This window comes from Kitasatospora sp. NPDC127121 (assembly GCF_042677305.1).
GTDB lineage: Bacteria > Actinomycetota > Actinomycetes > Streptomycetales > Streptomycetaceae > Kitasatospora.
Window position 1 is genome coordinate 71,427 of the sequence record NZ_JBHXTQ010000007.1, and the last position, 57,671, is coordinate 129,097.

44 protein-coding genes (1 of these 44 only partly in view) are annotated in these 57,671 nt (G+C 73.6%); 11 read left to right on the forward strand and 33 right to left on the reverse strand.

Annotated elements, in window-relative coordinates; all coding sequences use genetic code 11:
* Positions 1-170: 170 nt before the first annotated feature.
* From ACFVHI_RS06670 to nrdR, 5 genes are all read right to left on the reverse strand, one after another.
* A complete protein-coding gene (locus ACFVHI_RS06670) occupies positions 171-1,574 on the reverse strand; it encodes an ABC transporter substrate-binding protein (protein WP_380336381.1) in 1,404 nt (467 codons plus the stop codon).
* 289 nt (positions 1,575-1,863) lie between these two features.
* The gene (locus tag ACFVHI_RS06675; protein ID WP_380336483.1) at positions 1,864-2,628 is read right to left on the reverse strand and encodes an SDR family oxidoreductase; all 765 of its coding nucleotides are present in this window, start codon (positions 2,626-2,628) and stop codon (positions 1,864-1,866) included.
* Positions 2,629-2,663: 35 nt separating this feature from the next.
* Complete coding sequence (locus ACFVHI_RS06680; protein WP_380336384.1) at positions 2,664-3,215, reverse strand: hypothetical protein; 552 nt, start codon at positions 3,213-3,215, stop codon at positions 2,664-2,666.
* 441 nt (positions 3,216-3,656) lie between these two features.
* The gene (locus tag ACFVHI_RS06685; RefSeq protein ID WP_380336387.1) at positions 3,657-6,548 is read right to left on the reverse strand and encodes a vitamin B12-dependent ribonucleotide reductase; all 2,892 of its coding nucleotides are present in this window, start codon (positions 6,546-6,548) and stop codon (positions 3,657-3,659) included.
* A 204-nt stretch (positions 6,549-6,752) separates the two neighbouring features.
* Positions 6,753-7,250: a transcriptional regulator NrdR gene (nrdR, locus tag ACFVHI_RS06690; RefSeq protein WP_063349343.1), complete on the reverse strand. Its 498-nt coding sequence runs from the start codon at positions 7,248-7,250 to the stop codon at positions 6,753-6,755.
* A 356-nt stretch (positions 7,251-7,606) separates the two neighbouring features.
* Between nrdR and lexA the strand changes: the two genes are divergently transcribed.
* Complete coding sequence (gene lexA, locus ACFVHI_RS06695) at positions 7,607-8,488, forward strand: transcriptional repressor LexA (RefSeq protein WP_380336391.1); 882 nt, start codon at positions 7,607-7,609, stop codon at positions 8,486-8,488.
* A gap of 156 nt (positions 8,489-8,644) precedes the next feature.
* On the opposite strand, the gene ACFVHI_RS06700 is transcribed toward lexA, so the two are convergent.
* Genes ACFVHI_RS06700 through ACFVHI_RS06720 form a run of 5 tightly spaced genes read right to left on the reverse strand, consistent with a single transcriptional unit; the run spans position 8,645 to position 16,453 of the window.
* Entirely contained in the window at positions 8,645-10,804 is a 2,160-nt protein-coding gene (locus ACFVHI_RS06700) for an ATP-dependent DNA helicase (protein ID WP_380336394.1), read from the reverse strand.
* A 12-nt stretch (positions 10,805-10,816) separates the two neighbouring features.
* Positions 10,817-12,640: an IucA/IucC family protein gene (locus tag ACFVHI_RS06705; RefSeq protein ID WP_380336397.1), complete on the reverse strand. Its 1,824-nt coding sequence runs from the start codon at positions 12,638-12,640 to the stop codon at positions 10,817-10,819.
* Entirely contained in the window at positions 12,618-14,081 is a 1,464-nt protein-coding gene (locus ACFVHI_RS06710; protein WP_380336400.1) for a lysine N(6)-hydroxylase/L-ornithine N(5)-oxygenase family protein, read from the reverse strand. The genes ACFVHI_RS06705 and ACFVHI_RS06710 overlap by 23 nt, the downstream gene beginning before the upstream one ends.
* Before the next feature lie 9 nt (positions 14,082-14,090).
* Positions 14,091-14,660, reverse strand: a complete 570-nt coding sequence (locus ACFVHI_RS06715) for a GNAT family N-acetyltransferase (RefSeq protein WP_380336402.1) — start codon at positions 14,658-14,660, stop codon at positions 14,091-14,093.
* The gene (locus ACFVHI_RS06720; RefSeq protein WP_380336405.1) at positions 14,657-16,453 is read right to left on the reverse strand and encodes an IucA/IucC family protein; all 1,797 of its coding nucleotides are present in this window, start codon (positions 16,451-16,453) and stop codon (positions 14,657-14,659) included. The genes ACFVHI_RS06715 and ACFVHI_RS06720 overlap by 4 nt, the downstream gene beginning before the upstream one ends.
* Before the next feature lie 336 nt (positions 16,454-16,789).
* On the opposite strand from ACFVHI_RS06720, the gene ACFVHI_RS06725 reads away from it, so the two are divergent.
* Both ACFVHI_RS06725 and ACFVHI_RS06730 read left to right on the forward strand, forming a co-directional pair.
* Entirely contained in the window at positions 16,790-17,962 is a 1,173-nt protein-coding gene (locus ACFVHI_RS06725; protein ID WP_063349340.1) for a serine protease, read from the forward strand.
* A gap of 67 nt (positions 17,963-18,029) precedes the next feature.
* Positions 18,030-19,154: a serine protease gene (locus tag ACFVHI_RS06730; protein ID WP_063349339.1), complete on the forward strand. Its 1,125-nt coding sequence runs from the start codon at positions 18,030-18,032 to the stop codon at positions 19,152-19,154.
* Positions 19,155-19,338: 184 nt separating this feature from the next.
* On the opposite strand, the gene hflX is transcribed toward ACFVHI_RS06730, so the two are convergent.
* The 5 genes from hflX to miaA form a co-directional block, all read right to left on the reverse strand.
* The gene (gene hflX, locus ACFVHI_RS06735; RefSeq protein ID WP_363374353.1) at positions 19,339-20,850 is read right to left on the reverse strand and encodes a GTPase HflX; all 1,512 of its coding nucleotides are present in this window, start codon (positions 20,848-20,850) and stop codon (positions 19,339-19,341) included.
* Between the two features lie 104 nt (positions 20,851-20,954).
* A complete protein-coding gene (locus ACFVHI_RS06740) occupies positions 20,955-23,294 on the reverse strand; it encodes a RelA/SpoT family protein (RefSeq protein WP_380336410.1) in 2,340 nt (779 codons plus the stop codon).
* A 197-nt stretch (positions 23,295-23,491) separates the two neighbouring features.
* Positions 23,492-24,403: a diaminopimelate epimerase gene (gene dapF / locus ACFVHI_RS06745; protein ID WP_063349336.1), complete on the reverse strand. Its 912-nt coding sequence runs from the start codon at positions 24,401-24,403 to the stop codon at positions 23,492-23,494.
* 97 nt (positions 24,404-24,500) lie between these two features.
* Positions 24,501-25,001 carry a hypothetical protein gene (locus ACFVHI_RS06750; RefSeq protein WP_063349335.1) on the reverse strand — a complete coding sequence of 167 codons (501 nt, stop codon included), beginning with the start codon at positions 24,999-25,001 and terminating at the stop codon, positions 24,501-24,503.
* Between the two features lie 226 nt (positions 25,002-25,227).
* Positions 25,228-26,193, reverse strand: a complete 966-nt coding sequence (gene miaA, locus ACFVHI_RS06755) for a tRNA (adenosine(37)-N6)-dimethylallyltransferase MiaA (RefSeq protein WP_380336414.1) — start codon at positions 26,191-26,193, stop codon at positions 25,228-25,230.
* Between the two features lie 189 nt (positions 26,194-26,382).
* Here miaA and ACFVHI_RS06760 point away from each other — a divergent pair, with 189 nt between their 5' ends.
* Positions 26,383-26,646, forward strand: coding sequence for an antitoxin (locus ACFVHI_RS06760; RefSeq protein WP_063349333.1), 264 nt, complete (start codon positions 26,383-26,385; stop codon positions 26,644-26,646).
* A 15-nt stretch (positions 26,647-26,661) separates the two neighbouring features.
* On the opposite strand, the gene ACFVHI_RS06765 is transcribed toward ACFVHI_RS06760, so the two are convergent.
* The gene (locus ACFVHI_RS06765; protein WP_380336417.1) at positions 26,662-27,360 is read right to left on the reverse strand and encodes a class III extradiol dioxygenase subunit B-like domain-containing protein; all 699 of its coding nucleotides are present in this window, start codon (positions 27,358-27,360) and stop codon (positions 26,662-26,664) included.
* A 116-nt stretch (positions 27,361-27,476) separates the two neighbouring features.
* The gene (gene miaB / locus ACFVHI_RS06770) at positions 27,477-28,979 is read right to left on the reverse strand and encodes a tRNA (N6-isopentenyl adenosine(37)-C2)-methylthiotransferase MiaB (protein WP_279634927.1); all 1,503 of its coding nucleotides are present in this window, start codon (positions 28,977-28,979) and stop codon (positions 27,477-27,479) included.
* Positions 28,980-29,064: 85 nt separating this feature from the next.
* Between miaB and ACFVHI_RS06775 the strand changes: the two genes are divergently transcribed.
* A complete protein-coding gene (locus tag ACFVHI_RS06775; protein WP_079135875.1) occupies positions 29,065-30,084 on the forward strand; it encodes a TAXI family TRAP transporter solute-binding subunit in 1,020 nt (339 codons plus the stop codon).
* Between the two features lie 75 nt (positions 30,085-30,159).
* Here the strand turns inward: ACFVHI_RS06775 and ACFVHI_RS06780 are convergent, their stop codons facing one another.
* Entirely contained in the window at positions 30,160-31,590 is a 1,431-nt protein-coding gene (locus tag ACFVHI_RS06780; RefSeq protein ID WP_380336421.1) for a sensor histidine kinase, read from the reverse strand.
* 6 nt (positions 31,591-31,596) lie between these two features.
* Positions 31,597-32,352 carry a response regulator transcription factor gene (locus ACFVHI_RS06785; RefSeq protein WP_063349330.1) on the reverse strand — a complete coding sequence of 252 codons (756 nt, stop codon included), beginning with the start codon at positions 32,350-32,352 and terminating at the stop codon, positions 31,597-31,599.
* 371 nt (positions 32,353-32,723) lie between these two features.
* Between ACFVHI_RS06785 and ACFVHI_RS06790 the strand changes: the two genes are divergently transcribed.
* From ACFVHI_RS06790 to ACFVHI_RS06810, 5 genes are all read left to right on the forward strand, one after another.
* Positions 32,724-33,497, forward strand: a complete 774-nt coding sequence (locus ACFVHI_RS06790) for an amino acid ABC transporter ATP-binding protein (RefSeq protein WP_063349329.1) — start codon at positions 32,724-32,726, stop codon at positions 33,495-33,497.
* Positions 33,498-33,617: 120 nt separating this feature from the next.
* Complete coding sequence (locus ACFVHI_RS06795) at positions 33,618-34,520, forward strand: glutamate ABC transporter substrate-binding protein (RefSeq protein WP_380336426.1); 903 nt, start codon at positions 33,618-33,620, stop codon at positions 34,518-34,520.
* Between the two features lie 55 nt (positions 34,521-34,575).
* Positions 34,576-35,226: an amino acid ABC transporter permease gene (locus ACFVHI_RS06800; RefSeq protein ID WP_063349327.1), complete on the forward strand. Its 651-nt coding sequence runs from the start codon at positions 34,576-34,578 to the stop codon at positions 35,224-35,226.
* Positions 35,223-36,074: an amino acid ABC transporter permease gene (locus ACFVHI_RS06805; protein ID WP_380336430.1), complete on the forward strand. Its 852-nt coding sequence runs from the start codon at positions 35,223-35,225 to the stop codon at positions 36,072-36,074. Before ACFVHI_RS06800 ends, ACFVHI_RS06805 begins: the two co-directional genes overlap by 4 nt.
* Before the next feature lie 122 nt (positions 36,075-36,196).
* Positions 36,197-37,945 carry an FAD-dependent monooxygenase gene (locus tag ACFVHI_RS06810; RefSeq protein ID WP_380336433.1) on the forward strand — a complete coding sequence of 583 codons (1,749 nt, stop codon included), beginning with the start codon at positions 36,197-36,199 and terminating at the stop codon, positions 37,943-37,945.
* A gap of 75 nt (positions 37,946-38,020) precedes the next feature.
* Here ACFVHI_RS06810 and rny read toward each other — a convergent pair whose 3' ends face one another.
* From rny to ACFVHI_RS06845, 7 genes are all read right to left on the reverse strand, one after another.
* On the reverse strand, positions 38,021-39,490 hold the full coding sequence (gene rny, locus ACFVHI_RS06815; RefSeq protein ID WP_380336436.1) for a ribonuclease Y: 1,470 nt from the start codon (positions 39,488-39,490) through the stop codon (positions 38,021-38,023).
* A 156-nt stretch (positions 39,491-39,646) separates the two neighbouring features.
* Positions 39,647-40,735 carry a recombination regulator RecX gene (recX, locus tag ACFVHI_RS06820; RefSeq protein ID WP_380336439.1) on the reverse strand — a complete coding sequence of 363 codons (1,089 nt, stop codon included), beginning with the start codon at positions 40,733-40,735 and terminating at the stop codon, positions 39,647-39,649.
* Positions 40,736-40,739: 4 nt separating this feature from the next.
* On the reverse strand, positions 40,740-41,855 hold the full coding sequence (recA, locus tag ACFVHI_RS06825; RefSeq protein WP_380336442.1) for a recombinase RecA: 1,116 nt from the start codon (positions 41,853-41,855) through the stop codon (positions 40,740-40,742).
* Positions 41,856-42,032: 177 nt separating this feature from the next.
* Positions 42,033-43,289 carry an AI-2E family transporter gene (locus ACFVHI_RS06830; protein ID WP_380336445.1) on the reverse strand — a complete coding sequence of 419 codons (1,257 nt, stop codon included), beginning with the start codon at positions 43,287-43,289 and terminating at the stop codon, positions 42,033-42,035.
* An 84-nt stretch (positions 43,290-43,373) separates the two neighbouring features.
* The gene (locus ACFVHI_RS06835; protein WP_063349322.1) at positions 43,374-43,568 is read right to left on the reverse strand and encodes a DUF3046 domain-containing protein; all 195 of its coding nucleotides are present in this window, start codon (positions 43,566-43,568) and stop codon (positions 43,374-43,376) included.
* Positions 43,565-44,155, reverse strand: a complete 591-nt coding sequence (locus ACFVHI_RS06840) for a GNAT family N-acetyltransferase (protein ID WP_363374392.1) — start codon at positions 44,153-44,155, stop codon at positions 43,565-43,567. The genes ACFVHI_RS06835 and ACFVHI_RS06840 overlap by 4 nt, the downstream gene beginning before the upstream one ends.
* 53 nt (positions 44,156-44,208) lie before the next feature.
* The gene (locus tag ACFVHI_RS06845; RefSeq protein ID WP_380336449.1) at positions 44,209-45,810 is read right to left on the reverse strand and encodes a S8 family serine peptidase; all 1,602 of its coding nucleotides are present in this window, start codon (positions 45,808-45,810) and stop codon (positions 44,209-44,211) included.
* Positions 45,811-45,982: 172 nt separating this feature from the next.
* Here ACFVHI_RS06845 and ACFVHI_RS06850 point away from each other — a divergent pair, with 172 nt between their 5' ends.
* Positions 45,983-50,716, forward strand: coding sequence for an ATP-dependent helicase (locus tag ACFVHI_RS06850; RefSeq protein ID WP_380336452.1), 4,734 nt, complete (start codon positions 45,983-45,985; stop codon positions 50,714-50,716).
* A 77-nt stretch (positions 50,717-50,793) separates the two neighbouring features.
* Here the strand turns inward: ACFVHI_RS06850 and ACFVHI_RS06855 are convergent, their stop codons facing one another.
* From ACFVHI_RS06855 to ACFVHI_RS06885, 7 genes are all read right to left on the reverse strand, one after another.
* Positions 50,794-51,081, reverse strand: coding sequence for a hypothetical protein (locus tag ACFVHI_RS06855; RefSeq protein ID WP_159398505.1), 288 nt, complete (start codon positions 51,079-51,081; stop codon positions 50,794-50,796).
* A gap of 55 nt (positions 51,082-51,136) precedes the next feature.
* Positions 51,137-51,505 (reverse strand): helix-turn-helix domain-containing protein, encoded by a 369-nt coding sequence (locus ACFVHI_RS06860; RefSeq protein WP_049660741.1) that lies wholly within the window; start codon positions 51,503-51,505, stop codon positions 51,137-51,139.
* Between the two features lie 380 nt (positions 51,506-51,885).
* Entirely contained in the window at positions 51,886-52,362 is a 477-nt protein-coding gene (locus ACFVHI_RS06865) for a CinA family protein (RefSeq protein WP_063351397.1), read from the reverse strand.
* Positions 52,363-52,394: 32 nt separating this feature from the next.
* Positions 52,395-53,033, reverse strand: a complete 639-nt coding sequence (gene pgsA, locus ACFVHI_RS06870) for a CDP-diacylglycerol--glycerol-3-phosphate 3-phosphatidyltransferase (protein WP_380336457.1) — start codon at positions 53,031-53,033, stop codon at positions 52,395-52,397.
* Positions 53,030-54,523 (reverse strand): 30S ribosomal protein S12 methylthiotransferase RimO, encoded by a 1,494-nt coding sequence (gene rimO / locus ACFVHI_RS06875; RefSeq protein ID WP_380336460.1) that lies wholly within the window; start codon positions 54,521-54,523, stop codon positions 53,030-53,032. The genes pgsA and rimO overlap by 4 nt, the downstream gene beginning before the upstream one ends.
* Before the next feature lie 117 nt (positions 54,524-54,640).
* The gene (locus tag ACFVHI_RS06880; RefSeq protein WP_363374410.1) at positions 54,641-55,504 is read right to left on the reverse strand and encodes a RodZ domain-containing protein; all 864 of its coding nucleotides are present in this window, start codon (positions 55,502-55,504) and stop codon (positions 54,641-54,643) included.
* 263 nt (positions 55,505-55,767) lie between these two features.
* Positions 55,768-57,671: the 3' portion of a DNA translocase FtsK gene (locus ACFVHI_RS06885; RefSeq protein ID WP_380336464.1), read on the reverse strand. The gene runs 784 nt beyond the window's last position; the window shows 1,904 of its 2,688 coding nt (coding positions 785-2,688); its start codon lies off the right edge, out of view; the stop codon is at positions 55,768-55,770.

A 57,671-nucleotide genomic window follows, 5' to 3' on the forward strand; every position in this document is an offset into this window, starting at 1 on the left:
GGTGCGGGTGGGTGGCCCCGCACCGCCCTCGACAGGTGGTCCTGAACGGCGCCCGGCCGGGCCCGGCCCGAGTCCGGCCCGGCGCCCACTACGGCCAGGCGCCTACTGCGGGCGTCTGCCCACTGCGGCCAAGCGCCCACTACAGCCAGGCGCCCGCTGCGGCCGTACGGCTACTGCGGCCAGGCGGCGTCGATGTCGGCGGCGGTCTTCTGGATCGACTGCCCCTCGGCGAACCAGGCGGTCAGCGACTTCCACTCCTGCCCGGCACCGATGGCGGCCGGCATCAGGTCGGAGCCGTCGAAGCGGAAGGTCGCCGCCGGGTCGGTCAGCGCGTCCGCCGACAGCCGGTCGATCGGGTCGGTGTACAGGCTCTTGTCCACGCCCTGGTTGGCCGAGACCCAGCCCGTCGCGGTCTTCACCCGGCTGCTCGCCCAGTCCGAGCTGGACAGGTAGTTCTGCACCGCCTGCACCTCGGGCCGGCCGGAGAAGGCGGCCAGGAACTCGCCGCCGCCCTCGACCGGGTTGGGGATCGCCGGGTTCACCGCGGGCAGGTGGAAGGCGAACACGTCGCCGTCCGGGCCGACCTTGGTGTCCTTGGGCCACTGCGCCTCGTAGAACGACGCCTGCTGGAGCATGGCGCACTTGCCGGTGAGGACCGGCGCGCCCGCGTCCTGGAAGGTGGTGGTGGCGATCGACTTGACGTCGCCGTAACCGCCGTTGACCCAGGCCGGGTTCTGCATCCAGCCGGCGACGGTCTTCATCGCGGTGGTGATCTTCTCGTCGGAGAACTTCACCTGGTGGCCGACCCACTGGTCGTACACGTCACCGCCGTACGTGCCGAGCACCACCTCCTCCAGCCAGTCGGTGGCCGGCCAGCCGGTGGCCGTGCCCGAGGCGATGCCGCCGCACCAGGGCTTGGCACCACCGGACTTGGCGATCCGGTCGCTGAGCGCCATCAGGTCCGCCCAGGTCTTCGGCACCTCGTAGCCGCCCGCCTTGAAGGCCTTCGGCGAGTACCAGACCAGCGACTTCATGTTGGCGCTCATCGGCGCCGCGTAGAAGGTGCCGTTGACCGAGCCGTAGGTCTTCCAGATCGGACTCCACCGGTCCTCGTTGGTGACCGTCTGGGCGGGCGGCTTGACCACCTTGCCGCTCTTCACCATCTGCGCCAGCAGGCCCGGCTGCGGGATGATCGCGAAGTCCGGGGCGTTGCCGCCGGCCACCCGGACCGGCAGCTGGGACTCGAAGTCGTTCGAGCCCTCGTAACTGATCTTGATGCCAGTGCACTTGGCGAACTCGGCCCAGGACTTCTCCAGATTGTCCGACTCCGGGCTGAGGATCGAGGCGAACATCGTCACCGTGGTGCCCGAATGCCCGGCGTACGGCTGGTACTTGGCGCAGTCACCGGACAGCGACGGGGCCGCCGCGTCACCACCGCCACCCGAACCGCCGGAACTGTTGGAACAGGCCGCGGTCAGGGCCAGCGCCGCGAGCAGGGCGGGCACGGCGGCCAAGCGGCGGCCGGAACCGCGATAGCCGGAACTCTCGGACGGCGCGGTCGGGTTGAGGGTCAATGCGGTCCTCCTCGCCAGGGCATGCTGCCGACGGTGGGCTGAACGACATCGCGCTGTACCGGAGACGGGCGTGCAGAGATCGCGAAGGGCGACGGACGAACCGATCCGATGACGTTAACGCAGCCGCCAGCCGCCGCCAAGGTCCACGTCGACCTTCATCCGCCGACACCCCGACCGCGGCCCCCGCCTCCGCCTCCGCGCGACAGATACGACGGCCCCGCCCGGAAACCCGGACGGGGCCACATCTCTTGACTGACCGTCAGGACGGCCGGCGCAACCCTGGTTGACATCAGCGGTCGCCGAACCGCTCCGCCAACACCTCCTCGAAGGTCCCCCGGCCCACCGCCCGCTCCGGCGCGAGGTTCCCGCCCGCCCGCAGCGCCCGCCCCGAGGCCCCCGGCACCCGCACCGGCAGCAGCGCCCGACGCCGACCCGACGCCCGCAGGTACGCCTCGGCCAGCTCCCGGTACGGCCGCACCCGCGGCCCGCCCACCTCCGGCGCGTACCCGACCGGCCCCTCCCCCACCAGCTCCGCCACCCGCGCGGCCACCTCCCGCACGTCCACCGGCTGGACGCTCGCCCCGCCAAGCACCGGGAACACCGGCAGCCGCGCCGACACGTCGAAGATCCTCAGCAACAGGTCGTGGAACTGCGTCGCCCGCAGCACCGTCCACCCCAGCCCCGACTCCCGCACCACCCGCTCACAGGCGAGCTTCGCCCGGTAGTACGGGATCGGCACCCGGTCGACCCCGACGATCGACACGTACAGCAGGTGCCGCACCCCCGCCCTCCCGGCCTCCGCCACCAGCGTCCGGACCGCGGCCACGTCCTTGCGCCCCACCGTGGTCGCGCAGTCCACCACCACCTCGACCCCCGCCACCGCCCCGGCGATCCCCTCCCCGGTCACGAGGTCCCCGACCACCCACTCGACCCCCGCGCCCCCGCTCCGCACCCGCCGGCTCAACCCCCGCACCGCCACCCCGCGCGCGACCAGCAGCCGCACCACCTCCCGCCCCAGAACCCCCGTCGCCCCGGTCACCAGCACCGTCCCCATCACCACACCACTCCTCCCGCCGAACACCGTCACCCCTACCGACCGCCCACCGCCCCCATCCGTGACATCGACGTCCGCGAAGTGCCCGGAACATCGTGCGCTCGCCGAATCGCCGTCCGGATCCGGTGGCAGTTCGCACAGACGACCTCGCACTTGGCGATCTCCACCGCGATCTCCGACCACGGCTTCCGATCGGCGATCAACTGGGACACATTCGCCGACTTGGCCCCACGCACGTGGTCCCAGTCGAGCCCTCGCGCCCACTCGCTCCAGCCGCAGTCGGCGCAGCCCCTCGCGAGTTTCAGCCGGTCGTTCCTGGCCTGGAACTCCACCACCCGCGCCCAGGACGGCGGCAGTCGGGTCGCCTTTCGGCTCCGTTGCCGCATCGTGCGCGCCCGATGGCATCGCGCGCACCGGACCTCGCACTTGGCGAGCTCGGCCAGCAGTCTGTCCTTGGATACGCACAGTTGCACCAACCGGGATATCGTCCCCGCCTTCTGCCCCGGGTCCACGTGGTCCGGATCCAGGGCACGCACGTCGGCGTAGCCGCAGTCGATGCAGCCGCCGGACTTCCACTCGGTCACCACGGCCTGCAGCCTGGCCCGCGACCGGGCCAGATCGTGCCCCGCGCCGAGACGCTCCCGCCGGGCGCGCTGCCACTCCAACGCGACCGCCCGGACCTCAGGTTGTTTTCGCCTCTCCCGCCGGGCCCGGTTCGCGGTCTCCCGGGCCTCCACCGTCGCAGACCTGGCCCGGACCACCCGCTTGCACTCGCTCTGCAGGCCGCTCGGCCTGCTCGAATTCCTCGGGAACTCGGCTGCGGGATGGAAGTCCTGGCAGGCCGGGCACCAGATCGGGGTCTCAGGCGTGATCTCCGCCGCCGGTGGTCGGCGTGGTGCTCGCTTCCGTGGTCCTGTCACCATACGCGCAGCCAAGCAGCCGCCACCGACAAAAAGAGGCGGGGCGAGGACGTGAAGTCCTCGCCCCGCCTCAGCGGTGGCTCACCCGCGCGGGGTCAGTACCGGCGGTCAGCTGCAGCCGCTGGTGGAGCCGCAGCCCTCGCAGAGGTAGCAGCTGCCGGCGCGGCGCATCTTGGTGCCGCAGGAGAAGCAGAGCGGGGCGTCGGCGTTGAGGCCGAGCTGGATCTCCATCAGCTCCGTGGAGTTGTGAGCCTGCGCCGGGGAGGCCTTGGGGGCCTTGGGGGCCTTGGGCGCCTCGACGGCGGGGGCCGGGGTGGCGACCACCGGGGCCGACTGGGCGAGCGACTCGGTGTCGAGCTCCTCGGACTCCAGCGGCTCGTAGGAGCCCGTGTCCAGGTGGCGCTGGCGCTCCTCGACGGAGTGGATGCCGAGCGCCGAGCGGGTCTCGAACGGCAGGAAGTCGAGCGCCAGGCGGCGGAAGATGTAGTCGACGATCGACTGTGCCATCCGCACGTCCGGGTCGTCGGTCAGGCCGGCCGGCTCGAAGCGCATGTTGGTGAACTTCGAGACGTAGGTCTCCAGCGGCACGCCGTACTGCAGGCCGACCGAGACGGCGATGGAGAAGGCGTCCATCATGCCCGCGAGGGTCGAACCCTGCTTGGACATCTTGAGGAAGACCTCGCCGAGGCCGTCGTCCGGGTAGGAGTTGGCGGTCATGTAGCCCTCGGCGCCACCGACCGTGAAGGAGGTGGTGATGCCCGGACGGCCCTTGGGCAGGCGCTTGCGGACCGGGCGGTACTCGACGACCTTCTGGACCGCGGCGGCCGGAGCCTCCTCGGCCTTGGCCTCGGAGTCCTTCTTCTTCGCCGAGAGCGGCTGGCCGACCTTCGAGTTTTCGCGGTAGATGGCGAGCGCCTTGACGCCCATCTTCCACGCCTCGAAGTAGATCTCCTCGATGTCCTCGATGGTCGCGGAGGCCGGCATGTTCACGGTCTTGGAGATCGCGCCGGAGATCCAGGGCTGGATCGCGGCCATCATCCGGACGTGGCCCATGGCCGAGATGACCCGCTCGCCCATCGCGCAGTCGAAGACCTCGTAGTGCTCGGCCTTGAGGCCCGGGGCGTCCACCACGTTGCCGTGCTCGGCGATGTGGGCGACGACCGCCTCGATCTGCTCGTCCTGGTAGCCGAGGCGCTTGAGGGCGCGCGGGACGGTGCCGTTGACGATCTGCATCGAGCCGCCGCCGACGAGCTTCTTGAACTTGACGAGCGCCAGGTCCGGCTCGACGCCGGTGGTGTCGCAGTCCATCATCAGGCCGATGGTGCCGGTGGGGGCGAGCACCGAGGCCTGGGCGTTGCGGAAACCGTTCTGCGCGCCGATCCGCAGGACGTCCTGCCAGGTGTCGTTGGCCACGGCCCAGACCGGGGCGTCCAGCTCGTCGAGCGAGACGGCGGCGAGCGAGGCGTCCGCGTGCTGCTTCATGACCAGCTGGTGCGGGGCGGCGTTGCGGGCGTAGCCGTCGTACGGGCCGACGACGCCGGCGAGTTCGGCGCCGCGGCGGTAGGCGGTGCCGGTCATCAGCGAGGTGATGGCGCCGGCCAGGGCGCGGCCGCCCTCGCTGTCGTAGGCGTGGCCGGTGGCCATCAGCAGGGCGCCGAGGTTGGCGTAGCCGATGCCGAGCTGGCGGTAGGCGCGGGTGGTCTCGCCGATCTTCTCGGTGGGGAAGTCGGCGAAGCAGATGGAGATGTCCATCGCGGTGATGACCAGCTCGACGACCTTGGCGAAGGTGTCCGCGTCGAAGGAGTCGTCGTCGCGCAGGAACTTCATCAGGTTCAGCGAGGCGAGGTTGCAGCTGGAGTTGTCCAGGTGCATGTACTCGGAGCAGGGGTTGGACGCGTTGATGCGGCCGGACTCCGGGCAGGTGTGCCAGTGGTTGATGGTGGAGTCGTACTGGATTCCCGGGTCGGCGCAGGCCCAGGCGGCCTCGGCCATCTTGCGGAACAGCTTCTTGGCGTCGACGGTCTCGATGACCTCGCCGGTCATCCGGGCGCGCAGGCCGAATTCGGTGCCGTTCTCGACGGCGGTCATGAATTCGTCGGAGACGCGGACGGAGTTGTTGGCGTTCTGGTACTGGACGGAGGTGATGTCGTCGCCGCCGAGGTCCATGTCGAAGCCGGCGTCGCGCAGGGCGCGGATCTTCTCCTCCTCCTTCACCTTGGTCTCGATGAAGGCCTCGACGTCGGGGTGGTCGACGTCGAGCACGACCATCTTGGCCGCGCGGCGGGTGGCGCCACCGGACTTGATGGTGCCGGCGGAGGCGTCGGCGCCGCGCATGAAGGAGACCGGGCCGGAGGCGTTGCCGCCGGAGGACAGCAGTTCCTTCGAGGAGCGGATGCGGGAGAGGTTGAGGCCGGCGCCGGAGCCGCCCTTGAAGATCATGCCCTCTTCCTTGTACCAGTCGAGGATCGACTCCATGGAGTCGTCGACGGACAGGATGAAGCAGGCGCTGACCTGCTGGGGCTGCTTGGTGCCGACGTTGAACCAGACCGGCGAGTTGAAGCTGAACACCTGGTGGAGGAGGGCGTGCGTCAGCTCGTGCTCGAAGATCTCGGCGTCGTCCTTGGTGGCGAAGTAGCCGTGCTTCTCGCCGGCGGCGCGGTAGGTGAGCACCACGCGGTCGATGATCTGCTTGAGGCTCCACTCGCGCTGGGGAGTGCCGACGGCGCCGCGGAAGTACTTGGACGTGACGATGTTGACGGCGTTGACCGACCAGAAGTCGGGGAACTCGACGCCGCGCTGCTCGAAGTTGATGGACCCGTCGCGCCAGTTGGTCATGACGACGTCGCGGCGCTCCCAGCGGACCTCGTCGTACGGGTGCACGCCAGGAGTGGTGTAGATGCGCCCGATCGGCAGACCGCCCTTGGGGGCCTTGCCGCCGCCCTTGGCCGTGGTCTTGTCGGACTTCGACCCGCGTGCGGAACCGCTCGTGGTGTCTGTCACTTCTTCCTCCTCCTGGGCAAACGCCCGAAGTGCCCTGAAAAGTCCGGGCACCGCTGGTTCGTTCTTCCGGTGTGCGGGCAGGCGGAGACCTCGCCTGCTTGCGCACGGTTTGTTGTGTTCTGTACCCTTTTTTCGGGCATGCGTGGGCCCCGTGGGACCCGTTGGTGCAGCAAGGCCCGCCAGGGGGCCGGGTGCCGGCGCCTCCTAGGGCGCGGCGGCGGCGACGGGCACGCAGGTGCCGTCCGCCTCGGGGACGGGCCGTTCGGCGCGGAGTTCCGCGATGGCGGCCTCGAAGTCTTCCAGTCCGTCGTACGCCTGGTACACGCTGGCGAAGCGCAGGAAGGCGACCACGTCGAGTTCCTTGAGCGGGCCGAGTATGGCCAGCCCGACGTCGTGGGTGGTCAGCTCGGCGTTGCCGGTGGCGCGCACGCACTCCTCGACCCGCTGGCCGAGCTGGGCGAGGGCGTCCTCGGTGACCGGGCGGCCCTGACAGGCCTTGCGGACCCCGGTGATGACCTTCTCCCGGGAGAAGGGCTCGGTGACCCCGCTGCGCTTGATGACCATCAGTGCGGCCGTCTCCACGGTGGTGAAGCGGCGGCCGCAGTCCGGGCACTGCCGACGACGGCGGATCGAGCTGCCGTCCTCATTGGTCCGGCTGTCGACAACACGGCTGTCGGAGTGCCGGCAGAAGGGGCAGTGCACCTGAGGATCCCTCCCTGGCAGGACGTGCGGACCTGTTGAGTCTATGCGATGCGACCCCGGCCTCGGCAAGCTGATCATGCGCCGTAACCACTAGTACTGGGCACGGAGAGGACTGTAACCACTAGATGTAGGTCTCCGGGGGAAGCGACACCCCTGGCGTGTCGGCACCGATTAGACTGCCGAAGTCGAGATCCGATCGAACATTTACTCGATGCACAGTCTCGATGTACAGCAAAGCCTTGATCGAGTCAGCCAACTCTCGAATAATTCACTCGAACGTGTGTTTGGCGCAACCTTTCGATAGGAGGGGCGTTGGGCTGGAAAAGGGGAGAGGACAGCCGTCGAGAGGGGCCGCCGTGAACACCATCGAAAGCAACACCATCCCGGTGCAGGAACACTCCCAGTTCAAGGTGGGGCAGCGCACCACGAATCAGCAGAGCGTGGACATCAGCATGGACCGTAGCGAAGACCAGCGCCTCTCCGGCCCGGCCCTTTCCAGCACGGGCCGCGTTCCCGACCAGCCGATCGAACACTCCCCCGCGATCGACGACGCCCACCAGGCGCCCACCCGCGCGCTGCCCGGCCGCCCCCCCGGCATCCGCACCGACGAGGCCGGTCTCACCGAACGCCAGCGCCGCGTGATCGAGGTCATCCGGGACTCCGTCCAGCGCCGCGGCTACCCGCCGTCCATGCGCGAGATCGGCCAGGCCGTCGGCCTGTCCAGCACCTCCTCGGTCGCCCACCAGCTGATGGCCCTGGAACGCAAGGGCTTCCTGCGCCGCGACCCGCACCGCCCGCGCGCCTACGAGGTCCGCGGCGTCGAGGTGGCCCGCCCGAACACCGCCGAGACGGCCGGCCGGCCGTCCACCTCGTACGTGCCGCTGGTCGGCCGGATCGCCGCCGGCGGCCCGATCCTGGCCGAGCAGACGGTCGAGGACGTCTTCCCGCTGCCCCGCCAGCTGGTCGGCGAGGGCGAGCTGTTCGCGCTCACCGTGCGCGGCGACTCGATGATCGAGGCGGCCATCTGCGACGGCGACTGGGTCACCGTGCGCCGCCAGCCGGTCGCCGAGAACGGCGACATCGTGGCCGCGATGATCGACGGCGAGGCCACGGTCAAGCGGCTCAAGCGCGAGGACGGCCGGATCTGGCTGATGCCGCACAACCCGGCGTACGAGCCGATCAACGGCGACAACGCGACCATCCTGGGCAAGGTCGTCGCGGTCCTGCGCCGCCTCTGACGCCTCGCGCGCACCCAGCGGGAAGGGGCTCCACCGCGTGATCGCGGGGAGCCCCTCCGGCGTCTCCGGGGGCGTCCGGACCCCGCCTCGGCCCCCAGGGGGGGCTGGACGGAGCCCCGGATCACCGCACCGCTCAGCCCCGGATCACGGCACCGCTCAGCCCCGCTTCACCACCGGCTTGACCGGCGGCGCCGAGGCGTCGATCGCCGCCAGCGAGCGGCGCACCTGGTTGCGGTCCGTGGTGTACCAGAACTCCGGCATCGAGGAGCGGAAGAAGCTCCCGTACCGCTTGGTCTCCACCCGCGGGTCGAGCACCGCGACCACGCCCCGGTCCTCGGCCGCGCGCACCAGCCGGCCGGCGCCCTGCGCCATCAGCAGCGCCGCGTGCGTCGCCGCGACGGCCATGAAGCCGTTCCCGCCGCGCTGTTCGACGTCCTTCTGGCGGGCGCTCATCAGCGGGTCGTCCGGCCGGGGGAACGGGATGCGGTCCATCACGACCAGCTGGCAGGCCGAGCCGGGTACGTCCACGCCCTGCCAGAGCGAGAGCGTGCCGAACAGGGAGGTGGACGCGTCCGAGGCGAACTCCCGGATCAACTCGCCCAGGGTGTCCTCCCCCTGGAGCAGGATCCGGTTGTCCAGCCGCTCCCGCAGCGCCTCGGCGGCCGTCTGGGCGCCGCGCATCGAGGAGAACAGGCCCAGCGTGCGCCCGCCGGCCGCGCCGATCAGCTCCGCCAACTCGTCCAGCATGTCGGGCCGTTCGGGATCTCGGCCGGGATCGGCGAGGTGCCGGGCGACGTACAGGATGCCCTGCTTGGGGTACTTGAACGGCGAGCCGACGTCGATGCCGCGCCAGTGCGGCACCGCGTCCTCGCCGAAGCCGGAACCGGACCCGGACCCGGACCCGGCCGAAGGATTGTCCCCGGGGGTGCGCTGGTCCGGCAGCCGGGAGTCCGAGGGCAGGCCGACGGAGGCGGCGACGCCGTTGAAGTCCCCGCCGAGCTTGAGGGTGGCCGAGGTGAGCACCACCGAGCGCTCCTTGTAGAGGCCCTCGCGCAGCAGCCCGGAGACGCTGAGCGGCGCGACCCGCAGCGAGCCGGTGCCCATGCCGAAGCGGTCGCTGCGCTCGATCCAGACCACGTCGTACTCGGAGTCCTCCAGCAGCCGCTCGGCGGTCTCGTGCAGCGACTCGGCGGAGGCCATCGCCTGCTTGCGGACGGCGTCCTCGTCGCTGAGCCCCTTGTCGCGGGTCTCGCCGAGCGAGCTGATCACCTGGCGGGCGGCGTCCCGGATCGAGGTGACCGCGTACGCCAGGTACTCGGGCAGTTCCTCGACCCGGCCGGGCTGGGCGGTCTCCATCAGGCCGTGGTAGTTCTCGGCGGCGGCCTGCAAGGCGTCCACGGCCTTCTCGTTGGCGAGCCGGGCGGCGCGCTTGACCGCCCGGTTGACCGCGCCGACGGTCAGCTCGGCGGTGGCCGCGCCGGTGACCCGGTTGACCAGTTCGTGCGCCTCGTCGACGATCAGCAGCCCGTGCTCGGGCAGCACCGGCGCGCCCTCGATCGCGTCGATCGCGAGCATCGCGTGGTTGGTGACCACGACGTCGGCCAGCTTGGCCCGCTCCCGGGCCTTCTCGGCGAAGCACTCCTGCCCGTACGCGCAGCGGGTGGCGCCCAGGCACTCCTTGGAGGTGACCGCCAGCTGGGCCCAGGCCTTGTCGGAGACGCCGGGGCTGAGGTCGTCCCGGTCCCCGGTGTCGCTCTCGTCGGCCCACTCGCGCAGCCGCAGCACGTCCTGCCCGAGCTTGCTGGCGGGCCCGCCGAGCGCCTCGGCCGCGTCGAACAGGCCCTCGCCCTCGTCGCTCGGGGTGCCCTCGTTGGCCCGGTGCAGGCACAGGTAGTTGGAGCGGCCCTTGAGCATCGCGAACAGCGGGCGGCGGCGCAGCACCGGGTGCAGCGCCTCGACCGTGCGCGGCAAGTCCCGTTCGACGAGCTGGCGTTGCAGCGCCAGGGTGGCGGTGGCGACCACCACGCGGTCCCCGTGGGCGAGCGCGGGCACCAGGTAGGCGAGGGACTTCCCGGTGCCGGTGCCGGCCTGGACGAGCAGGTGCTCGGCGTTGTCGACGGCGTCGGCGACGGCCTCGGCCATCCGGAGCTGACCGGGGCGCTCGACGCCGCCGACGGCCGCCACCGCGGCGTGCAGCAGGTCGGGGATGCGGGAGCGCGGAACGGCGACGGCTTCCTCGACGTCGGCGGCGGCGCCGCCGTCCTCGCCAGGGAGCTCGGTCTCGCCGGGGAGCTGGGTTTCGGAGTCGTTCGTCATGACCCTCCCAGCCTACGGGGCTGGGGTGACAATCCGGCTCCGTCGCCCGGGAAGATCCGCCTCCAGGGTCACCAGGGCGTTGGGGACGGTCCCGTACCGGGCGGCGTGCGGGCGGTGCGGGCGGTCCTGGTAGCCGTCGAGCAGCAGCCGGTTGCGGTTGAGGCAGAGCCGGTCGATCCGCGGCCGGAACAGGTCGAACAGCTCGAAGCGCTCGCCCAGGCCGGGGAAGCGGTCCTGGTAGCGGCGGATCTCGGCCCGCAGCAGGGCCCAGAACTCGGCCTCGGGCAGCCCGGTCTGCGCCTCCAGCAGCGGGGCGAGGTAGCGCAGGACGCCGATGAACAGCCCGGAGTGGAGGAACTGGCAGAGCCCCTGCGGGCCGTCCCGCAGCAGGACGTCGTCGACCTCGGCGGGCAGGTCGCGCAGTTCGGGCAGGTCCTGGTCGCTGAGGTTGACGTCGTCGACGAAGTCCTTGACCGCGAGCCGGGTCGGCGCGTCGTGCTCGTCGAAGACGACGATGGCGTTCTCGCCGTGCGGGGAGAAGACCAGCCCGTACCGGTAGAGGAAGTGCAGCAGCGGCGGCAGCACGGCGCCGAACAGCCGGCCGGTCCAGGCGGCGGGGGTGAGCCCGGAGCGGGCGATCAGTTCGGCGGCGAGCGCCCGGCCGTCGGAGCCGGTCTGCAGCAGGGCGGCCAGGGTGCGGGCGCGTTCGCCGCCGGCCAGGAAGGGGCCGAGCGGTTCGCGCCAGATCGCGCCGAGGAGTTCCTTGTACTGATAGGGCGCCTCGGGCAGCTCGCGGTAGAGCGGGTGGTCGACGGTGACGGAGGCGATCTCGCCGAGCAGGATCACCCGGCACTCGTCGCGCAGGTAGGGGTCGGCGTCGCGCAGGCCGTGGATCCAGGCGGTGACGGCGGGCGCGGCGAGGGTGCGTTCGGTGGGCAGGCCGCGCCAGACCAGGGTGTTGAGGACGGACAGCGGCAGTTTGACGGTGCAGCGCTCGGGGTGGGCGGTGTTGAAGAAGGAGCGGATGGACTGCTGGGGCAGCCGTGGGTCGCCGTCGGAGGGCAGCGGGACGATCTCGCCGGAGGCGATCCAGGGCGCGAACAGCGGGACGATCGTCTCGTCCCACTGCCAGGGGTGGACGGGCAGCAGCAGGTAGTCGGCGGCGGCCGGGCCGAGGGCGGCGCGCAGCGCGTCCGGGTCGTCGAGTTCGCGGGCGTACAGCTGCTCGGGCCGTTCCAGGCCGGGCACGCCGCGGTACTCGGCGAGCCGGCGGTGGACGGCGATCCAGGGCAGCGGGCGCGGGGTGCGGGCCTCCGGGGCCCAGCGGGCGGCGTCGGTGGCGGAGAAGCCGATCCGGCCCTTGTTGGGGACGATCCAGGGGTGGCCGTCCTGGCGGCCCTCCAGGGCGGGGTGGTCGAGGTCGGCGAGTTCGGCGGCGGTGAGCGCGGTGGCGAGCTGGTGCGCGTCGGCGGTCAGGGTGGCGGTGAGTTCGCGGATCAGGTGGCCGGTGGTCTCGCCGCGCAGGCCGAGGGCGTGCCGGGCGTGCGGGAGGAAGCGCAGCGGGTCGAGGCCGTCCGGGTCGGAGCAGCGGACCGACTCCGGGTCGACCCGCCAGCTTCCGTACGCGCCGCGGCGGGCGGTGAAGCGGTACTCGGCCTCGGGCAGCCAGAGCAGGTACTCGCCGTCGGAGGCGGCGCGGACGGGGGTGAGCAGTTCCTCGTAGGCGAACTCGCCGAGCATCTTGGCCAGCAGGGCGCGCCCGGCCCGCCGCCAGTGCCCGGCGGTCAGGTGCGGGGGCAGGTACAACGGCGGTTCAGCGGCCGACGGTTGCGGCACGGGTCAGCTCCTGGGGACGGGGGATGGCGGGGGTGCTCTCGGTGGGGGCGCCCTCGGCGGCGGGGGTGCCCTCGGCAACAGCCGCGGCGGCGCCCGCGGCAGCGCCCGCAGCGGCGGGGGCGGTCCGGGGCGGCGCGAAGCCGGTCCAGGCGGTGCGGGCGGGCAGCCGGTGGACGGTCCGGCCGGTGACGGCGTTGAGGATGACGGCGGCCCGGTGGGCGCCGAGCCCCAGGTCGGGGGCGCCGACGCCGTGGGTGTGCAGTTCGGCGTTCTGGACGTAGAGGCCGCCGGTGAGTTCGGGCCGGGTGGCGACCCGGTGGTCGAGGTCGACCCGGTAGCGCCCGTCCCCGTCCCAGTCGATCAGCCGGGCGAGCGGTTCGAGCGCGGCCGGCCGGGCGGCCCGGTAGCCGGTGGCGAGCACCACGGCGTCGGTGCGCAGGACGTGTTCGACGCCGGAGTCGCCGTGCCGGCAGTGCAGTTCGAGGCCGCCGCAGGGGCCGGGGCGGGCTTCGGTGACGGCGGTGCCGGGGGTGATGTCGACCGGGGCGGTGTCGATCGGGCGGCCGATGGTGCGTTCGTAGAGGTGGTCGTGGATCTCGGCGAGGGTTTCGGCGCTGGCGGCCTTGTGCAGTTGCCACTGGTCGGCGACCAGCGCGTCCCGGACGGGTTCGGGCAGGCTGTGGAAGTAGCGGGTGTAGTCGGGGGTGAAGTGCTCCAGGCCGAGCTTGGAGTACTCCATCGGCGCGAGCGCCCTGGTCCGGGTGAGCCAGCGCAGCCGGACGCCGTCGCCGTCGTGGCGCCGGAGCAGGTCGAGGAAGACCTCGGCGCCGGACTGCCCGCTGCCGACCACGGTGATGTCCCGGGCGCCGGCGAGGTCGCCGCGGCGGTCCAGGTAGTCGGCGGAGTGGAAGGCGCGCGGGTGGCCGTCGAGGGCGGTGAAGGCCTCGGGCAGGACGGGCCGGGTGCCGACGCCGAGGGCGAGGTTGCGGGCGTGCACCTCGGTCCGCCGCCCGGTCGCGGTGTCGGTCAGCTCGGCCCGGAAGTGCGGGGCTTCCCAGTGCAGGGCGGTGACCTCGGTGCCGAAGCGGCAGTTGGCGAGCCGTTCGGCGGCCCACCGGCAGTAGTGGTCGTACTCGCGGCGGGGCAGTTGGAAGCGCTCGGCGAAGTAGAACGGGAAGAGCCGGTCCTGGTCGCGCAGGTAGTTGAGGAAGGACCAGGGGTTGGTCGGGTCGACGAGGGAGACCAGGTCGGCGAGGAACGGCACCTGCATCCGGGCCCCGTCCACCAGCATGCCGGGGTGCCAGCGGAACTCCGGGCGCTGGTCGCAGAAGAGCGTGCGCAGGCCGGGGACGGGCGCGGCGAGCGCGGCGAGCGAGAGGTTGAAGGGGCCGATGCCGACGCCGAGCAGGTCGTACGGCGGCTGGGGTGCTGGGGTGTCCACGGGGGTGTCCTAGGCGACGAAGGGGACGCGGGCACGGACCATCAGGGCGGCGCGCTTGTCGGGCAGGTCGAGTTCGGTGTCCAACCGGAATCCGGCCCGTTCGAAGGCCCGGACGGAGCGCCGGTTGCGGACGTCCGGCTCGGCGACGACCCGTTCGCAGCGGGGCCGTCGCCGCAGGATCCGCTCGGCGAGGGCGGCCAGCAGGACGGCGCCGAGGCCCCGGCCGCGGCTCTCGGCGGGGCCGATCAGGAGGTGGACGCCGGTGTCGTGCGGCCGGGCCGGGTAGTGCCGGGCGAGCGGGTCGAGGTCGGCGCGGTAGACCTCCCAGTAGCTCGTCGGGGCGCCGTCGAGCAGGCCGAGGCAGGGCACGCTGCGGCCGTCGCCGTCGAGTTGGGCCCGGAGGTGCCGTTCGGTGGCGTCGGGCGGCCCGGCGAGCTGCCAGAACGCGGCGATCTCGGGGTCGTTCATCCACCCGGCGAGCAGGTCCAGGTCGGTGGGCAGCCGGACCGGGCTGAGCCGGAACTCGCCGGCCGGGGTGGGGATCGCGCCCCATCCCGGCGGGTCGTCGAGCAGGCTCATGCGCCCGCCAGCGGGTTGGGGATGTCCACGTAGACGGACTGGGTGGCGACCGGGCCGACCAGTTCGTCCAGACCGTTGATCCGGGTGAGCAGGTTGGCCTTGCAGGGCAGGGTGGGCGCGTCGAGCAGCAGCCCGGGCAGCGCCGAGCCGGTGGCGGCGGCCCGCGGGCCGGCCAGGAAGCGGCGCAGCCCGGCCAGCAGCACGGTCTCGTCGGCGAGCCCCTGGCTGCCGAAGGCGCCGACCAGGCCGAGGACGTGGTTGATGCCGAGGTAGTAGGCGAAGTGGTGGTCGATCACCTCGTCGGGCAGGAAGGTGTCGCTGTGCTCGCCGAGCCCGGGCAGCCGCGCGGTGAGCCGGTCGGCGGCGCTCTCCCGGTAGTAGTAGCCCTGGTTGTCGCGGTAGCGGCCGCCGCTGGGCCAGCCGTCGGCGTCGAGCAGGACGAGGCTGTTCTGCTGGTGCGCCTCCAGGGCGATGCCGGCCGTGCCGTCCAGCCAGAGGACGGGCAGCACGACGGCGTCCAGGTAGCGCAGGAACCATTCGGCGGCGACGGTCCGCAGCGGGCGGCCGCAGCGGACGGCGAGCGCCCGCAGGGTGTCGCCGAGCCGGGACGGCACGGTGTCGCCGGTGCCGAGCGGCTGTTCGGCGACCAGCCCGGCAACGCACAGCGCGCGGTCGGCGGGGGCGAAGGGCTGGGCGCGCAGCACGGTGTCCAGGCCGCCCGGGTCGCCGAGGGCGGGGTGGTCGACGCCGATCCAGGCCGGGTCGCGGACGATGTCGAAGCCGGGGTGGGCGCGGTGCCATTCGGCGGCCAGGCCGCTCTCCAGCAGCCGGTGCACCTCCAGGCCGCGGTGGAGTTCCTTGCGCAGGTTCTCCCGGCGGGAGTTGGTGATCCGCAGGCCGAGCGAGAGCTTGAGCATCCAGGGGGCGCCGGGGCGGTAGACGGTGCGCACCGAGGAGGTGGGGTACCAGGGTTCGCCGGCCGGGCCGAGGTCGTGCAGCAGCCCGTCGGCGAGCAGGGCGGCGACGGCCGGGCGGTGGGCGAGTTCGCGGGCCTGCCAGGGGTGCAGCGGCAGGGCGGCGGTGCCGGGCGGCAGGGCGGCGTGGTCGCCGAGCAGGTCCGCGGTGATCCGGTCGGCGCTGTCGGTGAGGGCGGAGCCGGCGGCGAGCAGGTCGCGGTGGACCGCGTACCAGTGGAGTTGGAAGGAGCCGTGCAGTTCGGGCGAGTAGGCGGCGCTCTGGGCCGGGCCGAGGCCGTCGCGGCTCTTCGGGGTGGGGTGCAGCGGGTGGCCGAGCAGCAGGGACTGTTCGGCGGCGAGGAAGTGCGAGCGTTCGGGGCCGCCGGCGGGGGCGGTGGTGCGGCGGTGGGCGAGGATGTCGGCGGTGCGGACGACCGAGTCGGCGACCCGGGCGGCGAGGTCGGCGACCTGCCCGGGGTCGGGGCGGTCGGCGGCCGCGGCGGCGAGCAGCGCGGCGGTGGTGACGGCGTCCACGGGGGCGTCGGCGGTGCCCTCCCCGGCGGAGAGGACGGCGGGGCCGAACCGGTGCCAGCCGCCGGGCGACCAGTAGCGGACGGGGGCGGAGAGCCGGGCGGCGCCGCCGAGGACGGCGATCCGCAGCCGGCCGTCGGGGCCGGGGCGGGCGCCGGTCTCGCGCGTCCAGCAGCGCAGCAGGGCTTCCAGGGCGGCCTGTTCGGCGGCGACGGCGGGGTCCGGGTGCAGCAGCGGATCGGGCTCGGCCGGCCGGTCCGCGTGCAGCAGCGGGGCGGGCGGGGCTCCGGTGAGGGCGGTGCTCAAGGCTGCTCCTTGGGGCGCGTGGGGGTGCGGACGCGCGCGGGTGGTGGAGAGGATCGGCGGGCGCTCGCACCGTCGCGTCAGGTAAGGGTTACCTATCCCTGACGGGTGATCACAAGGTCGGCTCACTCGTCCGGGTGAAGATCGGGGATTGTCCGCGTCCGGCGCGCGGGGCCCTGCTGGGTCGCCGGGCCGATCGTGGCCACGTCACGGATCGGTGACCTCCGGTCAGGGCCGCAACCCGGGGGGCGGCCGCCGCCGTCCTGGTGACCGGTGGAAGACTCCACAGCGGCGAGTCGCCGCACGACAGCCCGATCGAGCACAGGGGGAAGCGCACACATGCCATCGATCCACCGGTCAGCCATGGCCGTCGCCCTCGTCACGGGGACGCTGCTCGCGGCGAGCGCCTGCGGGCCGGACGGTCCGGCGGGCGACGGGGGCGGCAGCGCCGCGCCGCCGCCCGCGTCCAGCACCGCCGCCCCGGGGGGCGGCGTGATCGGCGGGATCACCCTCCCGTCGGGCATCCCGACCAGCCTGCTGGAGGGCCTGCCGAAGTCCTGGGACGACCTGAAGAAGTGGAAGTTCGAGGACTGGGACTCGTGGGCGTCCAAGCACGTCTTCAACAACCCGGTGGTGAAGGACTTCTGGAACCCGGACAAGATGGGCGACTCCAAGCCCGCCGATCCGGCCCCGCCCACCGCCAAGCCGGCCGCCGACAACGGCGTGACGGACCCGGACCCGCCGGTGGTCAAGGCCGTGCCGGTGCCCCGCCCGTACACCAAGCAGCCGTCCGGGAAGGTGTTCTTCAGCGCCCAGGGCGGCCGGGGCAACTGCTCGGCGACGGTGATCACCGACCCGCAGCACCCGGGCAAGAGCAATCTGGTCTGGACGGCCGGCCACTGCGTGCACGCGGGCAAGGGCGGCGACTTCTTCAAGGACCTGGTCTTCGTGCCCGCCTACAACAACTCGGGCGCCTCCAGCGGCGGCAAGAAGGCCCCGCTGTCCGAACTGGCCCCGCTGGGCACCTGGTGGGCCGACCTGGTCACCACCTCGCCGCAGTGGATGGTCGAGGGCGGCGGCACCGGTGACGCCGCGAACCAGTACGACTTCGCCGTCATGCGGGTGCACAACCAGAACGACTCCGGCAAGTCGCTGGAGGAGACGGTCGGTTCGGCCGTCCCGGTCTGGTTCGACGCCCCGCGCGACAAGATGTCCGTCGCGGCGGTCGGCTACCCGCTCTACAAGCCGTTCGACGGCCAGGAGCTGTACAAGTGCGACGGCGGCAAGCCGACCCGGCTGTCGTTCGACGCCAAGCGCCCGTCGATGCTCACCATCGGCTGCAACATGACCCAGGGCTCCAGCGGCGGCGGCTGGTTCGCCACCATGCCGGACGGGAAGACCGCCCTGGTCAGCAACACGTCCATCGGCACCGAGGACCACACCTCGCTGAGCGGCCCGTACCTGGAGACGGTCGCCAAGCAGGCGCTGGACTGGATCTCCAAGAAGCCGTAGGCCCTTTCCGGTCGGACCGGACCAAGCCGTACGGGCGGCGGAGGCCGCCCCCGGGGGACGATGCAGCATGCCGAAGCACACCGGCCGCGGACCGCGGCGCCGATCCGGACCGACCGGCGCCGCGGTGCTCGCCGTGCTCGCGCTCGCCGCGACCGCCTGCGGGCCGGACGACTCCGGCGCCACGGCGGCCGCACCGCCGCCCGCCCTCCCCACATCGGCCCCCACCAGCCTGGGCGACCTGACGGGCTGGAAGGTGGAGGACTGGGCCCGGTTCGTCTCCGGCAGCGGCTTCGCCAACGAGGTGGCCCCGGGCTTCTGGTCGACCACCCGGATGGCCGCCGCCAAGGGGCGGGCCACCCCGGAGTACCCGCTCACCGCCGCACCGGACGACGGCCGGCCGGACGCCCCGCCCGCAGCCGTCGCGGCCACACCGCAGCCGCACCCGTACGGCCCGGCCACCGCCGTGGTCGGACGGCTCTTCGTCACCACGCCCCAGGGCGACGCGGCCTGCTCCGCGACGGTGGTCTCCGACCCGGCCAACCCGGGCCGCAGCAACCTCGTCTACACCGCCGCGCACTGCCTGCACGACGGCAAGGGCGGCGGCTGGCTGCGGAACATCACCTTCGTGCCCGGTTTCAACCGGGACGGCCAGGCGGCCCGCGGCAAACCGCTCACCGAGCAGCAGGCCGCCCCATACGGCCGGTGGGCGGCGGTGCGCGCGCTGGTGTCGCCGACCTGGCTCGGGGAGGGCGGCGTCGGCGCCCACCACCAGTACGACTACGGGATCATCCGGGTGCGCGGCGAGGGCGGCTCCGGCGCGTCGCTGGAGGAGGCGGTCGGCGGCTCGGTCCCGGTCTGGTTCAACGCCCCGCGCGAGCAGATCGGCTCGGCGGCGGCCTACGGCTACCCGACCGATCGGCCGTTCGACGGCCTGGAGCTCTCCCGCTGCGAGCCCCCGGTCCCGCCGGCCAGGCTCTCCCCCGACCGGAGCCGCCCGCCGATGTACGTCACCGGCTGCACCGTGACCGGCGGCTCCAGCGGCGGCGGCTGGTTCATCACCAAGGACGGCAAGCCCAACCTGATCAGCGTCACCGCGATCGGCAGCCGCAACCCGCCCGGGTACCTGGCCGGCCCCTCGCTGCAGGACCAGGCGAAGCAGGCCTTCGACTACTTCGCCAAGAACGTGAAGTAGCCCGCACGCCCACACGGCCGCAGGCCCGCACGCCCACACGCCCACACGCCCGGACGAGCCCCCGGGCGGACCCCGGAACGGACGCCCCGGTACCCCGGACGGGCACGCGAAGGGCCCCCGGACGCTCGCGCGATGCCCAGCGGCATCACGGTCACGTCCGGGGGCCCTTCGTCGGCCCGACGCCTCAGACCTGCAGCGCCACCGCGTAGCGCTCCAGCTCGGCGGCCAGCTCGGCCGGCACCTTGGCGTGCAGCAGCGTGCCCTCGCCGGTGTGCTCGGTGCCGAGCAGCTCGCCCTCGGCGTGCACCCGGGAGACCAGCCCGCCCTGGGTGTAGGGCACCAGGGCCCGCACCTCGATCGCCGGGCGCGGCAGCTCGTCGTCGATGAGCTTCAGCAGCTCCTCGATGCCCTCGCCGCTGCGGGCCGACACCACGATGGCGTGCGGCTCGCGGCGCAGCAGTCGCTGCAGCACGTGCGGGTCGGCGGCGTCCGCCTTGTTGATCACCACGATCTCCGGCACGTTCTGCGCGTCGACCGAGACGATGACCTCGCGGACGGCGGCCAGCTGCGTCTCCGGCTCGGGGTGCGAGCCGTCGACCACGTGCAGGATGAGGTCCGCGTCGGCGACCTCCTCCATGGTCGAGCGGAAGGCCTCGACCAGGTGGTGCGGCAGGTGCCGGACGAAGCCGACGGTGTCGGCCAGGGTGTAGAGCCGCCCGCTCGGGGTCTGGGCCCGGCGCACGGTCGGGTCCAGGGTGGCGAACAGGGAGTTCTCCACCAGGACGCCCGCCCCGGTGAGCCGGTTGAGCAGGGACGACTTGCCGGCGTTGGTGTACCCGGCGATGGCCACCGACGGCACCTGGTGGCGCTTGCGCTCCTGGCGCTTGGTGTCGCGGCCCTTCTTCATCTCGGCGATCTCGCGGCGCAGCTTCGCCATCTTCTCGCGGATCCGGCGCCGGTCGGTCTCGATCTTGGTCTCACCGGGACCACGGGTGGCCATGCCGCCGCCGGACGAGCCGGCGCCGCCACCACCCATCTGCCGGGACAGCGACTGACCCCAGCCGCGCAGGCGCGGCAGCATGTACTGCATCTGCGCGAGCGAGACCTGCGCCTTGCCCTCCCGGGACTTGGCGTGCTGGGCGAAGATGTCCAGGATCAGGGCCGTCCGGTCGACGACCTTGACCTTGACCACGTCCTCCAGGTGGATCAGCTGGCCGGGGGTGAGCTCACCGTCGCAGACCACGGTGTCGGCGCCGGTGGCCGCGACGATGTCGCGCAGTTCCTTCGCCTTGCCGGAGCCGATGTAGGTGGCCGCGTCGGGCTTGTCACGGCGCTGGATGACGCCGTCCAGCACCTGGGAGCCGGCCGTCTCGGCGAGGGCGGCGAGCTCGGCCATCGAGTTCTCCGCCTCCTCCAGGGTGCCGTCCGTCCAGACGCCGACGAGCACCACGCGCTCCAGGCGGAGCTGGCGGTACTCGACCTCGGTGACGTCTTCGAGTTCGGTGGAGAGGCCGGCGACGCGGCGCAGGGCGGCACGCTCGCTGCGGTCGTACTGGTCGCCGTCGTAGTGGTGGTGGCCGTGGCCGCGGTCCTCGTCGATGGCCGCGAGGTCCTCGTCCATGAGGGCTTCCGCCCGCAGACCGTTCAGGCGGCGCGGGGCGTCGGCGTGGTCGCGGGTGTCGGACGTGGAGGTCATTCTGTCCTTTGGTCGCTGGTGCGGATGGCCTGTGGGGACCGCCGTGTGCGGTCCCACCCGGAGTCTGCCCAGCTGCCGCCCCGGTTACCGCCGGGCGAGGTGAGCTACCCCTCAGGTCCTCGGGTGCCGTCGGGGCTCCTGTGCCCTGAGAACGCCGTGGACCGGCCGTGAATTCCCCATGATGGTCCCACGCCCGGCGCGGACCGGTCATCCCCATTTTCCCCGGGGTGGCGGGCCCCGCCGGTGTCCGGGGCCTGCGGCCGGCTGACGTCGTACACCCCGGAGACCTTGAGCATGGCCCGCATCAGCGCGGGCAGCGCGGCCGGCTCGGGCAGTTCGACGGTGTAGGTGTGCCGGACCCGCAGCTCCTGCGGCGGTTCGACCTCGGCCGAGACGATGCCGACGTCCTCGGCGGAGATGGCCGCCGTGAGGTCGGCGAGCAGCCGGGGCCGGTTGAGCGCCTCGGCCCGCAGGGTGGCCCGGTGGCCGGCCGCCGGGGTGCCCTCCGGCCGCCAGCGGACCTCCAGCTCGGCGCGCCCGGCCGCGCGCATCCGCTCCCCGGCCGGGCAGCCGGTGCGGTGCACGGCGACGGCTCCGCCGCGGATCGGGTAGCCGGCCACCTCGTCCGGCGGCACGGGCGTGCAGCAGCGGGCCAGCCGGACGGGCGCCCCGGGCCGGCCGGCCACCGCGACCGGGGTCGGCCGGCGCTCGGTGGTGCGGTGCGCGGGCGGGGCGGGCTGGCCGCTGGAGGGGCCGGTGCGCACCGGCGGGAGCCGGGCCGGGTGGTCGGCGAGCCAGCGTTCGATGGCCAGCCGGGCGGCCGGGGTCCGGGCGTGCGCGAGCCACTCGGGCGCGGGCCCGGAGGGTTCGGCGGGGCGCGGCCCGTCCTCGGTGAGCACGGTCCCGGTGGGCGCGGCCTCGGTGAGCACGGCGAGCAGGTCGCCGTCCTGCAGGACGGTGGAGAGCGCGGTGAGCCGGCCGTTGACCCGGGCCCCGATGCACCGGTGGCCGGTCTCCTCGCCGAGCAGGTAGGCGGCGTCCACGCAGGTGGCACCGGCCCTCAGCTGAAGCGTTTCGCCGCTCTCCGTCACGACGGTGATCTCGCGGTCGCCGGCCAGGTCGGCGGTGAGCGCGGACCAGAAGGCGTCCGGGTCGGGCGTCTCCTGCTGCCACTCCAGCAGCCGGCTGAGCCAGCCGGGCCGGGCCGGGTCGGTGCGGTCGAGTTCGTCGGCGTCCTGGACGGCGCCGGCCGGCTCCGGGTCGCCGAGCGCGACCACCCCGGTCTCGGCGACCTCGTGCATCCGCCGGGTGCGCACCAGCACCTCGACGACCGTGCCGCCGCTGAGCGCCACCGCGGTGTGCAGCGACTGGTAGAGGTTGAACTTGGGGGCGGCGACGAAGTCCTTGAACTCGCCGGGCAGCGGCGTCCAGCAGGTGTGCAGCTCGCCGAGCACGGCGTAGCAGTCGGCGTTCTCCTCGACCACCACCAGCAGCCGCCCGAAGTCGGCGGGCTGCGGCCGCTGCGGCCGCCCGTCCGGGCCGGGCGCGGCGGCCCGCTTGAGCAGCACCCGGTGCAGCGACACGCAGTGCCGGGGCCGGACGGTGACCTCGGCGGTCACCCCGGTCTCGGACAGCTGGCGGGCCAGCAGCCGGGCGAAGGGGACCAGCTGGGTGTCCGGCTCGCCCTCGTGACCGGCCATCAGGGCCCGGGTACGGGCGTGCTCCTCGGGGTGCAGGGTGGCGAAGACGATGTCCTCCAGCTCCGCCTTGAGCACCTGAATGCCGAGCCGTTCGGCCAGCGGGATCAGCACGTCCCGGGTGACCTTGGCGATCCGCACCTGGCTGGCCGGCTTCATGTGCCGAATGGTGCGCATGTTGTGCAGCCGGTCGGCGAGCTTGATCACCATCACCCGGACGTCGTCGCCGGTGGCGACCAGCATCTTGCGGAAGGTCTCGGCCTCGGCGGCGGCGCCGAAGTCGACCTTCTCCAGTTTCGTCACCCCGTCGACCAGGTAGGCGACTTCGGGCCCGAAGCCGGCGCTCACCTGATCGAGCGTCAATTCGGTGTCCTCGACGGTGTCGTGGAGCAGCGAGGCGACCAAGGTGGTTGTCCCGGCGCCGAGTTGGGCCAGGATCATGGTGACGGCGAGCGGGTGGGTGATGTACGGCCCGCCGCTCTTGCGCTTCTGGCCCCGGTGGCTGGCCTCGGCGAGCCGGTAGGCCCGGGCGAGCAGGCCGAGGTCGGCCTGCGGATGGTGTTCGCGGTGGACTCGGACGAGCGGTTCGAGGGCGTCCGGGACGGGCGGCCGGCCGGTGGCCAGCAGGGCGGCCCGCCCGGCCCGGCCGAGCGCGGCCCGGCCGAGCTCCCCCAGGGGCCGCCTGGCCCCGGCTTGCCGTGCGGACGTCGGCTGCCCCGTCAGGGACTGCCCGGCTTCGATGGTCATCGGCGCACCTCCGGCAGCGATCACCGGCCGCCACCCCGCCGAGGGGCGCCTTCCCGGTGGTCCATGCTACCGAGCAGAGCACGTTCCGCGATGCCTTGCTTCCCGTCCGCGACACGCGTCACTCGAACGGGCGGATTCACCGGCGCGCGAAATGGGCAAACCGGGCCGTCAGCTGCCCGAGCCGCGCCCCAGACGTGTCAGACACGCCCCAGTTCGGCCCACCAGCGGGCGTCGATCTCACCGGCGGCCACGATGACCGCCGGGCCGGTCTTCTCGATCCGGCCGTCCGGGTGCTCGGTGATGACCAGTCGGCCGCCCGGCACGTCCACGGTGTAGGTGGCCGGCTCGCCGGTGACCGCCGGGTCGACGCCGTCCCGGCGGATGGCGGCCACCGCGACGGCGCAGGTGCCGGTCCCGCAGGAGCGGGTCTCGCCGGAGCCGCGCTCGTACACCCGCATGGCGACGTGCCGCGGCCCGCGGTCCACCACGAACTCGACGTTCACGCCCTCCGGGTAGGCCCCTTCGGGGCTGGTCAGCGGCGCGGACAGCAGGTCCCCGGCGTGGTCGAGGCTGTCCACGAAGGCCACCGCGTGCGGGTTGCCCATGTTGACGTTCAGCGCGGGCCAGCGCCGCGCGCCGACCGTGACCTCGACGCCGTCCGGCCCGGGCAGCCGGGCCCGGCCCATGTCGACGGTGACCTCGCCGGGCGTCCCGTCCCCGGCGTCCTCGGCGACCCGCACCGTCCGCACCCCGGCGCGGGTGGCGACCGCGAACTCGCCGGGCTCGGCCAGGCCGGCCTCGACCAGGTACCGGGCGAAGACCCGCACGCCGTTGCCGCACATCTCGGCGATGCTGCCGTCGGAGTTGCGGTAGTCCATGAACCACTCGGCCCGGTCGGCCTGGTCCGCGGCGGCCGGCTCGGCGGCGGAGCGCACCACGCGCAGCAGCCCGTCCCCGCCGATACCGGCCCGCCGGTCGCACAGCGCGGCGACGGCCGCGGGGCCGATCTCCAGCGCGCCGTCCGGGTCCGGGACGATGACGAAGTCGTTCTGGGTGCCGTGCCCCTTGAAGAAGGGGACGCCGACCGGCTGCGGGAAGGATGCGCTCACCCTCCCGATGGTACTGAACGGGCGCACCGGCCACCCGGGCGGTCCGACCGGTGGATCGGCGCGGGCAGCCGAGGGGCCGGCAGGGGCGGCCGGCGGATCAGCGCAGGTAGGCGACCCGCCAGACGGCCAGCGCACAGGCCACCAGCGCGATCAGGGTGTACAGCGCGATCGCCTTCCAGCCGGCCCGCTGCCCGGAGCCGCGGCGCGGCAGGCCCGGCCACTTGTACCCGGCGTGCCGGGCGGCCATCGCGCCCCAGCCGACCGAGGCGGCGGTGAGCAGCAGCCCGAGCATGCCGACCATGGTGGCGCGCGCCCCGGCCGAGCCGAAGGCGAGCGGGAAGGCGAACATCAGCGAGCCGAGGATGCCCAGCAGGGCGATCGGCAGGGTCTGCCACCAGCGGAGCCGGCGCAGCGGTCGGATCTCCCGCTCGTGCACCGCGCCCGCCGGGGTGCGGTTGTCCAGGGCCGGCAGTGCGACCGCGTAGGAGGTGGGTGCCTCCAGGCCGGTCAGCACGGGGAGGTCACCCCTCGTCGACTCGTCGGCCGGTGCGGTGACACTCCCGCTCTGGCCGGGTTCGGGGCCGGTACCCGTCGACACGCGGCCTCCCCTGACAGTTCGACACGAGCGGACTCGCGGTCGGGCACGGTCGGCCCGCGCGGCCGACCCCTACGCCTTCGATGATGGCATGTCCAGACGGGCGTTCCGGGCCTGACCGGCGTCGACGGGTGATCCGTGGCCATCACGTGATCGGGCCGTGACCGCCGGTTCGTCCTGCACGGCCACCTGCGCGCGCAGGTGCACCGCCGGATTGGCCGGAACCCGCCTACCCGGCCGGACGCTCCTGACGGTCGATCAGCTCCAGGGAGCGTTCCAGCAGCTCGACGGGGTCGGTGCCGGCCGGCCGGGACAGCCAGTGGATCCGGCCGTCGCGGCGGAACCAGGACTCCTGACGGCGGGCGAAGCGCTTGGTGGCCCGGACGGTCTCGGCCCGCGCCTCGTCCTCGGTGCACTCGCCGGCGAAGTGGTCCAGCACCTGCTGGTAGCCGAGCGCCCGGGAGGCCGTCCGCCCCTCCCGCAGCCCGAGCCGCTCCAGCGCGCGCACCTCGTCCAGCAGTCCGGCCCGCCACATCAGGTCGACCCGCAGCGTGATCCGCTCGTCCAGTTCGGGGCGCGGCAGCGCGACCCCGATCTGCACCGCGTCGTAGACGGCGGTGTTGCCGGGCAGGTTCGCGGTGAACGGCTGCCCGGTGATCTCGATGACCTCCAGCGCGCGGACGATCCGCCGCCCGTTGCCGATCAGGATCGCCTCCGCGGCCGCCGGGTCCAGCTCGGCCAGCCGCCGGTGCAGCGCGTGCGGGCCGGCCTCCTCCAGCTCGGCCTCCAGCCGGGCCCGGACCGCCGGGTCGGTGCCGGGGAACTCCATCTCGTCGATCGCCGCCCGGACGTACAGCCCGGAGCCGCCGACCAGGACGGGCGTGCGCCCGGCCGCGAGCAGCCGGTCGATCTCGGCCCGGGCCAGCCGCTGGTACTCGGCGACGCTGGCGGCCTCGGTGACGTCCCAGACGTCCAGCAGGTGGTGCGGCACGCCGCCGCGCTCGGCGGGGGTGAGCTTGGCGGTGCCGATGTCCATGCCCCGGTACAGCTGCATCGAGTCGGTGTTGATCACCTCGCCGCCGAGGCTGCGGGCGATGGCGACGGCCAGGTCGGACTTGCCGGCGGCGGTCGCGCCGACGATGCAGACCACTCGGGGCTGGGCGGCGCGGGACTGGTCGGTACGGGAGCTGCTCACCGCTCCAGTCTCGCAAAACCGCCGCCGCACCGGTGACCGGGCTGCCCGTCGGCCCCGACTGCGCGACGATGTGACTGTGTCCGGCCGTCTCCGGCCATCTCCAGCCGTTTCCGCAGTTGAGCCGGTTTGCGAACGGTTCGGCGGTGACGGACGTTGGGCAGGAGACAGGGACGAAAGGGTGAGATCGCCATGGGTCTGATGGACAACCTCAAGGGCAAGGCCGAAGAGCTCAAGGGCAAGGCCAGTGAGCTCGCCGGCAAGCACAGCGAGCAGATCGAGCACGCGGTGGACAAGGCCGGCGGCGCGATCGACAAGGCGACCAAGGGCAAGTACAGCGAGAAGATCGAGCACGGCGCCAGCAAGGCCAAGGGCGCGGTGGGCGACTTCGCCCACAAGCCGAAGCCGGGCGAGGAGGGGCCGGCCGGCGGCAACGGCCAGGCGCCGCAGGCCTGACGCCCCGCGCTCCGATCAGCTCCAGGACGCCACGACGTAGCCGACCCCGTACGGGGCGTCCTGGTAGCCGAGCCGCGCGGTGAGGCCGGCGCCCTCCGCGGCGCCGGCCAGCACCTGCCAGGGCGCCCGGCCCTCGGCCTTGAGCTCGGCGGCCAGCCCGGCGTCCAGGGCGGCGAGCGCGGGCACGTCGGCGGAGCCCAGGGCGGCGGCCAGGGCGGCGTCGAAGCCCTCGGCGCGCTCGTCCAGGTAACCGGGGGCCTTCACCGAGCTGCAGGCGCTGCCGTCGCCCACCACCAACAGGCCGACCCGGTCGGCCAGCTGGGCCAAGCCCTGGCCGAGCCCGAGCATCCGGTCGGCGGGCGCGTCGGCGGGCACCGCGCAGGCGTGCGTCGGCAGCGTCACCCCGGCGCGCTCCAGCAGCCAGGCGCCGACCGTCAGCGAGGGCGCCAGCTCCGGCCCCTCGACCCGGCCGCCGGGCAGCTTGGCGACCAGCGGCACCCCGTAGCGGTGGAAGGAGCCGGCCCCGCCCTCGGTCCACACCTCGGCCTCCGGCCCGGCGCCGACCACCACGACCAGCTGCGGCCCGGCCGCGACCAGTGCCGCCAGGGCCTCGTCGCAGGCGGCCCGCAGCGGGTCCAACTCGGCGGCCGCCCCGGCGGCGACCTCCGGGACGAGCAGCGGCGGACAGGGGCACACGGCGGCGGCTACCAGCATGCGGATCACTCTAGCCAAACGGCGACGGCGGCCCGGCCGGTCTCCAAGTCCCGCCGGGCCGCCGTTCGAGGAGCGGACCCCGTTCGAGAAGCAGGCCCCGTTCGAGGAGTGGGCCGTCAGTCGCCGCAGCAGGCCCCGCCCGCCGGAGCGGCCAGGGGCAGCGCGGCCGGGGCACCGATGCCCGGCAGGCCGAGCATCACCCCGGCCGGCTTGGCCGCGGGCTTGGCCTGGCGCTTCTCCCAGGCGTCGCCGGCCCGGGTGCGGCGCACCGCGAGCGACGGGCCCTCGGCGAGCAGGTGGTGCGGGGCGGCGTAGGTGATCTCGACGGTCACCACGTCGCCCGGACGCACCGGCTCCGTCGGCCTGCTGAAGTGCACCAGCCGGTTGTCGGGGGCGCGGCCGGAGAGCCGGTCGGTCTTGTCGTCCTTCTTGCCCTCGCCCTCGGCGACCAGGATCTCCAGGACGCGGCCGACCTGCTTCTTGTTCTCCTCCCAGGAGATCTCCTCCTGGAGGGCGATCAGCCGGTCGTAGCGGGCCTGCACGACGGCCTTCGGCACCTGGTCCGCCATCTCGGCGGCCGGGGTGCCGGGGCGCTTGGAGTACTGGAAGGTGAAGGCGTTGGTGAAGCGGGCCTCGCGGACGGCGTGCATCGTCTGCTCGAAGTCCTCCTCGGTCTCGCCGGGGAAGCCCACGATGATGTCGGTGGAGATCGCCGCGTCCGGCATGGCCTCGCGGACCTTCCGGATGATCCCGAGGAAGCGCTCCTGGCGGTAGGAGCGGCGCATCGCCTTGAGGACGGTGTCGGAGCCGGACTGCAGCGGCATGTGCAGCTGGTGCATCACGTTCGGCGTCTCGGCCATCGCGGCGATCACGTCGTCGGTGAAGTCGCGCGGGTGCGGCGAGGTGAAGCGGATCCGCTCCAGGCCCTCGATCTGGCCGGCGGCGCGCAGCAGCTTGGAGAAGGCCTCGCGGTCGCCCAGGTCGGAGCCGTAGGCGTTGACGTTCTGGCCGAGCAGGGTCACCTCGATGACGCCCTCGTCCACCAGCGCCTCGATCTCGGCGAGGACGTCGCCGGGGCGGCGGTCCTCCTCCTTGCCGCGCAGCGCGGGGACGATGCAGAAGGTGCAGGTGTTGTTGCAGCCGACGGAGATGGCGACCCACGCGGCGTACGCGGACTCGCGGCGGGTCGGCAGGGTGGAGGGGAAGGTCTCCAGCGACTCCAGGATCTCGACCTGGGCCTTGCGCTCGACCGCGGCCCGCTCCAGCAGCGCCGGCAGGTGGCCGATGTTGTGGGTGCCGAACACCACGTCGACCCAGGGGGCCTTGCGGACGATGGTGTCGCGGTCCTTCTGGGCGAGGCAGCCGCCGACGGCGATCTGCATGCCCTTGTGGCGGGTCTTGACCGGCGCCAGCTGCCCGAGGTTGCCGTACAGCTTGTTGTCGGCGTTCTCCCGCACCGCGCAGGTGTTGAACACGACCAGGTCCGGGTCGCCCTCCTGCCCGGCCTTGACGTAACCCGCGTCCTCCAGCAGGCCGGACAGCCGCTCGGAGTCGTGGACGTTCATCTGGCAGCCGTACGTGACGACCTTGTAGCTCTTCAATCCGCTCTCACCGCTCACCAGACCAGGGTACGGGCAGCCGCGAAGCGCTTTTCCCCCACCGTTTCCCCTCCCGTTCCGGCGGAGCGCCTGGCAGTATCCCTGCATGACCCCCACCACCCCGTCCCGTCTCGGCGCCGCCGTCCGCACCGCGGCCCGCAGCCCGCTGTGGCGGACGGTGCTGGTGCTGGTGCTGCTGGTCGCGGGGCTGGGCGGCTGGTGGCTGTCGGCGGGCCGCTCGCCCGGCTACCCGCGCGGCGAGACGCGTTTCGCGACCGGCGTGCAACGCGGCGTCTACGACCGGTACGGGCAGTTGCTGGAGGCCCACGTCGCCAAGGCCATGCCGGGGGTGCGGCTGGCCCTGGACAACACCGAGGGCTCGATCGACAACCTGGCCCGGGTGACCAGCGGCCAGGACGACTTCGCGATCGCCACCGCCGACGCCGTCGCCGACTACCAGGGCCCGGGCAAGGACCGGCTGCGGGCTATCGCACGGCTGTACGACGACTACCTCCAGCTGATCGTCCCGTCCTCCTCGACGGTGCACCGCACGGCCGACCTCAAGGGGCTGCGGGTCGGCGTGGGCCTGCCGCAGTCCGGGGTGAACCTGGTGACCAGGCGGCTGCTGGCCGCGGCCGGCCTGGACCCGGACCACGACATCGTCCCGGTGTCGGCGGGCGTCGGCGACGCCGCCGACCAGCTGCGCGAGAACAAGCTCGACGCCTTCTTCTGGTCCGGCGGCCTGCCGACCAGCGCCCTCACCGACCTGTCCGACCACATGCGGATGCGGGTCGTGCCGCTGGGGGACCTCGCCGGGGCCATCCACAAGATGGAGGGCGGCGGCACCGACGCCTACCGGGCAGCCACCATGCCCAAGGGCACCTACCCGAACGCCGACCCCAAGGACGCCGTCGCCACCGTGGCCGTGCCCAACCTGCTGATCACCCGGGACGACGTGGACCCGGGCCTGGTCGAGGGCATGACCCGGGCGGTGATCGACAGCCGCGACCAGATCGGCTCCCAGGTGCACGCCGCCCAGCTGGTCGACCTGCGCACCGCCGTCTACACCGACCCGCTCCCGCTGCACGAGGGCGCGGCCCGCTACTACCGCTCGGTGAAGCCCTGAAGGTCCTGAAGGTGGAGCCCTGAAGGCGAGGCCCTGAAGCCCGGAAACCGTACGGGCGCTGCGGGCCCGTACGGACTACCGCTTCTCCGGCCGCGGCACCGCCAGCGTCACCGCGAGCCCGGTCGGCTCGACCGGCGCGAAGGCGAGCGAACCGCCGCCCGCCGCCAGCAGGGTGCGGGCGATCGACAGGCCGAGCCCGGAGCCGTCCACGTTCTGGTGCCGCGGGCTGCGCCAGAAGCGGTCCCCGGCGCGGGGCAGCTCGTCCTCGGCGAGGCCGGGCCCGGCGTCCGTGACGGTCACCGCGACCTCGTCCCGGCGCACCGAGACCTTCAGCCGCACCCCGCTGCCGGCCGGGCCGAACTTGAGCGCGTTGTCCAGCACGGCGTCCAGGGCGGAGCCGAAGCCGATCGGGTCCGCCATGCCGACGGCGAGCGCCGGGCCCTCCCAGCTCAGCTCGATCCCGCGCTGCTCGGCGACCGGCCGCCAGGCGTCGACCCGGGCCAGGGTGAGCGCGGCGAGGTCGGTCTGCTCGGGTTCGGGGCGGGCGTGCTCGGCGGTGGCCAGGCCGAGCAGGTCGTCCAGAACCCGGGCCAGCCGGACGCCCTCCTCCCGGACGCCGCCGAGCTCCTCCTCGTGCCCCTCGGGCAGTTCCAGGCCGAGCACCTCGACCCGCAGCAGCAGGGCCGCCAGCGGGTTGCGCAGCTGGTGCGAGGCGTCCGCGACGAAGGCCTTCTGCTGGTCCATGGCGAGCACCACGTGGTCGGCCATCTCGTTGAACGAGCGGGCCAGCCGCTGCAGCTCGGGCGGGCCGCCGCCGGGCGCGACCCGGGCGGCCATCCGGCCGGTGGCGATGTCGTGGGTGGCCCGGTCGAGGGTGCGGACCGGGCGCAGCACCCACTCGGTGAGCCGGCCGGCCAGCAGCACCGCGACGATCATCGCGGCGGCCTCGCCGGCGCCGATCACCAGCCAGCTGTGCAGGATCCGGGTGCGCAGCGCCCCGGTGGGGGACTCGCTGAGCACCACCGCGACCACGTCGCCGTCGCGCACCACCGGGGTGGCGACGGTCAGGGTGCGGTCGTCGGTCCACGGCCAGACCTGGGGCGGGTTGTGGCTGCGCCGCCCGTCCAGCGCCTCCTGGAAGGCCTGCGCGCCCCAGCCGCGGGGCACCCGCCAGTCGGCGGGGGCGGCGGCGATCGGCACGCCGTCGCGCTGGAAGATGCCCAGCCGCACGCCGTACAGGTCGTGGTAGCGGCGGACCTCGGCGTCGATCGCGCGCCGGCGGCTGACGTCGCCGGGGGCGGGCTCCGGGTCGCCCTTGAGCGCGGACTCCACCGCCGAGGGGCCGGAGGTGGGCAGGTCCTGGGCGAAGCGGGCGGCGTCGTCGAGCCGGTCGACGACCACCCTGCTCTGCTCGGCCGCCGCGACCGCCGCCGCGAGCGGCAGCCCCAGGGCGGCCAGGACGCAGAGCATGAGGGCGATCAGGATGCCGAGCAGGCGGGTGCGCACGTGCGGTCAGCGCTCCGCGGGGGCGGGCGGGGCCGGGTCCGCGGCGGGCGCCGGGGACTCCGGGATCAGGCGGTAGCCGACGCCGCGGACGGCCTCGACCAGGCCGGGCAGCGCGAGCTTGTTGCGCAGCGAGCCGATGTGCACCTCCAGGGTGCGCCCGTTGCCCTCCCAGCCGCTGCGCCAGACCTCGCTGAAGATCTGCTCGCGCCGGTAGACCACGCCGGGGCTCTGGGCGAGCAGGGCGAGCAGGTCGAACTCCTTGCGGGTGAGCGGCACGTCCCGGCCGTCCACGCTGACCCGGCGGCGCTCCCGGTCGATCCGGATGCCGCGGGACTCCAGCGGGCCGCGCTGCTGCGGGACGGCGTCGGGCGCGGGCGCCGCCACCGAGGCGGGGGCGGCGCCGCGGCGGGCCACCGCGTGGATGCGGGCGAGCAGCTCGCCCATGTCGTAGGGCTTGGTGACGTAGTCGTCGGCGCCCAGGTTGAGGCCGTGGATCCGGGAGCGGATGTCGGCGCGGGCGGTGACCATGATCACCGGGACGCCGCTGCCGGCCCTGATCCGGCTGCACACCTCGAAGCCGTCGCGGTCGGGCAGCCCGAGGTCGAGCAGCACCACCCGGTACGGGTCGTTTCCGTCCGGCACCAGGGCGTCCAGCGCCTCGTGCCCGCTGCGGGCGTGCCGGACCTGGAAGCCGTGCCGGCCCAGTACCGCGACCAGCGCGGCGGCCACGCGTTCGTCGTCCTCGACGAGCAGCAATCGCATCCTGTTCTCCTCCTTCCCCCACCTGATCGCCGGGACCGCCTGGTCGGGCCCCGGTCCTGCGCAGTATGAGCCAGTGGGCGGCCCGGCGCCAGGCTCGGTCGCCCGACGGCTGCCACGGGGCGGGGCGCGCCGGCGCGGACGCCGGCTGTCACATGCCCCGTTGGCGCCCCGGCGAACAGCCCGCGAGCAGCGTGTGGCCGTTTCGTGATCCTCAAGTTCCGCTCAGATCGGCTGACGGCACGTCGTCATCACTCCTATGGTCGGCCCACCGGGGGCTGCGGCTCCGCCGGTCGCGGCTCCCGGATTTCGTACCACCATTGCCGCCCAAGGGAGTTCAGACTTTCACGGGCCGACACGAGGGAGCAGGCGCGATGGCCGAGAATCCGGTCGAGGACTCCACCCCTGCAGCCGCCCCCCTGGTCGTGCTGAGCAGCGTGAACAAGCACTACGGAGCGCTGCACGTCCTGCAGGACATCGACCTGAAGATCGTCCAGGGCGAGGTCGTGGTCCTGATCGGGCCGTCCGGCTCCGGCAAGTCGACGCTCTGCCGGACGATCAACCGGCTGGAGACCATCGACTCCGGCACGATCACCATCGACGGCCGCCCGCTGCCCGACGAGGGCAAGGAGCTGGCCCGGCTGCGCGCCGAGGTCGGCATGGTGTTCCAGAGCTTCAACCTGTTCGCGCACAAGACGGTGCTGGAGAACGTCGTCATCGGCCAGGTCAAGGTGCGCGGGATCGCCCGGGCGCAGGCCGAGAAGACCGCCCGCGGGCTGCTGGAGCGGGTCGGCGTCGGCGCGCAGGCGGACAAGTTCCCCGCCCAGCTCTCCGGCGGCCAGCAGCAGCGCGTGGCGATCGCCCGGGCGCTGGCGATGAAGCCCAAGGTGATGCTCTTCGACGAGCCCACCTCGGCCCTCGACCCGGAGATGGTCAACGAGGTGCTGGAGGTCATGCGCCAGCTGGCCGCCGACGGCATGACGATGGTCGTGGTCACCCACGAGATGGGTTTCGCCCGCTCCGCCGCCAACCGCGTGCTGTTCATGGCCGACGGCCGGATCGTCGAGCAGAACACCCCGGACGCCTTCTTCACCGCGCCGCGTTCCGACCGTGCCAAGGACTTCCTCTCGAAGATCCTCCACCACTGACGCTTCGAGACCACGCGGGGCCGCCGCCGGCAAGGACGCCGGGCGGCCCTGCCCGTGCACGCACCTTCCAGACGCCAGAGCCCGGTTAGCCGTGGCCCAGCTCCCAGGAGAACAACCCTCATGAGGACTCGTCGCACCCTCGCCGTCGCGCTCTGTGCCGTCGCGCTCACCGCCACCGCCGCCTGCGGCAAGGACGGCTCCCCCGGCGCCACCGCCGCGAGCAGCGGCAACGCCCCGGCGCTGCCCACCTACACGGTCAAGACCGACGTCAAGATCGACTCGGCGATCCTCGCCGAGGCGAAGAAGCGCGGCCAGCTGATCATCGGCGCCAAGGCCGACCAGCCGGGACTGGGCTTCGAGGACGTCGCCAGCGGCGACCGCAGCGGCTTCGACATCGAGATCGCCAAGATGGTCGCCGCCGATCTCGGCTTCAGCCCGCAGCAGATCAAGTGGCAGACGCTGGTCTCCTCGCAGCGCGAGCCGGCCATCGCCAAGGGCCAGATCGACTTCTACGTCGGCACCTACAGCATCAACGACGAGCGCAAGAAGACGGTCTCCTTCGCCGGCCCGTACTACATCGCGGGCCAGGACTTCCTGGTGAAGGCCGACAACACCTCGATCACCGGCCCGGAGAGCGTCGGCGGCAAGAACGTCTGCACCGCCACCGGCTCCACCTCGATCAAGAACATCCAGCAGTACAACCCGAAGATCACGCAGTTCGACACCTACTCGGCCTGCGTCGAGAAGCTGCTGTCCGGCGAGGTCGACGCGGTCACCACCGACGACGCGATCCTCAAGGGCTACGCCTCCAAGTACGCCCCCAAGCTCAAGGTGGTCGGCAAGCCGTTCACCAAGGAGAACTACGGCGTCGGTCTCAACAAGGACGACGCGGTCCTGCGCAACGCCATCAGCGACGCGCTCAAGGCCCACGAGGACAACGGCGACTGGAAGAAGGCCTACGACGCGACCCTGGGCGCGTCCGGCTCCGCCGCGCCGGCCGTGCCGGCCCTCGAACGCTACTGATCCGGTCCACGCCCGACCATCCGTCCTGACCATCTGATGAGAGGAGGGCCGCCGGATGGGGTTCCTGTTCGAGCAGGACAACTTCGCGTTGTTCCGCGACGGCTTCCTGCAGACGATCGAGCTGAGCGCGCTCAGCGCCCTGCTCGCCCTGCTGCTGGGCACCCTGCTGGCGGCCTTCCGGGTCTCCCCGGTGCCGGTCCTGCGTGCCTTCGGCACCACCTGGGTCACGCTGTTCCGCAACACGCCGCTGACCCTGCTGTTCTTCGCCGTCACCTTCGGCCTGCCGCCGCTCGGGGTGCACTTCAGCCACCTCACCTTCGCGGTGCTGGCGCTCGGCGGCTACACCGCCTCGTTCGTCTGCGAGGTGATCCGCTCGGGCATCAACACCGTGCCGCTCGGCCAGGCCGAGGCGGCCCGCAGCCTCGGCATGAGCTTCGGCCAGACCCTCACCCTGATCATCCTGCCGCAGGCCACCCGGACCGTCCTGGCCCCGCTGAGCAGTGTGTTCATCGCGCTGCCGAGGAACTCGGCGATCGCCGGCGCCTTCAGCGTCAGCGAGCTCTACAGCGTGCAGCAGACCCTCTCCGAGCGCGGCTACGCGATCTTCGGGATCTTCTTCTGGGTGGCCTGCGCCTACCTGGTGATCAGTGCCACGGTCGCCACGCTGTTCCGCGTCCTGGAATCCCGACTGGCGGTGGCCCGATGAGCAACCTCTTCACCCGCACCCCCACGGCCAGCGTCCTCTACGACGCCCCCGGCCCGCGGGCCCGCACCCGGTACCAGCTGTTCGGGGTGCTGGCGCTGATCGGCGTCGCCGCCCTGCTCCAGTACGTCTTCACCGCGCTCTCCGACAACGGCCAGTTCGACCCTCATCTGTGGGACGCGTTCCAGTACAACACCGTCCAGCAACGCATCGTGGACGGCCTGGTCTCCACCCTGGAGGCCTTCGGCCTGGCCGCACTGTTCTCGCTCACCCTGGGCGGCCTGCTCGCCGCCGGACAGCTCTCCGACCACAAGCCGGTCCGCTGGGCGGCCGTCGGCTTCGTCCAGTTCTTCCGGGCGATGCCGCTGCTGATCCTGATCGTCGCGCTCTACTACGCGTTCTTCGCGAAGGAGCCGATGTGGGCGCTTGTCATCGGCCTCACCCTCTACAACGGCTCGGTGCAGGCCGAGATCATCCGCAGCGGCGTCAACGCCGTCCCGCGCGGCCAGGCCGAGGCGGCCTACGCGCTCGGCATGCGCAAGACCCAGGTGATGGCCGGCATCCTGGTGCCGCAGGCGATCCGCTCGATGCTGCCCTCGATGATCGGCCAGCTGGTCGTCACCCTGAAGGACACCTCGCTCGGCTTCGTCATCACCTTCAACGAGCTGCTGTTCGTCGGCAAGGCGATCGCCAGCCAGCCGATCAACGCCGCGGGCTTCCCCTACATCCCCGTGGTGCTGGTGATCGGTCCGATCTACATCGCCATGTGCCTGCTGCTGACCGCCCTCGCCCGGTGGATCGAAGCGCGCGGCCGTCGCGGCGCGAACCGGCGCACTTCAGCTGCTGCTTGACGCACACGCAGGTGAACTGTTGCATTGCTCTTCGTGACACCTCCCGGGAGCATCCACGCGGCATATGCGGCAGCGGTAACTGACGCCGGCCCATCGGCCGGTTCGTGCCCGGAGGTCACCGCATGGACCCGGTGATCGTGGTCGGGGCCGGACCGGTCGGTCTGGCCCTGGCCCTCGCCCTCGCCCGGCACGAAGTGCCGACCATCGTCCTGGACGAGGGCTCCGGGCTCTGCCCCGAGGGCCCGCGCAGCGTCGTCCTCGGGGCCGACACCGCCGCCTTCCTCACCCGGATCGGCTACCCGCGGGCCGTCTCCGACTCCGCCCTCTGGGACTCCTTCACCGTCTGGCGCCGCCGCCAGGAGGTCCTGCGGATCGACCTCACCGACTCCCCCGCGTTCCACCTGCCCCAGCACCGCCTCCAGCGCGGCCTGCGCGACGCCCTCACCGGCACCCCGCTGGTCCGGCTGGTCCCGCTGAGCCGGGTCGTCGAACTCGAACAGGACCGCGACGGCGTCAGCGTCCGCACCCACGGCACCCAGGACGGCTCCAGCACCTGGTGGCGCGGCAGCCACCTGGTCGGCTGCGACGGCGCCAGATCCGCCGTCCGCAAGCTCCTGAAGATCCGCTTCCCCGGCCGCCCCGCCGTCGACCGCAACGCCATCGCCACCGTCCGGGTCGACCTGCCCTTCCACGAGGCCCGGCTGCACCGCGAGCCCCCGTGGCGCGGCGACCGCGAGGCCTCCGCCCGCCCGCTGCCGGACGGCGTCTGGCGGCTCGACTGGCGGCTGCCCCCCGGGCGGCCCGCCCCCACCGAAACCGTCGACCCGCACGCCACCTGGCCCGGCGTCGTCACCGGCGACACCCTGCTCACCCGGGTCACCGCCACCCTCACCGGCTGGTGCGGCGAACTCCCCCGCTTCGACCTGCTCGCCGCCGCCGACCACACCGCCCAGCAGCGCCTCGCCGCCCGGTTCCGCAGCGGCCGCTGCTTCCTCGCCGGCGACGCCGCCCACCTGCACGGCGCGCTCGGCATGCAGAACCTGGCCGACGGGCTGCGCGACGCCGACAACCTCGCCTGGCGGCTCTCCCTCGCCTGGCACCTCCACTCCGGCGGCCCGCAACCCGGCGGCTCCCTGCTGGACGGCTACGAGGCCGAACGGCGCGGCGCGGTCGGCGCCCGGCTGCGCGCCGTCGACCAGTCCATGCCGCTGCTGCGCCCGCTGCGCGGCTGGCAGCAGACCCGGCGCTCGCTGCTGGTCGGCGGCTTCCGCAAGCACGCACCGCTGCTCGCCGACGGACAGCTCGGCACCGGCCGCTTCGGCGGCGCGCCCGCCTACCCGGCCGCGCCCTCGGGCGTCCCCGGCCGGGTGCCGGTCCAGCGCGGCGCCCGCGGCACCACCTCGCTCAGCGAACTGCTGCCGGCCACCGCCCCCGGCGTGCTCGTCCCGGACCTGCCGGTGCTCGCCGCCGACGGCACCCCGGACCACCTGCACGCCCGGCTCGGCGTCACCTTCCTGCTGCTGCTGGTCGCCCCCGGCACCGCCGTCTGGTCCGCCGAGCACTGGCTGGGCGCCGGCCTGATGCCCCGGCTCGCCGAGGTCGCCGCCGCGCTGCCGGTGCCCGCCGAAGTGCTGGTCACCGAGGAGTACCCGGAGGCCGGGCCGCACACCGTGCTGCTGATCCGGCCGGACGGGCACCTGGTCGGCGCCACCCAGGGCGCCGCCGCCGAGGACCTGCTGGCGCTCGCCGACCGCGCCCGGGGCGGGCCGGCCCCGCTCGCCGGCGCACCCGAACCCGAGCCCGACCAGAGCCCAGCGCCGGAGCCCACCGCCCGCCAGGCGCCCCAGCAGGTGGACTCCCCCAGCGCGTAGGGCCCTGGCGCGAGCCCCGGGCGTGCCCCCTGGCGCGGGCCCCGGGCGTGCGCCGGACAGGGCCCAACTCTTGGCCTAACTCGCCACCGCGATGGCCCGGCTCTCCCGGACCACCGTCACCCGGATCTGGCCCGGATAGGTCAGCTCCTCGGAGACCTGCCGGGCGACCTCCCGGGCGATCAGCTGCGCCCCGAGGTCGTCCACCTCCTCCGGCCGCACCATCACCCGCACCTCGCGCCCCGCCTGCATCGCGTACACCTCGGCCACGCCCTCGTGCGCGCGGGCGATCTCCTCCAGCCGCGCCAGCCGCCGCACGTACACCTCCAGCGACTCCTTGCGCGCCCCGGGCCGCCCGCCCGAACAGGCGTCCGCGGCCTGCGTGAGCACGGCCTCCACGGTGCGCGGCTCCACCTCGCCGTGGTGCGCGGCGATCGCGTGCACCACCTCCGGGGACTCCCCGTGCCGACGGGCGAAGTCCGCGCCGACCGCCGCGTGGCTGCCCTCGACCTCGTGGGTGAGCGCCTTGCCGATGTCGTGCAGCAGCGCCGACCGCCGCACCGGCTCCGGGGCCACCCCGAGCTCGGCGGCCATCATCCCGGCCAGGTGCGCGGACTCCAGCAGGTGCCCGAGCACGTTCTGCCCGTACGAGACCCGGTAGCGCAGACTGCCCAGGGTGCGGACGAGCTCGGGGTGCATCCCGCCGACCCGGGCGTCCAGCAGGGCGTCCTCACCGGCCCGGACGCAGCACTGCTCGACCTCCTCGCGGCTGCGCTCGTGGACGTGTTCGATCCGGGTCGGGTGGATCCGGCCGTCCTCGACCAGTTGTTCCAGGGTGAGCCGGGCGGTCTCCCGGCGGACCGGGTCGAAGCAGGAGAGCTGCACCGTCGCGGGGGTGTCGTCGATGATCAGGTTGACGCCGGTGACCGCCTCGAAGGCACGAATGTTGCGGCCTTCGCGGCCGATGATCCGGCCCTTCATGTCTTCGCTCGGCAGCCGGAAGACGGTGACCGCCGTCTCGGCGGTCTGCACCGACGCCAGCCGCTGGATCACCCCGGCGAGGATGCCCCGGGCCCGGCGCTCGCCCTCCTCCCTGGCCTCGCGCTCGATCTCCCGGACCGTGACCGCGGCCTCCCGCCGGGCCGTGGTCGCGGCCTCGCGCAGGAGTTCGGCGCGGGCCTGCTCGGCGGAGAGTCCGCCGGCCCGCTCCAGCACCGCCACCCTGCGGGTCACCAGCGCCTCGGCCTCGCCCCGGGTGCGCTCCAGTTCGGCGGAGCGCGCGGCGAGTTCGTCCTCCCTGGTCCGGACCCGGCGCAGCTCCTCGGCCAACTGCTCCTCGCGCCGGGCGAGTTCGGCCCGCTGCCGGGAGGTCTGCTGCTCGGCCCAGCCGCGGACGCGCTCGGCCTCGACGCCGACGCGCCGCTGGGCGGCCCGGAGCCGCTTGGCCAGCAGCCCGACCAGGACGGCGAGGAGCAGCAGGACGGCGCCGGCCGACCCGGCGAGTGGCAGCAGGGAGGCGTCCGGTCCGGTGCCCGCAGAGATCCTCATGCCGCCCACTCCCCGTCACCGCTGTCCGCCGCCCGGCGTGGACCGCCGTCCGGAAGCGCCCCCGCACTGAGTGCGAGGCTAGGTGCGGGTCACGAAACGGTCAAGACTCGACCTGGACTGGACCAAGAAGCGTACGCAATGGCTACCGGACGGCCACTAGTCCCTCCCGGTTCCTGACGGTTCGCCCGGCTCCTCCTCGTCCAGCGCGCTCCGCACCACCCGGAACGCCAGCCCCTCGGAGTAGCCGCGCCGGGCCAGCACGCCGACCAGCCGCCGCATCCGGACCTGCGGGTCCAGCCCTCGGGTGGACCGCAGCTTGCGGTCGACCAGCGCCCGGGCGGCCTCGGTCTCGTCGTCGTGGTCGAGCTGGGCGACGGCCTGTTCGACCAGGTCCGCGGCCACGCCCTTGGTGCGCAGTTCCTGGGCCAGCGCCCGCCGGGACAGGCCCCGGACGGCGTGCCGGGACTCCACCCAGGCCGCGGCGAAGGCCGCGTCGTCGATCAGCCCGACCTCTTCGAGCCGGGTGAGCACCTCGTCGGCGACGTCGTCCGGGATCTCCCGCTTGCGCAGGGCGTCGGCGAGCTGTTTGCGGCTCTTGGCGGCGCCGGTGAGCAGCCGCAGGCAGATGTCGCGGGCGCGGGTCTCGGGATCGGCCGTCTCCTCGGCCCCGGCCCGCTTCCGCCCGGTTCGGCCGGTACGGGCGGAGGGGTCGTGCTCGTCACCCGGAGCGCCCGTCTCGTCCGAGGCGTGCCCGGCGGAGCGCCCGGCCGCAGCGCGCCGCCCACGACGCGCGCCGGGACCGGTGTGCGGGGCCGGGGCGGTCACACCCCCGTGACCGACCGCCCCGGCCTCGCTCCGGCCCTCGCCCGCCGCCGGGGAGCCGGCCTCGTCGAACTCCTCGGCCGCCAGTGCCGAGCGCCGCCTGCGGCGGCCGGTGGGCAGTTCTGAGGCGGAGACCAACCCGAGCTCGCCGACCGACGGCTCCGCCGGTGCCGGCCCGGGAGCCGCGCCGCGCACCGCCCGGGCCGGCTCCCGGTCGAACTCCGGCTCCGAACCGGATGCCCACTGTGCGGCGGAGGACCGCTCCCGCCGCCGCCCCTTCCGGGGCTGCGACCGCGCCCGGGGCGTCGCCTCGAACGGCGGCTCCGGCTCCCCCGCCACGGCGGCGAACCAGTCCGGCGGCCCGTAGTCGTCGCCGTCCGGACCCGCCGGGCCGCCCTCACCCACTGCGTCGTGCTGCGTCAACGGTTCAGGCCTTGGCGGCCGCCGCCGTCTTCTTCGCCGCGGCCGTCTTGGCGGCGGTCGCGGTGATCGGCTTCGCGGCGCCGTCGGCGGCAGCAGCCGCCTCGCCCTCGGCCGGCTCCTCGGTCTTCGGGCCGATGCCGAGCTTGCCCTTGATCTTCCGCTCGATCTCGTCGGCGAGCTGCGGGTTGTCCCGCAGGAAGTTGCGGGCGTTCTCCTTGCCCTGGCCGAGCTGGTCGCCCTCGTAGGTGTACCAGGCACCGGACTTGCGGATGAAGCCGTGCTCGACGCCCATGTCGATCAGGCCGCCCTCGCGGCTGATGCCGATGCCATAGAGGATGTCGAACTCGGCCTGCTTGAACGGCGCGGCGACCTTGTTCTTGACCACCTTGACGCGGGTGCGGTTGCCGACCGCCTCGGTGCCGTCCTTCAGGGTCTCGATCCGGCGGATGTCCAGCCGGACCGAGGCGTAGAACTTCAGCGCCCGGCCACCGGTCGTGGTCTCCGGCGAGCCGAACATGACGCCGATCTTCTCGCGCAGCTGGTTGATGAACACCGCCGTGGTGCCCGACTGGTTCAGCGCACCGGCGATCTTGCGCAGCGCCTGGCTCATCAGCCGGGCCTGCAGACCGACGTGCGAGTCACCCATCTCGCCCTCGATCTCCGCACGCGGGACGAGCGCCGCGACCGAGTCGATGATGATCAGGTCGACAGCGCCGGAGCGGATCAGCATGTCCGTGATCTCCAGCGCCTGCTCACCGGTGTCCGGCTGGCTGACCAGCAGGGCGTCGGTGTCCACGCCGAGCTTCTTGGCGTACTCGGGATCGAGCGCGTGCTCCGCGTCGACGAAGGCGACCGTGCCGCCGGCCCGCTGGGCGTTGGCCGCCAGGTGCAGGGTCAGGGTGGTCTTGCCGGAGGACTCGGGGCCGTAGATCTCGACCACCCGGCCGCGCGGGATACCGCCGACACCGAGGGCGACGTCCAGGGCGGTGGACCCGGTGGGGATCACGTCGATCGGCTCGTTGGCCTTCTCGCCCAGGCGCATCACCGAGCCCTTGCCGAACTGCCGCTCGATCTGAGCGAGTGCGTTCTCAAGGGCCTTCTCGCGGTCCGTACCTGCCATGGCTTCCACCCTCGGGTTCTGTGCTGTGCGCTTCATCGTCCTCGACGCTAGCGCGTCCCACTGACAAACGAGCCCGACCCGGCTCCGCCTGTGGAAAACTCCTCGCCGGAGAGTACAGAGAACAAATGTTCGATTCAAGCTTCGCACGTCCGAACGGTGCCACCACCACCGGCCGGGTCACCTCCCGTCGCCGCCGACCATCCGCCGCAGCCGCCGCGCCGCCTCCCGGCGCAGCTCCCGCCGGGCCCGCCGCTGCTCGCCCCGGTCGATCCGCGGGTCGGTGGCCACCTCGTACCGCCGCACGTACGTCCCGACGAAGCCCTGCAAGGTGGCCGCCGCCGGGATGGCGATCAGCGCGCCCACCGCGCCGAGCAGCGCCGCGCCCGCGATCACCGCGCCGAACGCGACCGCCGGGTGCACGTCCACCGTCCGCGCGGTGATCCTCGGGTGCAGCAGGTAGTTCTCGACCTGCTGGTAGACCACCACGAAGATCAGCACCCAGAGCGCGTCCACCGGCTGCACGGTGAGCGCCACCAGCACCGGCAGCGCGCCGGCCAGGTACGTCCCGATGGTCGGCACGAACTGCGACATGACGCCGACCCAGACCGCCAGCGCGGCCGCGTACGGCAGGTCGAGCAGCGCGAACATCACCCAGTGCCCGGCCGCGGAGACCACCGCGAGCAGCGCCCGGGAGTACAGGTAGCCGCCGGTCTTGGCGAGGGCGATCTCCCAGGCCCGCAGCACCTCGCCCTGCTTGGCGGGCGGCAGCATCGAGCAGACCGTCCGGCGGACCCGCGGGCCCTCGGCGGTGAAGTAGAAGGTGAACAGCCCGACCGTGAAGGCCTGGAAGAGCCCGCCGATCACGGTGGAGGAGAGGCCCCAGACGTTGTCGGCGGCCTGCTGGGCGTAGCTCTCGATCGCGCCGGAGTCCTTGAGCAGCTTCTTCTGCAGCTCGCCCAGCGACAGGTCCTGATGGAACGTCCGGTTCACCCAGTTGATCAGGTTGTCGACCAGGTGCGGCAGGTCCCCGGCGATCTTCGCGACCTGATCGACCAGCAGCGTGCCGAGCGCCGCGAGGAACCCGATCACCGCGATCCCCACCGCGACGAACACCAGGAAGGTGCCGATCCCGCGACGCACCCCGCGCGCCGCCATCCGGTCGACGGCCGGCTCCAGCGCCAGCGAGAGGAAGAAGGCCACCAGCAGCATCACGAAGAGGTCGATCAGCTGGTGGAAGGCCCAGTCGGCGAGCTGGAACAGCCCGACCAGCACCAGGGCCAGCACCATCGCCCGGGGCAGCCAGCGCGGCATCCCGCCACCCCAGAGGCCGCCGGCCTCGCCCTCCGGCAGCCGCGGTTCGGGCGGCGGGCCCGGAGCCTCGTCGGCGACCCGCGCCGTCCTGTCCGAATTCTGTGCTTCTGCGCTGCTTGTCACTCCGACAGTCTCACCCATCCCCCGGAGCCGCCCGAGCACCGGGCACCCCGCCGGGGCGGGGTCGGTCCCGCGGGCGGGCGGTGGTCAGCGCAGCACGCCGGAGACGCCCTGGGTCTCGCAGACCACCCGCCAGACGTCCTTGGCCTCCCAGCCCGACTCCAGTGCCTGCCGCACCGTCCGCCCGCCGAGTTCGCTCATCACATGGTCGGAGGCGAAGGACTCCGCGTACGTCTCCCCGAAGTGCGCGTGCATCCGTCGCCAGAACTCCGTCAGCCTCATGGCTCCAGTATCCCGGACCGCGCGGCGCCGTCCGGGGCCCGCCACTGCCCGGCCGTCAGCGCGTACTCGACCTCGCCGTGCTCGCTGCCGGGGATCGCCTCCGGGTAGTCCTCGTGGAAGGTGCGGACGAACGACAGCCCGGTCTTCTCCATGACCCGCCGCGAGCCCGCGTTGACCGTCATCGTGTACGCCACCACCCGCCGCACGCCCAGTTCGGTGAAGCCGCGGCGGACCAGCGCCCGCGCCCCCTCCGTCGCGTACCCGAGCCCCCAGGCGGCCCGGCGCAGCCGGTACCCCAGCTCGACCTCGGAGCGGTCGCCGTCCCGCGTCGGCCGGAACTCGAACCAGCCCAGGAAGGCCCCGCCGGCCCGCTCCTCGGCCGCCCACCAGCCGAGGTCGCCGTACCGCCGGTAGTGCGCGAGGTACAGCGGCAGCAGTTCGCCCTCGACCTGTTCCCGCGCGGTCGGCCGCCCGCCGGTGAGGTGGCGCATCACCTCCGGGTCGCCGTCCAGTTCGACCAGGTGGTCGACGTCCGCTGCGGTGAAGCGGCGCAGCACCAGCCGCTCGGTGGTGAGGAAGACGGTCACGCCCCGATCCTCACCGACCCGCCCGGGCGGCGTCACCCGGTTTTCCGCCCGCCTCAGCGCGGCAGCGCGAGCAGCCCGGCACCGAAGTACTGCCGGGCCCCGCAGGCGTACGGCCCGGGCGGGCAGGCGGCCGCCGCGGTGCCGGCGAGCAGGGCGGCGAGCGGGCCGGAGCCGTAGTCCGGGTGCAGGGCGGCGGCCACCGCGACCGCGCCGGTGACGTGCGCCGCCGCCATCGAGGTGCCGGCCAGTGCCGCGTACTGCCCGCCCGGCCAGTCGGAGACGATCGCGCCCTGCGGCCCGCTGTCCGGGTCGCCGCCGGGGGCGGCCAGCGAGACCCGGCCGCGGCCGTAGTTCGAGTAGCCGGACGGGCGGCCGTCCCGGTTGACGGCGGTGACGGTGACGACGCCGGGCAGTTCGCCGGGCAGCCGGATGCACTCGGTGCCCAGGTAGCGGGAGCGGGCCGGGCCGGAGACCCGGTCGTTGGGGCTGCGCTCGTCCGTCCGGGTGGCGCCGAGGTCCTGCCCGTCGTTGCCCGCCGAGGCGACCACGACGGCACCCTTGCGCTGGGCGTAGCCGGAGGCCCGGCCGACGGCGGCGATCAGCGCGGCCTGGTCCTGGTCCTCCGGGCAGTTGTACTTCCACGGGTCGGCGAAGTAGCTGTTGTTGATCGCCTTGGCGCCGTGGTCGGCGGCCCAGAGCATGCCGCAGACGATGTTCTCGGCGTAGTACTGGCCGAGCGGTCCGAGCAGCCGGACGGCGGCGATCCGCACGCCCGGCGCGACCCCGGTGATGCCGTGGCCGTCCCGGGTGGCGCCGACGATCCCGGCGACGTGGGTGCCGTGGCCGCTCTCGCTGACCCCGGGGTCGGGCCGCCAGGAGCCGGAGCGGGCGTCGGGCCGGCCGTCGGCGCAGGAGACGGAGGCCTTCGGGTCGACGGCGGCGCGCAGGTCGGGGTGGGTGTCGTCGACGCCGGAGTCGAGCACCGCGACCAGCACCTTGTGCAGTGCGTCGGCGGTCGGCGCGCCGGCGGGACCGCGGATCCCGGTGGAGGTGTCGCCGGCCCGGGAGCCGGCGCCGCCGAGCATGGCGAGGTTCCACGGGTCGCCCTCGCTCGGGTCGGGCACCGTGACGGTGCCGCCGTCCTGCCGGTCGGTGCTGTCGCGCCGGGCGCTGTCGGTGCTGCTGCGCCGGGCGTGATCGCTGTCGCGACGGGCGTGATCGGTGCTGCTGCGGCCGGCGCGGTCGGCGTGGTCGGTACCGGCGGCGAAGTCCCCGGCGCCGTCCAGCAGGCGGGGCGGGGCGACCACCGGTTCGGTCCGGGTGGTGCCGACGGCGGCGATCCCGGGCCGGGCCCGCAGCGTGCCCGCGAAGCCGCCGGTGGCGTACGCCAGGACGGCCCCGATCTGCGGGTACTCCTGGACCACCTGCCCGCCCGCCGCCCGGCTCTCGGCCCCGGCCAGGGCGGCCCCGGCGGCGTCCTCCTGCTCGGCGAGCACCAGGTAGCTGAGGTAGGGCCGGCCGGATCCGGAGACGTACGGGACGGCGCCGCCGACCACGAGTGCGGTGAGCAGCATCGCGAGCAGCGCCCGGGCGGGCCCGCGGACGCGGCGGCGGGCGGCACGGGCGGGACCGCCGGACGGGTTCACCTGCGCCATCGCACGGTCTCCGCTCGTCGGTCCGGTGGGTCGGGGGTGGGTCACTGGCCTGATTCATCACCATATGAGCGGATTTGCCTTTTTGCTCCTTTAACTACACCCATGCTCACCACACCCGTGCGACCTCCGCTCCCCCACCCCGGTTGTCGGTGCCACCCGGCACCATGGGGGCATGGCGCCCCCGCACCCGACCCCGCCGAACGACGACCCCCTGGCCGGATTCGCCCCGACCACCCGGGCCTGGTTCACCGGCGCCTTCTCCGCCCCCACCACCGCCCAGGCCGAGGCCTGGCGCGCCATCCGGCAGGACACCGACGTCCTGGTGGTCGCCCCCACCGGCTCCGGCAAGACGCTCGCCGCCTTCCTCTCCGCCCTGGACCGGCTGAGCAGCACCCCGCCCCCGGCGGACCCCAAGCGCCGCTGCCGGGTCCTGTACGTGTCACCGCTCAAGGCCCTCGCGGTGGACGTCGAGCGCAACCTGCGCGCCCCGCTGACCGGCCTGCGCCAGGCCGCCGTCCGGCTCGGCCTGCCCGAGCCCGAGGTCCAGGTCGCCACCCGCTCCGGCGACACCCCCGCCGCCGACCGCCGCCGCTTCGCCACCCATCCGCCGGACATCCTGATCACCACCCCCGAGTCGCTGTTCCTGCTGCTCACCTCCGCCTCCCGGGAGGCGCTGCGCGGCGTCGACACGGTGATCCTCGACGAGGTGCACGCCGTCGCCGGCACCAAGCGCGGCGCCCACCTCGCGCTCAGCCTGGAGCGGCTGGACGAACTGCTGGAGCGCCCGGCCCGCCGGATCGGCCTGTCCGCGACCGTCCGCCCGGTCGAGGAGGTGGCCCGCTACCTCAGCCCGCAGCGCGGCGCCGTCGTCGTCCAGCCCGCCGCCGCCAAGGAGTTCGACCTGTCGGTGGTCGTCCCCGTCCCCGACCTGGACGACCTGCCCGCGGCCCCGGCCACCGGCGCCTCCTCCGACGCCGACCCGCAGCGGCAGGCGTCGATCTGGCCGCACGTCGAGGAGCGGATCGTCGACCTGGTGCAGGCGCACCGCTCGACCATCGTCTTCGCCAACTCCCGCCGCCTCGCCGAGCGCCTGTGCAACCGGCTGAACGAGATCGCCCTCGAACGGGCCACCGGTGAGCCGCTGCCCGAGGCGCACTCCCCCGCCCAGCTGATGGCCGAGTCCGGCGTCGCCAAGGGCGCCCCGCCGGTCATCGCGCGCGCCCACCACGGCTCGGTCTCCAAGGAGCAGCGGGCGCTGGTCGAGGAGGAGTTGAAGGCCGGCCGGCTGCCCGCCGTGGTCGCCACCTCCAGCCTGGAACTGGGCATCGACATGGGCGCCGTCGAGCTGGTCGTCCAGGTCGAGTCCCCGCCCTCGGTCGCCTCCGGCCTGCAACGGGTCGGCCGGGCCGGCCACCAGGTCGGCGCCGTCTCCACCGGCGTCTTCTTCCCCAAGTACCGCGGGGACCTGGTGCAGTCCGCCGTGGTCACCGAGCGGATGCGGGCCGGCCGGATCGAAGCGCTGCGCGTCCCGCGCAACCCGCTGGACGTGCTCGCCCAGCAACTGGTCGCGATGACGGCGCTGGACGCCTGGCCGGTGGACGACCTGCTCACCGTGGTCCGCCGCGCCGCGCCCTTCGCCACCCTCCCGCAGTCCGCCTTCGAGGCCGTGCTCGACATGCTGGCCGGCCGCTACCCCTCGGACGCCTTCGCCGAGTTGCGCCCCCGGGTGGTCTGGGACCGGGTGGCCGGCACTGTGACCGGCCGCCCCGGCGCCCAGCGACTCGCCGTCACCTCCGGCGGCACCATCCCCGACCGCGGCCTGTTCGGCGTCTTCATCGCCGGCGCCGACCCTAAAAAAGGCGGCGGCCGGGTCGGAGAGCTCGACGAGGAGATGGTCTACGAGTCCCGCGTCGGCGACGTGTTCACCCTCGGCACCACCTCCTGGCGGATCCAGGAGATCACCCACGACAAGGTGCTGGTCACCCCCGCCCCCGGCGTGCCCGGCCGGCTCCCGTTCTGGAAGGGCGACACCCTCGGCCGCCCGCTCGAACTCGGCCGCGCCCTCGGCGCGTTCACCCGCGAGCTGGGCGCCCTGGAGCCCGCGGCCGCCACCGCCCGGCTGCACCGGGCCGGCCTGGACGACTGGGCCGCCGCCAACCTGCTCGACTACCTCGCCCAGCAGCGCGCCGCCACCGGCCACCTCCCGGACGACCGCACCATCGTCGTCGAGCGCTTCCGGGACGAGCTCGGCGACTGGCGGATCGTCATCCACTCCCCCTTCGGCGCCCAGGTGCACGCCCCCTGGGCGCTCGCGCTCGGCGCCCGGCTGCGCGAGAAACACGGCCTCGACCCCCAGGTCATGCACGCCGACGACGGCATCGTGCTGCGCCTGCCGGACGCCGACCTCCTCGCCACCGACTTCGACTTCACCAGCCCCCCGGAGCGGTCCGGTTCGGACGAGGCCCCGGTCGGCGCCGACGCCGCCCTGTTCGACGCCGCCGAGATCGAGCAGCTGGTCACCGACCAGGTCGGCGGCTCCGCCCTGTTCGCCTCCCGCTTCCGCGAGTGCGCCGGCCGTGCCCTGCTGCTCCCGCGCCGCAGCCCCGGCCGCCGCACCCCGCTCTGGCAGCAGCGCCAACGCGCCGCCCAACTGCTCGAAGTCGCCTCCGAGTACGGCTCGTTCCCGATCGTCCTGGAGGCCGTCCGCGAGTGCCTCCAGGACGTCTTCGACGTGCCGGGCCTGGTCGAGCTGATGGGCGACCTCGAATCCCGCGCCGTCCGCCTGGTCGAGGTCACCACCCCCGAGCCCTCGCCCTTCGCCCGCTCCCTCCTGTTCGGCTACGTCGCCCAGTTCCTCTACGAGGGGGACTCCCCGCTCGCCGAGCGCCGCGCCGCCGCCCTCTCGCTCGACTCCCGGCTGCTGTCCGAACTCCTCGGCCAGGCCGAGCTGAGCGAACTGCTCGACCCGCAGGTGCTCGCCGAGTTGGAGGCCGAGCTCCAGCGCCTCACCCCCGAGCGCCGGATCAAGGACGCCGAGGGCGTCGCCGACGCGCTGCGCCTGCTCGGCCCGCTCACCGAGGCCGAGCTGGCGGCCCGCGGCGCCGAGCCGCTCTGGGCCCTGGAGTTGGAGGCCGCCCGCCGGGTGATCCAGGTCCGGATCGCCGGCGAGCGGCGCTGGTCCGCCGTCGAGGACGCCGGGCGGCTGCGCGACGCGCTCGGCACCCCGCTGCCGGTCGGCGTCCCCGAGGCCTTCACCGAGCCGGTCAAGGATCCGCTGGGCGACCTGCTCGCCCGCTACGCCCGCACCCACGGCCCGTTCGCCGCCGCCGAGGCGGCCGCCCGCTTCGGCCTCGGCACCGCCGTCGTCACCGGCACCCTGCACCGGCTCACCGCCGCCGGCCGCCTGGTCCAGGGCCAGTTCCGCCCACCCGTCGCCCGCCGGCCCCCTTCGCCGGAGGCGCTAGGCGCCACTCCTCCCGACCACACCACCACCGAGTGGTGCGACGCCGAGGTCCTGCGCCGGCTGCGCCGCCGCTCGCTGGCAGCCCTGCGCCAGGAGGTCGAACCCGTCCCGCCGCGCGCCCTGGCCGCGTTCCTCCCGCAGTGGCAGCACCTGGCCGGCCACCGGCTGAGCGGCCCGGACGGCCTGCTCCGGGTGGTCGAACAGCTCCAGGGCACCGCCCTGCCCGCCTCCGCCCTGGAGAAGCTGATCCTCCCGGCCCGGCTCACCGGCTACTCCCCCGGCCTGCTGGACGAGTTGACGGCGGCCGGCGAGATCGGCTGGTGCGGGGCCGGCGCGCTGCCCGGCAAGGACGGCTGGCTCAGCCTGCACCTGGCCGAGCACGCCCACCTGCTGCGCCCCGAGCCCGTCCCGCCCGCGCTCACCCCCGTGCACAGCGCGCTGCTGGCGGCGCTGGCCGGCGGCTACGGCCTGTTCTTCCGCCAGTTGGTCCAGCAGCTGCCGGAGGAGACCCCGGAGCCGGAGATCGTCGAGGCACTCTGGGACCTCGTCTGGGCCGGGTACGTCACCAACGACACCCTCGCCCCGCTGCGCGCCCTGCTCGGCTCCGGCCGGACGGCCGGTGCCACCGCCCACCGCGCGCCCCGGGCGACCCCGCGCGGCCGCTACGGCGGCGCCGGCCGCGCCTTCGGCCGGGTCGGCGGCGCGCTGCGCGGCGGCCCGCCGACGGTGGCCGGGCGCTGGTCGCTGCTGCCCGCCCTCACCACCGACCCGACGGTCCGGGCCACCACCCAGGCACAGAGCCTGCTGGACCGGCACGGCCTGGTCACCCGGGGCGCGGTGGCGGCCGAGCGGGTGCCGGGCGGCTTCGCCGGGGTGTACCGGGTGCTCGCCGCGATGGAGGAGCGCGGCCGGGCCCGCCGGGGCTACTTCGTCGAGGGGCTGGGCGGCGCCCAGTTCGCCATGGAGGGCGCGGCCGACCGGCTGCGCTCGGTCAACGGCCGGCTGGAGCGGGCCCGGGCCGCCGAGTGGCCGGCCGCCCCGGCCACCGAGCCGCCGCAGGTGCTGGTGCTGGCCGCCGCCGATCCGGCGAATGCCTACGGCTCCGCACTGCCTTGGCCGGAGCCGCCGACGGCCCCCGGAGCCAAGGAGGCCCGGGCGCACCGCCCGGGCCGCAAGGCGGGCGCCCTGGTGGTGCTGGTGGACGGCGAGTTGGCGCTGTACGTCGAACGGGGCGGCAAGTCGCTGCTGGCCTGGCCGGAGGACGGCGCCATCCGGGCGCTGGCGGTGGGCGCGCTGGCGGCCGCGGTCCGCGAGGGTGCACTCGGCAGCGTCACGGTCGAGCGGGCGAACGGCGAGCCGGCCCTCGGCTCGGCGCTGGGCGCCGCGTTGGAGGAGGCCGGCTTCCACGCCACCCCGCGCGGCCTGCGCCTGCGGTCCTCCTGAGGTCCGCCGACGCCGAAGGCCGCGGGGCATCCGGTGCCCCGCGGCCTTCGTTCGCTCGTATCACCCGTTCGAGTGGCTCAGCCGACTGTCGGCGGTTGCGCCGCCACCCGGGCCACGGCCTCCTTTGACGGGCGCCGCTGCGGCCCGGTCGCGTTCCGGTCGGCGTGGACCGGGATCAGGCCGAGTCCCCAGCCGCCGGCCGCGAGCAGTCCCAGCACAGCGCCGTCGGCCAACTGTCCCCGGACCGCCGGCAGCCACCAGACCAGCCCTGCCGTCAGGATCACCAGGACCCGGCGGGCCGGCCACGGTATCAGTCGCCGCAGCCGTATTCGAGCCTCCGTGCACGCCGTCGCGGATCTCCGCACGACCGCCCTCCTTCGCTCGCCCCGGGCACCAGGAGCCCGGGAGTCGAGGCCGGGTTCAGGCGGCGACCACGTCCATCGCGGCGGCCTTGGGCGACATGTTCGCCCGGTCGGTGCCGGGGGCGGGCAGCGGAACCGGTTCGAGTACCGGCCTCAGCAGATCACCTTCGGAGAGGGTGGCCATCGCCGCAAGTTCAGCGAGCGACAGTTCGTCGCTGACCTCGCGCATGACCTCGGACATCCGGACGTCGAGCGCGTCGCAGATGGCGGAGAGCAGCTCCGAGGAGGCCTCCTTCTGTCCCCGCTCGACCTCGGAGAGGTAACCGAGCGAAACCCTGGCTGCCGCCGACACCTCGCGGAGTGTGCGGCCCTGGCGCTGGCGCTGCCGACGCAGTACATCGCCCAGTAGGCGACGAAGCAGGATCATCGGTGCCTCCCTCCTCGGACTGCGGATCGAGATGTCACGACCCCACCGTACCGCCTTGCCCGCTTCGCGTGCGGGGACCCTGGTCGTGTTCACTCTGGGCTGCAAGGCTGTCCCCCTCCTCGTTCCGGTGTCGTTTCCGGGTCCGCGGGCCCCTCGTGGTACCCCTCGCGGACCGCCCGGCCACCGTCACGCAACTCGTTCGCCACCTGGTTTCTGCCCAACCAGGCCCTTGGATGTAACACGATCCTCCAGCTGTGCCATGCCCGCGGACCGGATCGGCGGATCTCGGTTCGGTGGAGATCACCGCGATCGGGGCTCCACCACGCCTCCGCGGCGCCTCCAACGGGCTGCGGGACGCCCGGGTGCGGGCCCCGCGGGGTTCAGGTCGTGGGCGTACCGGCCCGGAGCCGCCCGACGAACAGCTCCAGAGCGGCGGTCACCGCCCCGTGACGGATTCTGGCACGCCCGCCCGACAGCCGGGGCGAACTGACCAGAGTTCCCTCCGGACCGGCGACCGCCAGGTGTACGGTGCCCACCGACTGCCCGTCCTGCGGGTCCGGCCCGGCCACCCCGGTCGTCGCGATCCCGTACGTGGCCCCCAGCAGCCGGCGCACGCCCTCGGCCATCTGCCCCGCCACCACCGGGTGGACCGGCCCGTACACCGCCAGGAGCCCCTCGTCCACGCCGAGCACCGAGGCCTTCAGCTCGGTGGCGTACGCGGTGACCGAGCCCCGGAAGGTCGCGGACGCCCCGGGGACGTCGACCAGGGCGGCCGCGAGCAGCCCTCCGGTCAGCGACTCGGCGACGGCCAGCGTGCCGCCCCTGGCCCGCAGCGCCTCGTGCGCCCGTACCGCCAGCTCGTGCTCCGTCACCCGGTCTCCCCCGTCGCTCACCGGCCCGCGCGCTCCGCGGCCAGTCCCTCGCGGCGCATGCGCAGCGCCTGTCCGACGTAGTCCAGCGCGGTGCCGATGGTCAGCAGTACCGCCAGGGCCATCAGCACGGCCCGGGCGGTGGCCAGCCAGCCGGTCAGCTCCAGGACGTACATGCCGACCGCGATGCCCTGGGTCAGCGTCTTGATCTTGCCGCCGCGGCTGGCCGGGATGACGCCGTAGCGGATCACCCAGAAGCGCATCAGGGTGATGCCGAGTTCGCGGGCCAGGATCACCGCGGTGACCCACCAGGGCAGGTCTCCGAGCAGCGAGAGGCCGATCAGCGCCGAGCCCATGATCGCCTTGTCGGCGATCGGGTCGGCGATCTTCCCGAAGTCGGTGACCAGGCCCTTGCGCCGGGCCAGCTCGCCGTCGAACAGGTCGGTGATCATCGCGATGGCGAACGACGCCCAGGCGACCGAGCGCCACTTGGGGTCGTGCCCGCCGTCGGCGAACAGCAGCGACACGAAGACCGGCACCAGCAGCAGCCGGAGCATCGTGAGCATGTTGGCGATGTTCCAGACAGCCGGCACCGGCGGCACCGCGGCCGACGGTCTGCCCGGATGGGCCGCGGCCGGGGCGCCGGGCCCCTTGGTCATTCCCCGGCTCCCGGGGCCTGACGGACCCGGACCGGCTCCAGCGCCTCGGCGATCAGGTCGACGCCTTCGCTGGCGACCACCTTGGCCCGGTGGAACTGGCCGATCTGCGGGTCCTCGACGCCGGTGAGGGTGGTCAGGCCGTCGGTCTCGGGGGCCTGGTGGGCGGCCCGGCCCTCGACCACGCCGTCCTCGATGGACTCGATCAGGACCTCGACCTCGGTGCCGATGCGCTGCTCGGCCCGCTGGGCGGTCATCTCCTCGGCCAGCCGGCTGAGCCGGTTCAGGCGGTCGGCGATCACGTCCTCGGACAGCTTGCCGTCGTAGGTCGCGGCCTCGGTGCCGTCCTCGTCGGAGTAGCCGAAGACGCCGATCGCGTCCAGCCCGGCGTGCGTGACGAAGCGCTCCAGCTCGGCGAAGTCCGCCTCGGTCTCGCCGGGGAAGCCGACGATGAAGTTGGACCGGGCGCCGGCCTGCGGGGCCCGGTCGCGGATGGTCTTCAGCAGGTCCAGGAACTGGTCGGTGGAGCCGAAGCGGCGCATCCGGCGCAGCACGGCGGGCGCCGAGTGCTGGAAGGACAGGTCGAAGTAGGGCACCACGTCCGTGGTCCCGGTCATCGCGTCGATCAGGCCGGGGCGCATCTCGGCGGGCTGCAGGTAGGAGACCCGGACCCGCTCGACGCCCTCGATCGCGGAGATCTCGCCGAGCAGCGTCTCCAGCAGCCGGATGTCGCCGAGGTCCTTGCCGTACGAGGTGTTGTTCTCGCTCACCAGGACGACCTCGCGCACGCCCTGCTCGGCCAGCCACTGGGCCTCGTGCAGCACGTCGGAGGGGCGGCGGGAGATGAAGGAGCCGCGGAACGCCGGGATGGCGCAGAAGGAGCACCGCCGGTCGCAGCCGGAGGCGAGCTTGACCGAGGCGACCGGGTTGTCGTCGAGCCGCTTGCGCAGGGTGCGCGGGCCGGAGGCCGGGGCGAGGCCCTCGGGCAGGTCGGTGATCGGCTCGGCCGGGGTCTCGGCGGCGCCGTGGCCGGGCAGCGCGACGGCCTCGGCGGCGGACTGCCGCTCGGCCGGGCTGATCGGCAGCAGCTTGCGGCGGTCGCGCGGGAGGTGCGGGGCGTGGTGGCCGCCGGAGAGGATGGTCTGGAGGCGGTCGGAGATGTCGGAGTAGTCGTCGAAGCCGAGCACGCCGTCGGCCTCGGGCAGGGCGTCGGCGAGCTCCTTGCCGTAGCGCTCGGCCATGCAGCCGACCGCGACGACGGCCTGGGTGCGGCCGTGCCCCTTGAGGTCGTTGGCCTCCAGCAGGGCGTCCACGGAGTCCTTCTTGGCGGCCTCGACGAAGCCGCAGGTGTTGACGACGGCGACGTCCGCTTCGGCGGCGTCGTCGACGAGCAACCAGCCGTCGGCTTCCAGTCGCCCGGCGAGTTCCTCGGAGTCCACCTCGTTGCGGGCGCATCCGAGCGTGACAAGGGCGACAGTACGGCGTTCAGGCATAGGGCCAAGATTAACGCGCGGCCTCCGGTGCCGTTCGCCCCGGAGGCCGCGCGCCTCGGATTACCAGATCTTCGCCAGGCCGCAGGGCCGCTCTCCAGGGCCTCCGCAGGCCTGTGGTCAGCCCGCCTGCGGATCGCCGGGGGTGTACGTGACGTGCACCACCTGGCCGTCCTTGCCGAGGAGGCCGAGATCCTTGCCGTTGACGTACGCGTGCACGGCCCCGCCGTTTCCGAGCACCAGCTTGATCTGCTTGGGGTCGGTGAAGGTCTGGTCCTGGCCGTCGCTGATGTTGTTCTGGAACAGCGACTTCCCGCTGCCGTCCACCGCGGACACCCAGCTGGTGCTGCCCTCGGCGACCAGTTTCACGGTGACCTTGTCGGCCGGGACGGCGGCGATCGCGGCCGCACTCGGCACGGGCGCCGGCGGCTGCACGGTGGGCGAGGGCACGGAGGCGACCGAGCCGGTGCCGGAACCGCTGGGCAGCGGCGCGCTGGCGGAGCCGGTGCCGGTGTGGCCGTCCTTGCCGCTGACCAGGTTGAAGCCGATCAGGACGACCACCACGACGATCGCGGAGACCATGGCCGCCGCCCAGTTCGGCCGGCCGCGGCCGGGCACCTTGATCGGGCCGCTGTCGATCAGCTGGGTCGGCCGCTTGGAGGCGGGCGAGCCGCCGTGCGCGGCGTCGTACCGGGCGATCAGGGCCTCGCCGTCGACGCCGACCTCGCGGGCAATCGCGCGGATGTGCCCGCGGGCGTAGAAGTCGCCGCCGCAGCGGCCGAAGTCGTCCTCCTCGATGGCGTGGACGATCGGCACCCGGACCCGGGTCGCCGTACTCACCTGGTCCACCGTGAGCCCGGCCTCGATCCGGGCGGTGGACAGCACCCGGCCGATGCTCGGGGCATCGGCCGCCTGCACCGCGTCGTCGGTCGGCTCGACGGACGACGGGGCGTTCTCGCGGTCGGGGGACTTGCCGATGGTCACGGGGCACGCCTTTCGAGCGGATGGCCACCTGCTGGGGAACAGTCTAGGGGCGCGGGCGGATCGTTTCTCAAGCGGAACAGGCCCGAATGCGCGCGCCCGCCCCGACGGGTGCCCGGCACCCCGCTGAACGGCCGTCAGCGGGCCCGCGCGGGGAACCCGGGGGGTTCGCTTTCCGGCCTGTGACGCGGCGTACGGGCGTTCGGTTCCCCTTCACGCGCCTACCCTCCTCCGAACGGGTGAACACTCGTCGCAGGCGCGGGTCGTCAGCCGCGCAGGGCGACCAGCACCCCGTCCAGCTCGTCCGGCTTCACCAGGACGTCGCGGGCCTTGGAGCCCTCGCTCGGCCCGACGATCCCGCGCGACTCCATCAGGTCCATCAGCCGCCCCGCCTTGGCGAAGCCGACCCGGAGCTTGCGCTGGAGCATCGAGGTCGAGCCGAACTGGGTGGAGACCACCAGCTCGGCCGCCTGGATCAGCAGGTCCAGGTCGTCGCCGATCTCCTCGTCGATCTCCTTCTTGGCCCCGCCGCCGACCGTCACGTCGTCCCGGTAGACGGCGGTCAGCTGGTCCTTGCAGTGCTGCACCACCGCGGCGATCTCCGCCTCGGTGACGAACGCGCCCTGGAGGCGGATCGGCTTGCCGGCGCCCATCGGCAGGAACAGCGCGTCGCCCTTGCCGATCAGCTTCTCCGCGCCGGGCTGGTCCAGGATGACCCGGGAGTCGGCCATCGCGGAGGTCGCGAAGGCCAGCCGGGACGGCACGTTGGCCTTGATCAGGCCGGTGACCACGTCCACCGAGGGCCGCTGGGTGGCCAGCACCAGGTGGATGCCGGCCGCGCGGGCCAGCTGGGTGATCCGGACCACCGAGTCCTCGACGTCGCGCGGCGCCACCATCATCAGGTCGGCCAGCTCGTCGACGATCACCAGCAGGTACGGGTACGGGGTCAGCTCGCGCTCGCTGCCGAGCGGCGGGGTGACCGTGCCGGCCTTCACCGCCGCGTTGAAGTCGTCCACGTGCCGGAAGCCGAACGCCGCGAGGTCGTCGTAGCGCAGGTCCATCTCGCGGACCACCCACTGGAGGGCCTCGGCGGCCTTCTTCGGGTTGGTGATGATCGGCGTGATCAGGTGCGGGATGCCCTCGTACGCGGTCAGTTCGACCCGCTTGGGGTCGACCAGCACCATCCGGACCTCGTCCGGGGTGGCCCGGGCCAGGATCGAGGTGATCAGGCAGTTGATGCAGGACGACTTGCCCGCGCCGGTCGCGCCGGCCACCAGGATGTGCGGCATCTTGGCGAGGTTGGCCATCACGGTCTGGCCCTCGACGTCCTTGCCCATGCCGACGACCATCGGGTGGGTGTCCTCGGCGGCCGTGCGCGAGCGCAGCAGGTCGCCGAGGTTGACCATCTCGCGGTCCCGGTTGGGGATCTCGATGCCGACCGCGGACTTGCCCGGGATCGGGCTGATGATCCGCACGTCGGCGCTGGCCACCGCGTACGCGATGTTCTTGGCGAGCGCGGTGATCCGCTCCACCTTGACGGCCGGGCCGAGCTCGACCTCGTAGCGGGTCACCGTCGGGCCCCGGGTGAAGCCGGTGACCCTGGCGTCCACCTTGAACTCGGCGAAGGTGCTGCTGAGCTGGGCCACCACCTCGTCGTTGAGGGCGCTGCGGGCCTTGGCCGGGCCGCCGCGCTCCAGCAGGTCGAGCGGGGGCAGCGCGTAGGTGACGTCGCCGGCCAGCTGGAGCTGCTCCATCCGCACCGGGGCCGGGCCGTGCTCCTCGGGCGCGCCCGGGCCCGCGCTGCGGGCGGCCGGGACGGCGGCCTCCTCCGGCGGGGCGGTGCGGTCCTGCACCTGGTGCATCATGTTCGCCACCGCCGAGGAGGCGGGCACGCCGTAGACGAGTGCCCCGTCCAGGTCGGCGGCGGCGCCGGCGGCGAGGTCGCGGGTGGCGTACGGGTCCAGCGGCTCCTTGTCCAGGGACACCCGGACGGCGTCGGGCTGGTCCTCGTCGTCCGCCGGCTTGCGGCGGCGGCGCCGACGGCGGGCGGCCACCTCGTCGCCCGGGTCCTCGCTGCCCACGGTGAACGGCAGCGCGGCGGGGTCCGCGTCCTCGGGCGGTTCGGTGGACAGGTCGCGCTCCGGCGTACGCCCCTCGCGCAGCTCGTCCT

Coding starts and splice junctions, on each gene's coding strand:
- ACFVHI_RS06675 (WP_380336483.1), bottom strand. CDS start 2,628: ATGGGGACGGTGCTGGTGACCGGGGCGACGGGGGTTCTGGGGCGGGAG.
- ACFVHI_RS06700 (WP_380336394.1), bottom strand. CDS start 10,804: ATGACGAACGACTCCGAAACCCAGCTCCCCGGCGAGACCGAGCTCCCT.
- ACFVHI_RS06715 (WP_380336402.1), bottom strand. CDS start 14,660: ATGAGCCTGCTCGACGACCCGCCGGGATGGGGCGCGATCCCCACCCCG.
- ACFVHI_RS06725 (WP_063349340.1), top strand. CDS start 16,790: ATGCCATCGATCCACCGGTCAGCCATGGCCGTCGCCCTCGTCACGGGG.
- ACFVHI_RS06730 (WP_063349339.1), top strand. CDS start 18,030: ATGCCGAAGCACACCGGCCGCGGACCGCGGCGCCGATCCGGACCGACC.
- hflX (WP_363374353.1), bottom strand. CDS start 20,850: ATGACCTCCACGTCCGACACCCGCGACCACGCCGACGCCCCGCGCCGC.
- ACFVHI_RS06740 (WP_380336410.1), bottom strand. CDS start 23,294: ATGACCATCGAAGCCGGGCAGTCCCTGACGGGGCAGCCGACGTCCGCA.
- ACFVHI_RS06760 (WP_063349333.1), top strand. CDS start 26,383: ATGGGTCTGATGGACAACCTCAAGGGCAAGGCCGAAGAGCTCAAGGGC.
- ACFVHI_RS06765 (WP_380336417.1), bottom strand. CDS start 27,360: ATGCTGGTAGCCGCCGCCGTGTGCCCCTGTCCGCCGCTGCTCGTCCCG.
- ACFVHI_RS06775 (WP_079135875.1), top strand. CDS start 29,065: ATGACCCCCACCACCCCGTCCCGTCTCGGCGCCGCCGTCCGCACCGCG.
- ACFVHI_RS06785 (WP_063349330.1), bottom strand. CDS start 32,352: ATGCGATTGCTGCTCGTCGAGGACGACGAACGCGTGGCCGCCGCGCTG.
- ACFVHI_RS06790 (WP_063349329.1), top strand. CDS start 32,724: ATGGCCGAGAATCCGGTCGAGGACTCCACCCCTGCAGCCGCCCCCCTG.
- ACFVHI_RS06795 (WP_380336426.1), top strand. CDS start 33,618: ATGAGGACTCGTCGCACCCTCGCCGTCGCGCTCTGTGCCGTCGCGCTC.
- ACFVHI_RS06800 (WP_063349327.1), top strand. CDS start 34,576: ATGGGGTTCCTGTTCGAGCAGGACAACTTCGCGTTGTTCCGCGACGGC.
- ACFVHI_RS06805 (WP_380336430.1), top strand. CDS start 35,223: ATGAGCAACCTCTTCACCCGCACCCCCACGGCCAGCGTCCTCTACGAC.
- ACFVHI_RS06810 (WP_380336433.1), top strand. CDS start 36,197: ATGGACCCGGTGATCGTGGTCGGGGCCGGACCGGTCGGTCTGGCCCTG.
- rny (WP_380336436.1), bottom strand. CDS start 39,490: ATGAGGATCTCTGCGGGCACCGGACCGGACGCCTCCCTGCTGCCACTC.
- recA (WP_380336442.1), bottom strand. CDS start 41,855: ATGGCAGGTACGGACCGCGAGAAGGCCCTTGAGAACGCACTCGCTCAG.
- ACFVHI_RS06835 (WP_063349322.1), bottom strand. CDS start 43,568: ATGAGGCTGACGGAGTTCTGGCGACGGATGCACGCGCACTTCGGGGAG.
- ACFVHI_RS06845 (WP_380336449.1), bottom strand. CDS start 45,810: ATGGCGCAGGTGAACCCGTCCGGCGGTCCCGCCCGTGCCGCCCGCCGC.
- ACFVHI_RS06850 (WP_380336452.1), top strand. CDS start 45,983: ATGGCGCCCCCGCACCCGACCCCGCCGAACGACGACCCCCTGGCCGGA.
- ACFVHI_RS06860 (WP_049660741.1), bottom strand. CDS start 51,505: ATGATCCTGCTTCGTCGCCTACTGGGCGATGTACTGCGTCGGCAGCGC.
- pgsA (WP_380336457.1), bottom strand. CDS start 53,033: ATGACCAAGGGGCCCGGCGCCCCGGCCGCGGCCCATCCGGGCAGACCG.
- rimO (WP_380336460.1), bottom strand. CDS start 54,523: ATGCCTGAACGCCGTACTGTCGCCCTTGTCACGCTCGGATGCGCCCGC.